Source organism: Streptosporangium sp. NPDC000509 (assembly GCF_042898365.1).
Lineage (GTDB): Bacteria > Actinomycetota > Actinomycetes > Streptosporangiales > Streptosporangiaceae > Streptosporangium.
This window is the reverse complement of record NZ_JBIAYX010000020.1, coordinates 1-57,671: the sequence shown is the minus strand read 5'-3', so window position 1 is coordinate 57,671 and position 57,671 is coordinate 1. Positions and strand designations below refer to the sequence as shown.

The following is a 57,671-nucleotide window of genomic DNA, read 5'->3' as shown; positions in this document are numbered from 1 at the left end:
CAGCCGAACCTGCTCGGCCTCACCCAACCCCGCCAACCGCCGCAACAACTCCGAATCCCCACCCGCCGACGTGGAGATCGCCAGGCGGCGGCTTCCGCGCACCAGGCCACGCATCAGATGCGGCACCTCGGGGACCGTACGCAGCACCGAAAGATCCAACCGCGCCACCACCACTGGCGAGTGACCTGTCGTAGTAGCCGACTCGAACGCCGCGAGCCCCTGCTCGGCCGAGAGCGCCGGCATCCCCGCCCGCGCCATCCGCCGCAGGTCGATCGCCCCGAGTCCCCCGGTCATCCCGGTCTCCTGCGCCCACAGGCCCCAGGCCAGCGACAACCCCGCCAGTCCCTCGGCCCGGCGCTGCTGGGCCAGCGCGTCGAGGAACGCGTTCGCCGCCGCGTAGTTGCCCTGACCCGCGTTGCCCATGACCCCGGCGAACGAGGAGAACACCACGAATCCGGCCAGGTCCAGGTCCTGGGTGAGCTCGTGCAGGTGCCAGGCGGCGTCGACCTTGGGACGCAGCACCGCGTCCAGCCGCTCGGCCGTCAGCGACGGAATCGTGCCGTCATCCAGCACACCCGCGGTGTGAATCACCGCGGTCAGCGGATGCCCGGCGTCGATCCCGGCCAGCAGGCCCGCGACCTGATCCCGATTCGCCATGTCGCAGGCCGCGATGGTGACCTCGACGCCGTGTGCGATCAGCTCGGCCTGCAACTCCACCGCACCCGGAGCGTCCAGCCCTCTTCTGCTGGTCAGCACCAGGTGCCGGACCCCACGCTCGGCCACCACGTGCCGCGCGAACAGCGCACCCAGACCACCGGTACCACCGGTGATCAGGACGGTTCCCTCCGGATCCCATGCCTGGTCCGCCTCGTCGTCGACGTCAGATCCTGGCGCCACCCGCGCCATCCGCGGAACCAGCACCTCACCTCCGCGCACCGCCACCTGAGGCTCACCCGAGACCAACACCCCCGGCAGCACATCGAGCAAGACCGACGATGCCTGGTCCCGGTCCATGTCGACCAGTACGAACCGGTCCGGGTTCTCCGACTGAGCACTGCGGACAAGGCCCCACACCCCGGAAGCCGACAGATCCGCCACCACCTCGCCATCGCCTGCCGCGACCGCGCCCCGGGTGAGGAACACCAGCCGCGACTCGGCGAACCGCTCCTCGGTCAGCCACCGCTGCAGCAGGTCCAGAACATGAGCGGTGAGCGCATGCGCCGACTCCACCACCCCGACCGCCGAGTCGGAGACCACCTCGGCGAGCACCACCGCCGGGACCGGATCCGCCTCGGCCAGCGCGGGCAGGTCCGCATACACCGGCACCACGTCCCCGGCCTCCCGCGAGGCCGCCGCGACACCCAGCGTGTCCGGACCAAGCACCGCCACCGGCACCCGATCGGTTTCGGGTAGCCCGCCTGCCGCGGACCATTCCAGCCGGAACAGCGTGTCCTGCCCTGCTCCGCGACCGTCGGAGATCGCCAGCTGCTCGGTGGAAATCGGCCGCAGCACCACCGACCGGGCCGACACCACCGGTGCACCCGTCGCATCCACCGCGTTCAGCGAAACCGCTTCGCCGCCCGTCCTGGCCAGCCGCACCCGCAGCACCGACGCCCCGCCCGCGTGCAGGCTCACCTCACCCCAGGAGAACGGCACCCGGGCAGCCTCGGAATCGTCCAGTCCCGCGAACGGCACCACGTGCAGCGCCGCGTCCAGCAGCGCCGGATGCACCCCGAACGAATCCGCCTCGCTGACCTGCTCGGGCAGCCTCACCTCGGCGAAGATCTCACCGTCGCGTCGCCAGGCCGCCCGCAGCCCTTGGAACGCCGGACCGTAGGCGAAGCCGTCCGCAGCCAGTTCCTCGTAGAAGCCGTCCAGCTCGATCGCGGTCGCGCCGACCGGGGGCCACACCGCCGTGTCGAACGGCTCGGCAGGCGAAGCACCCATGGCGAGCGTGCCGGTGGCGTGCCGCACCCACGGCACCTCCTCGGCCGCGTCCGCCGAACGGGCGTAGACGCTCACACTCCGCCGACCGGTCTCCTCCGCAGCCCCCACCCACACCTGCACCGCCACCGCGTCACCCGCACCCAGCACCAGCGGAGCGTCCAGGATCAACTCCTCGACCACCTCGCAGCCGACCTGGTCACCGGCACGCACCGCCAACTCCACGAACGCCGAACCGGGCACCACCACCGAGCCCGCCACCACGTAGTCGGCCAGCCACGAATGCGACGCCGACGACAACCGCCCGGTCAGCACCACCCCATCGGAGTCGGCCCGAGGCATCACCGCACCCAGCAGCGGATGCCTTGTCGCGGCCAGGCCCAGCACATGAGCGTCACCGCTCTGCTTGGCGTTCGGCCAGAACCGCTGGTGCTGGAAGGCGTAGGTGGGCAGATCCACCCTGCGGCCACCGGTCAACACCTGCAGCCAGTCCACCGTCACACCGCGCACGAACAGCTCGGCCGCCGACGTCAGTACCCGCTCCAGGCCGCCCTCGTCACGGCGCAACGTCCCGGCGATCACGGTGGTGGCATCGGTCTCGTCCACACACTCACCGATACCGACCGTCAGCACCGGATGCGGACTCACCTCGACGAACACCCGATACCGCTGCTCCAGCAACTCTCCGACCGCCGGAGCGAAAGCCACCGTGCGCCGCAGATTCTCACACCAATACCCGGCCTCCAGCTCCGGACCCTCCAGCCACTGACCGGTCACGGTCGAGAGCATCGGCACCCGCACCGGCTGCGGCGCCACCCCCGCCAGGATCTGAGCCAGTTCCTCGGCGATCAGATCGACCTGCGCCGAATGCGAGGCGTAATCCACCGCGATCCGCCGCACCCGAACATTCTCAGCGGCCAACCGCTCGACCAGCTCCTCGACCGCCGCGACCTCACCGGCCACCACCACCGAGTTCGGGCCGTTCACCGCCGCCACCGACACCCCCTCGACCAAAGCGGCCTCGACCCGCTCGACCGGCAGCGCCACCGACGCCATCGCCCCACGCCCAGCAAGCCGCTCACCGATCAACCGGCTCCGCAACGCCACCACCCGCGCACCGTCCTGCAACGACAACCCGCCGGCCACCACCGCCGCCGCGATCTCCCCCTGGGAATGACCCACCACCGCATCCGCACGAACCCCCAGCGACTCCCACACCGCCGCCAACGACACCATCACCGCGAACGACACCGGCTGGACCACATCCACCCGATCCAGCGACGGAGCACCCTCGTTCTGCCGAATCACATCCAGCAGAGACCAGTCCACGAACGGCTCCAACGCCGCCGCACATTCGGCCATCCGAGCCGCGAACACCGCCGACTCCTCCAACAACCGCGCACCCATCCCCACCCACTGCGCCCCCTGACCCGGGAACACCCACACCGACTTCCCATCCACATCGGCCACCCCGGACACCACACCGGGCACCGACTCACCCGAAGCCACCGCACCCAGCCCCGCCAGCAACCCCTCACGACCGGCACCGACCACCACCGCACGGTGCTCGAACACCGACCGCGACACCACCAGCGAGAACGCCGTATCCACCAGGCCCAGCTCGTCGCGCGCGTCCATGAACGACACCAGACGACCCGCCTGCGCCCGCAGTGCCTCCTCGCTCTTGCCCGACACCACCCACGGCACCACACCCGCGGCCGGGGCCCCATCCTCGTCACGCGACTCCGCCTCAGGAGCCTCCGGTCCCTGCTCAAGGATCAGGTGCGCGTTGGTGCCGCTGATGCCGAACGACGACACACCCGCCCGCCACGGGCGCCCGGCCTCCGGCCACTCCCTGGCCTCGGTCAGCAGTTCCACCGCGCCCGAGGCCCAGTCCACGTGCGAGGACGGCGCGTCCACGTGCAGCGTCTGAGGCAGCACACCGTGCCGCATCGCCATGACCATCTTGATCACACCCGCCACACCGGCCGCGGCCTGGGTGTGACCGATGTTCGACTTGATCGACCCCAGCAGGACCGGCCGGTCCTCCGGCCGATCCTGACCGTACGTCGCCAGCAGCGCCTGCGCCTCGATCGGGTCACCCAGCGTCGTCCCCGTACCGTGCGCCTCCACGACGTCCACCTCGGCGGCGGTCAGCCCGGCGCCGGCGAGTGCCTGGCGGATCACCCGCTGCTGCGAGGGGCCGTTCGGCGCGGTCAACCCGTTGGAGGCGCCGTCCTGGTTGATCGCCGACCCGCGCATCACCGCGAGCACCTCGTGACCGTTGCGGCGGGCGTCCGACAGCCGCTCCAGCACCAGGACACCCACGCCCTCGGACCAACTCGTACCGTCCGCGGTGTCGGAGAACGCCTTGCACCGCCCATCGGCGGCCAGTCCGCCCTGGGCGCTGAAGTCGATGAACACCCCCGGCGTGGCCATCACCGTCACACCACCGGCCAGTGCCAGCGAGCACTCACCCGAGCGCAGCGCCTGCGCCGCCATGTGCATCGCCACCAGCGACGACGAACACGCCGTGTCCACCGTCACCGCAGGACCCTCCAGGCCCAGCGCGTAGGCGACACGACCGGTGACGATGCTTCCGGAGTTACCGGTGCTGACGAAGGTCATCACATCCGGCGGGAACTCGGCGCTCGACCCGTAGTCGTGGTAGATCACCCCGGCGAACACGCCGGTACGGCTGCCGCGCAGCGAGGTCGGGTCGATCCCCGCTCGCTCGATCGCCTCCCAGGACGCCTCCAGCAGCAGGCGCTGCTGCGGGTCCATCGCCAGCGCCTCACGCGGCGAGATCCCGAAGAACCCGGGATCGAAGTCGGTCGCGTCGACGAGGAATCCACCGTCGAAGTCCAGTTCGCCGCGTGCCTGCCAGCCCCGGTCCCGTGGCAGCGGGGAGATGGCGTCCTGCCCCTCGACGACCAGCCGCCACAGATCCTCCGGAGAGCTCACCCCTCCGGGGTAACGGCAGGCCATCGAGACGATGACGATCGGATCGTCGGTCACCGAGGTGGCGACCACCGGGAGAATCGCGTCGCCGTGCACGCCGAGCACTTCGCTGAGCAGATACTCGCCGAGCACGGTGGGAGTGGGGTAGTCGAAGACGAGGGTGGAGGGCAGCCGCAACCCGGTGGCGCCGTTGAGCCGGTTGCGCAGCTCAAGCGCGGTCAGCGAGTCGAAGCCCAGCTCGCGGAACTCCCGCCGGACGTCCACCGAATCCAGCGACGGGTGCCCGAGTACGGCGGCGGCCTGAGCCCGGACCAGGTCGATCAGCACCTGGAGCTGCTTGGGGTGGTCCAGGCCGGCCAGCTGCCGCGACAGTGCCTCGCCCGCGCCACCGCCTCCGGCCGCCGACAGCGCGGCGGCCGTACGGCGGGTGCCGCGCACCAGGCCGCGCAGCAGCGGCGGCACCAGCTGAGCGGGCATCGCCGGCAGGTTCAACCGCACCGGGACCACCAGCGGTGAGTCCGAGCCCAGGGCCGCGTCGAACAGGGCGAGTCCCTGCTCGGTGGTCATCGCCGGCATCCCGGCGGCGGCCATCCGCTCCACGCTGGCCTGTGACAGTCCTCCGGTCATCCCGGTGGCCTGCGCCCAGAGTCCCCAGGTGAGCGAGAGCCCCGGCAGCCCCTGCGCCTGCCGCTGGACCATCAGCGCGTCCAGCCAGGCGTTCGCCGCCGCGTAGTTGCCCTGACCCGCGTTGCCCATCAGTCCGGCGAGCGAGGAGAACACCACGAATCCGGCCAGGTCCAGGTCGCGGGTGAGCTCGTGCAGGTGCCAGGCGGCGTCGACCTTCGGCCGCAGCACGTTGTCCACCCGCTCCGGCGTCAGCGAGGTGATCGCTCCGTCGTCCACGATTCCGGCCGCGTGGATCACCGCGGTCAGCGGGTGATCGGCATCGATCCCGGCCAGCAGACCGGCCACCGCGTCCCGGTCGGCCATGTCGCACGCGGCGACCGTGACCTCGACGCCGTGCGCGATCAGCTCGGCCTGCAGCTCCACCGCACCCGGAGCCTCCAGACCCCGGCGGCTGGTCAGCAGCAGGTGCCGCACCTTGTGCTCGGCCACCAGATGCCGGGCCAGCTCCGCACCCAGACCACCCGTACCGCCGGTGATGAGCACCGTGCCCTGCGGGTCCCAGCGCCGGGGCATGGTCAGCACGATCTTGCCGGTGTGCCTGGCCTGGCTCATGAACCGGAAGGCGTCACGGCTCCGGCGCACGTCCCACGCCGTCACCGGCAACGGCCGCAGCTCACCGGCCGCGAACAACTCCATCAGCTCGACCAGGATCTGCCGCAGCCGCTCGGCGCCGGCGTCCAGCATGTCGAACCAGTGGTACTCCAGGCCGGGGAACTGTGCCTGGTCGCGGATGTCGAGCTTGCCCATCTCCACGAACCGGCCCCCGGGACGCAGCAGTCGCGCCGAGGCGTCGATGAGGTCCCCGGTCAGCGAGTTGAGCACCACGTCGATGCCCCGCTCACCGCAGACCTCGCGGAAGCGCTCCTCGAACTCCGCAGTCCTGGAGGAGGCGATGTGGTCGTCCGGGATGCCCAGGGAACGCAGTACCTCCCACTTGGCCGGACTCGCGGTCGCGAACACCTCCACGCCCAGACGCTGCGCCAACTGGATCGCCGCCATGCCCACGCCACCGGTGCCGGCGTGCACGAGCAGCCGTTCACCCGCCCGCAACCGGGCCAGATCCATCAGCCCGTAGGAGGCCGTCAGGAACGTCACCAGGATCGTCGCGGCCTGCTCGAACGACATCCCGTCGGGAATCTTGGACAAGACATGGGTGGCGATGACCACCGGGCCGAACGCACCCTCGGTCAGACAGACCACCCGGTCCCCCGGGCGCAGGTCCTCGACACCGGGGCCGACCTCAAGCACCACGCCCGCGGCCTCGCCACCCATCTGGCCGACCTTGTCCTGGAACCAGCCGAGTGCGTTCAGCCCGTCCAGCAGGTCACGGAAGTTCACCCCCGCCGCGTGCACCGCGACCCGCACCTGACCGGCCTGCAGCGGCTCGGCCGTCTCCTCATACGAGATGAGCTCCAACGCGTCCAGGCTGCCCTTGGCACGGCTGCCCAACCGCCACGCCGTACCGACCGGAGGCAACAGACCCGCACCCGAGGTCAGCGACGCCAACCTCGGCGCCCAGACCCCACCTCCGCGCACCGCCGCCTGCGGCTCGCCAGAGGTCAGTACTCCGGCCAGCAATCCGCTCAGCGCATCGAGTCGCACCGACTCCTCGTCCACGTCCACCAGCACGAACCGGCCCGGGTTCTCCGACTGCGCACTACGCACCAGACCCCACACCGCCGCGGCCGCCAGATCGGTGACCACCTCACCCTCACCCGCCGCGACCGCGCCCCGCGTGACGAGCACCAGTCGCGAATCGGCGAACCGCTCATCGGCCAGCCACTCCTGCAACAGCCCCAGCACCCCGGCCGTCACCTGATGCGCCGATGCCACCGCGTCCGCGGTCGACGAGGCCTCGACCTCGGCCAGCACCACACCCGGCACCGCGCCCGCCTCGGCCAGCGCTGACAGATCACGATGAACCGGGACCGACTCCCACGTACCCGCGAGACCCGGCTCGAACGCCGCGAAGCCGATCATCGCCATCGGCGCCGGGTCTGCAGCGGTGACTTCGGAGAGCGCGGTCCACTCCAGCCGGAACAGCCCGTCGCGCTCCGTCGCGTGGTCACCGCCCGCGGCGGCGAGCTGACCGGGGGAGAACGGGCGCAGCACCAGCGAGCGCGCCGACAGCACCGGCTCCCCTGCGGCGTCCACCGCCGTCAGCGTGGCCGAGTCGGCAGCGGTCCGGCTCATCCGAATGCGCAGCATCGCCGCGCCACCGGCGTGCAGGCTCACCTCGCTCCAGGAGAACGGCAGCCGACCGCCCTCGGAATCGTCCAGCCCGGCGAAGGCCACCGCGTGCAGCGCCGCGTCCAGCAGCGCCGGATGCACCCCGAACGAACTCGCACTCGACTGCGCCTGCTCGGGCAGGACGATCTCGGCGAACACCTCACCGTCGGCGCCCTGCCAGGCCGCCCGCAGCCCCTGGAACACCGGGCCGTACTCGAACCCGCTCGCGGCGAGCCCTTCGTACAGCCCGCCCACCTCGATGGCGGTCGCCCCCTGCGGGGGCCACACGGACGCGTCGAACGGCGCGACCTCGGAAGCCCCGGTCGCGAGTGTGCCGGTCGCGTGCCGCATCCACGGCACGTCGTCCGCGGCCTGCGCCGGCCGCGCGTAGACGCTCACGCTCCGGTGGCCCGTCTCCTGCGCGGCGCCCACCCACACCTGCACCGCGACGGCGTCGCTCTCGCCCAGCACCAGCGGCGCGACCAGGGTGAGCTCCTCGACCACGTCGCAACCGACCTGGTCACCGGCACGGATCGCCAGCTCAAGGAACCCGGTACCCGGGAAGATCACCGTCCCGGCCACCGCGTGGTCGGCCAGCCACGGGTGCGACGAGAGCGACAACCTTCCGGTCAGCAGCACCCCGTCAGAATCGGCCAGGCCCACCGCCGCGCCCAGCAGCGGGTGCCCGGCTGTAGCCAGCCCGGCCGCGGCCACGTTGCCCACCGAGGAGCCTGCCCCCTCGGGCCAGTACCGCTGGTGCTCGAAGGGATAGGTCGGCAGGTCGACCCGGCGCCCGCGCGGGAGCACCGTCTGCCAGTTCACCGGCACCCCGTGTACGTGCAGACGGGCCAGTGCCTCGGTAACGGCCTCGTGCTCGTTTCTGTCCCTGCGCAGCACCGGCACCAGCACCACGTCCGGGTCCGGCTCCACGTCAGAACCGGACGTCGCGGCAGTCGGGTCCGGGTCGGTCGTCAGCGTGTCCTGGGCCATCGCGGTGAGCACCCCGTCGGGGCCCAGCTCCAGATACGCCCGCACACCCTGCGCGCGCAGAGTGCTCACGCCGTCGGCGAAACGGACCGCGCCGCGGACCTGCTCCACCCAGTAGTCCGGCGAGCACAGCTGCTCGGCCGTGGCCTGCTCACCGGTCAGCGTCGACACGATCGGAGTCCTCGGCGCCCCGTAGGTGAGCCTGCTCGCCAGGGTGCGGAAGTCCTCCAGCATCGGGTCCATCAACGGTGAATGGAACGCGTGCGACACTCGCAACCGCTTCGTGCGCACCCCACGCTCCTCCAGGGTCGCGGCCACCTCAAGCACCGCCTGCTCAGCCCCGGAGATCACCACCGAGGTGGGGCCGTTGACGGCCGCGATGGACACCTGGTCTTCGCGTCCGGCCAGCAGCCCGGCGACCTGCTCCTCGGCGACCTGAACCGCCACCATCGCCCCACCGGCGGGCAGCGCCTGCATCAACCGCGCCCGGCCCGCCACCAACGCACACGCGTCGGCCAGCGACAACACCCCCGCCACATGAGCAGCCGCGATCTCCCCGACCGAATGACCCGCCAGCACGTCCGGCCGGATTCCCCACGAGGACACCAGCCGGAACAGCGCCGTCTCCACCGCGAACAGAGCCGGCTGAGCCCACCCGGTCCGGTCGAGCGCCTCCGCCTGCGCCGACCCCGGCTCGGCGAACAACACCTCACGCAACGACCCCTCAAGCAGCGGATCCAGCTCCGCGATCACGGCATCCAGCGCCTGTGCGAACACCGGGAACCGCTCATACAGCTCCCGGCCCATCCCGGCCCGCTGACTGCCCTGACCGGTGAACAACACCGCCAACTGCGGCTCACCCACGGCCACCCCGCGCACCACACCCGCACCCGGCAGACCCTCGACCAGACCAGCCAGCCCGGCCAGCACACCCTCGCGACCATCGGCCAGCACCACCGCCCGGTGCTCGAACGCCGGACGGGTCGTGGCCAGTGAGAACGCCGTATCGGTGAGCGCCACCTCACGACGGCCCTCCACATGCGAGGCCAGCCGATCCGCCTGCGTCCGCAACGCCCCTGCCGTACGAGCCGACACCAGCAGCGGCAGTACACCCGCACCCGCGGCCGGCGCATCGTCCCGCGCCACCGTTTCGGCTTCGATACGCAGGGTTGCCGGCCCCTGCTCAAGGATCACGTGCGCGTTGGTGCCGCTGATCCCGAACGACGACACACCGGCCCGACGCGGATGCCCCGTCTGAGGCCACTCCGTCGCCTCGGTCAGCAACTCCACCGCACCCGAGGCCCAGTCCACGTGCGAGGACGGCTCATCCACGTGCAACGTCCTGGGCAGCACACCGTGCTGGAGAGCCAGCACCATCTTGATCACACCGGCCACACCGGCAGCCGCCTGGGTGTGACCGAAGTTCGACTTGATCGCGCCCAGCAGCAGCGGACGGTCCTCCGGCCGGTCCTTGCCGTACGTGGCCAGTAGGGCCTGGGCCTCGATCGGGTCACCCAGCTTGGTGCCCGTACCGTGCGCCTCCACCGCGTCCACCTCGGACGCCGAGAGCCCGGCGCCTGCAAGCGCCTGGCGGATCACCCGCTGCTGAGACGGACCGTTCGGCGCCGTTAGGCCATTGGACGCACCGTCCTGGTTGATCGCCGATCCTCGAACGATCGCGAGCACCTCATGCCCGTTGCGGCGGGCGTCCGACAGCCGCTCCAGCACCAGCATGCCCAGGCCCTCGGACCAGGTGGTGCCGTCCGCGGTGTCGGAGAACGCCTTGCACCGCCCATCGGGGGCCAATCCCCCCTGTGCGCTGAAGCCGATGAACCCGATCGGGGTGGTCATCACCGTGGCACCGCCGGCCAGCGCCAGGCTGCACTCACCCGACCGCAGCGCCTGCGCCGCCATGTGCATCGCCACCAGTGACGACGAACACGCCGTGTCCACCGTCACCGCAGGACCTTCCAGGCCCAGCGTGTACGACAGGCGGCCCGACAGCACGCTGGCCGACATACCGGTGATGGCGTGGCCTTCCACATCTGCCGGAGTGCTCATCATCAGGCTCATGTAGTCCTGACCGTTGGTGCCCACGAACACCCCGGTGGAGCTGCCCTTCAGTGAGAGCGGGTCGATCCCGGCCCGCTCGACCGCCTCCCACACCCCCTCCAACAGCAACCGCTGCTGCGGATCCATCGCGAGCGCCTCACGCGGCGAGATCCCGAAGAACCCGGCATCAAACCCCGCCACATCCGCCAGGAACCCACCCTGGACATCCACCCCCGTCCCCGACAACATCCCCAGGTCCCAGCCCCGGTCGGCCGGGACCGGCGAGATCGCGTCCTCACCCTCGACCAGCAAGCGCCACAACTCCTCCGGCGAGTTCACCCCACCGGGGAAGCGGCAGCTCATCCCCACGATCACGATCGGATCATCGGCCACCGACACCCTCGGCCCGGCCACCACACCCGACCCGACCGCCACCTCCTGCCGGCCCAGCAACTCCGACACCAAGAACCGCGCCAGCACGGCCGGCGTCGGATAGTCGAACACCAACGTCGCCGGCAACCGCAACCCCGTGGCGACATTCAACCGGTTACGCAGATCCACCGCGGTGAGAGAGTCGAAGCCCAGCTCACGGAACTCCCGCCCAGGCTGAACCGCCTCCCCTGAGGCGTGCCCCAGCACCACCGCCGCCTGAGCCCGCACCAACTCCACCACCAGCCGAACCTGCTCGGCCTCACCCAACCCCGCCAACCGCCGCAACAACTCCGAATCCCCACCCGCGAGGACGGAAACCGCCGACCGACGGCCCGCACGCACCAGGCCACGCATCAGATGCGGCAGTTCGGCGAGTGTGCGCAGGACCGACAGCTCCAGTCGCGCCGCCACCACCGCCGCGTGATCCGACACCGCCGCCCGCTCGAACGCCCCGAGTCCCTGCTCGGCCGAGAGCGCCGGCATCCCCGCCCGCGCCATCCTGCGCAGGTCGACCGCGCCCAGCGTGCCGGTCATCCCGGTCTCCTGCGCCCACAGACCCCAGGCCAGCGACAACCCCGCCAGCCCCTCGGCCCGGCGCTGCTGGGCCAGCGCGTCAAGGAACGCGTTCGCCGCCGCGTAGTTACCCTGACCCGCGTTGCCCATCACCCCCGCCATCGACGAGAACACCACGAACGCCGCGAGATCCGCGTCACGGGTGAGCTCGTGCAGATACCAGGCCGCGTCGACCTTGGGACGCAGCACCGCGTCCAGCCGCTCGGCCGTCAGCGACGGAATCGTGCCGTCATCCAGCACACCCGCGGTGTGAATCACCGCGGTCAGCGGGTGCTCGTCGTCCACCTGCGCCAGCAGAGCCGCCACCGCGTCCCGATCCGCCATGTCACAGGCCGCGATCGTGACCTCGACCCCGTGCGCGATCAACTCCGCCTGCAACTCCACCGCACCCGGAGCGTCCAGCCCTCTTCTGCTGGTCAGCACCAGATGACGCACCCCACGCTCGGCCACCACATGCCGCGCGAACAACGCACCCAGACCACCGGTACCACCGGTGACCAGGACGGTTCCCTCCGGATCCCAGACCCGACCGACATCCTCACCGGAAACCTCGGCCGGAACCTCACCGGACACCACCCGCGCCAAACGCGGCACCAACACCCCACCCTCGCGCACCGCCACCTGCGGCTCACCCGAGACCAACACCCCCGGCAGCACACCGGGCAAGGACTCCTGCCCGTCCACGTCGACCAAGCCGAACCGGCCAGGGTTCTCCGACTGAGCGCTACGGATCAGCCCTCGCGCCGCCGCAGCCGGCAGATCGGTGACCACCTCACCGTCGCCCGCCGCGACCGCGCCCCGGGTGAGGAACACCAGCCGCGACTCGGCGAACCGCTCCTCGGCCAGCCAGCTCTGCACCACATCCAGAACGTGGGCGGTGAGCGCATGCGCCGACTCCACCACCCCGACCGCCGAGTCGGAGACCACCTCGGCCAGCACCACCGCCGGCACCGGGCCCGCCTCGGCCAGCGACGACAGATCCGCGTGCACCGGAAGGCCACCCGGCTCCCCGTCCGCCCGCAGCGTGGAGGCGACACCCAACGTGTCCGGGCCGAGGATCCCCACCGACACCTCACCGGCCTCCGGCAAAGTGCCCGCGAGCCCCCACTCCACCCGGAACAACGCATCCTGGCTGACTCCGCGACCGTCGGAGACCCCCAGCTGCTCGGCCGGGACCGGCCGCAGCACCACCGACCGCGCCGACAGCACCGGCGCACCCGTCACATCCGCCGCCAGCAGCGACACCGCATCCGTGTCTGTCCTGGCCAGCCGCACCCGCAGCACCGATGCCCCGCCCGCGTGCAGGCACACCTGCTCCCACGAGGAGGGCAACCGGCCACCTTCCACCGGCTCCAGCCCGGCGAAGGTCACCGCGTGCAGCGCCGCGTCCAGCAGAGCCGGGTGCACCCCGAACGAAGCGGCTCCACCGATCTGCTCGGGCAGCCTCACCTCGGCGAAGATCTCACCGTCGCGACGCCACGCCGCCCGCAGCCCCTGGAACGCCGGACCGTAGGCGAAACCGTCCTCGGCCAACTCCTCGTACAAGCCGTCCAGCTCGATCTCGGTAGCACCGACCGGCGGCCACGTCGCCGCGTCGAGCGGCACGACCTCGGAAGCACCGGTCGCCAACGTGCCGGTCGCGTGCCGCACCCACGGCACCTCCTCGGCCGCGTCCGCCGAACGGGCGTAGACACTCACACTCCGCCGACCGGTCTCCTCCGGCGCACCCACCGCGATCTGGACCACGACCGCGTCGTCCTCGCCCAGCACCAGCGGAGCGTCCAGGATCAACTCCTCGACCACCTCGCAGCCGACCTGGTCACCGGCCCGCACCGCCAACTCCACGAACGCCGACGCCGGTACCACCACCGAGCCCGCCACCACGTAGTCGGCCAGCCACTGCTGCGACGAGAGTGACAAGCGGCCCGTCAACAACACACCGTCGGAATCGGCCAGGCCCACCGCCGCACCCAGCAGCGGATGACCCGTCGCGGCCAGGCCCAGAACACGGGCATCACCGCTCTGCCGCGCGTTCGGCCAGAACCGCTGGTGCTGGAAGGCGTACGTCGGCAGATCCACCCGGCGGCCACCGGGCAACACCTGCAGCCAGTCGACCTTCACGCCACGGACGAACAGCTCGGCCGCCGACGTCAGTACCCGCTCCAGACCGCCCTCATCGCGACGCAACGTCCCGGCGATCACGGTGGTGGCGTCGGTCTCGTCCACGCACTCGCCGATACCGACCGTCAGCACCGGATGCGGACTCACCTCGACGAACACCCGATACCGCTGCTCCAGCAGCTGCTCGACCGCCGGAGCGAAAGCCACCGTGCGCCGCAGGTTCTCACACCAATACCCGGCCTCCAGCTCCGGACCCTCCAGCCACTGACCGGTCACGGTCGACAGCATCGGCACCCGCACCGAACCCGGGCTCACCTCCGCCAGCACCCCGGCCAGCTCTTCGGCGATCAGATCCACCTGCGCCGAATGCGAGGCGTAATCCACCGCGATCCGCCGCACCCGCACCCCCTCAGCGGCCAACCGCTCGACCAGCTCCTCGACCGCCGCGACCTCACCGGCCACCACCACCGAGTTCGGGCCGTTGACCGCCGCCACCGAGATCCGCCCATCCCACGCCGCCACCCGCTCGGTGACCTGCTCGACCGGCAGCGCCACCGACGCCATCGCCCCCAACCCCGCCAGCCCACGCCCGATCACCTGACTGCGCAACGCCACCACCCGGGCGCCATCGGACAACGACAGGCCGCCGGCCACCACCGCCGCCGCGATCTCACCCTGCGAATGCCCCACCACCGCATCCGCACGAACCCCCAACGACTCCCACACCGCCGCCAACGACACCATCACCGCGAACGACACCGGCTGCACCACATCCACCCGATCCAGCGACGGAGCACCCTCCACCTGCCGCACCACATCCAGCAGAGACCACTCCACGAACGGCTCCAACGCCGCCGCACATTCGGCCATCCGAGCCGCGAACACCCCCGACTCCTCCAACAACCGCGCACCCATCCCCACCCACTGCGCCCCCTGACCCGGGAACACCCACACCGACTTCCCATCCACATCGGCCACCCCGGACACCACACCGGGCACCGACTCACCCGAGGCAACCGCCCCCAGCCCTGTCAGGAGATCCCCGCCGACCACCACGGCCCGGTGCTCGAACGCCGACCGCGACGACACCAGCGAGAACGCCACATCGGTCAGCCCAAGAGCAGTCTCGCCCTCCAGGTACGACACGAGCCGCCCGGCCTGGGCCCGCAGCGCCTCACCCGTACGACCCGATACCACCATCGGAACCACGTCCGCAGCCGGTGCCAGGTCCTGCGAAGGAGCCACCGCCGGAGCCTCGGGCCCCTGCTCGATGATCACGTGCGCGTTGGTGCCGCTGATCCCGAACGACGACACACCCGCCCGGCGCGGACGACCCGTCTGAGGCCACTCGACCTGCTCGGTCAGCAACTCCACCGCACCCGAGGCCCAGTCCACGTGCGACGACGGCTCGTCCACGTGCAGCGTCCGAGGCAGCACCCCGTGCCGCAGAGCCATCACCATCTTGATCACACCCGCCACACCGGCCGCAGCCTGAGTGTGACCGAGGTTCGACTTCACCGAACCCAGCAGCAGCGGCCGGTCCTCGTCCCGATCCTGCCCATAGGTCGCCAGCAGCGCCTGCGCCTCGATCGGGTCGCCCAGCGTGGTGCCGGTGCCGTGGCCCTCGACCGCGTCCACCTCGGTGAAGGACAAGCCCGCGCCGGCGAGCGCCTGACGGATCACCCGCTGCTGAGAAGGGCCGTTCGGCGCGGTCAACCCGTTAGACGCGCCGTCCTGGTTCACCGCCGACCCGCGCACCACCGCCAGCACCTGGTGGCCGTTGCGGCGCGCGTCCGACAACCGCTCCAGCACCAGCATGCCCACACCCTCGGAGTAGCTGGTGCCGTCCGCGGTGTCGGCGAAGGACTTGCACCGGCCGTCGCCTGCCAGCCCTCCCTGGGTGCTGAAGTCGATGAAGACCGCGGGGGTGGCCATCACGGTCGCGCCTCCGGCCAGTGCCAGGTCGCAGTCACCCGAGCGCAGCGCCTGCGCCGCCATGTGCATCGCCACCAGCGACGACGAACACGCCGTGTCCACCGTCACCGCCGGACCCTCCAGACCCAGCGCGTACGAAATCCGGCCGGTCGCGACGCTGCCCGCCGTACCGGTACCGAGGAAGCCCATCGCCTCCGGCGGGAACTCCGCGCTCATCCCGTAGTCGTGGTAGAAGATGCCGGCGAACACGCCGGTGCGGCTGCCGCGCAACGAGGTCGGGTCCACACCCGTCCGCTCGATCGCCTCCCACGACGTCTCCAGGAGCAGGCGCTGCTGCGGGTCCATCGCCAGCGCCTCACGCGGCGAGATCCCGAAGAACCCCGGATCGAACTGCGTGGCACTCTCCAGGAAGCCGCCCTCGCGCACATAGCTGGTGCCCCGGCTCTCCCGATCCGGGTTGTACAGCGCCCCCAGATCCCAGCCTCGCGTGGTCGGGAACTCGGAGATCGCATCTCCGTCCTCGGAGACCAGCCGCCACAGATCCTCCGGTGAGTCGACCTCGCCCGGGAAGTGGCAGGCCATGCCCACGATCACGATCGGATCGTCGTTCAGCGGCATGACGGGCGCCGGAATGATCGCGTCAGCGTGCTCGCCGAGCAGTTCGGCCAGCAGGAAGTCCGCCAGCGCGGTCGGTGTCGGGTAGTCGAACACCAGCGTGGACGGCAACCGCAGCCCCGTCGCGGCGTTCAGCCGGTTACGCAACTCGACCGCGGTAAGGGAGTCAAAGCCCAGCTCACGGAACTCCCGACGCACCTCCACCATGTCGGACGAGGCATGACCCAGCACCATCGCCGCCTCGACACGCACCAGGTCCACCAGCACCTCGGCCCGCTCGGCCGCCCCCAACGGAGCCAACCGCTGCAACAACGTCGCGGCCACCACCGAACCCGACGCCGCCGACCGCCGACCACCCCGCACCAGACCACGCAACAACGCCGGCACCTCGCCGTGGGCGCGCAGCACCGCGAGCTCCAACCGGAGCGGGATCACCACCGACCGGGCCACCCGTCCGGCGGCGTCGAACAGTGCCAGTCCTTGCTCCACCGAGAGCGGCGGCATGCCCGTACGGGTGATCCGCCGCATGTCGGCGTCACTCAGCGTGCCGGTCATGCCGGTGTCCTGGGTCCAGGCCCCCCAGGCCAGCGAGAGCGCGGGCAGCCCTTCGGCCCTGCGCGCCTGCGCCAAGGCGTTGAGGAACGTGTTCGCGGCCGCGTAGTTGCCCTGGCCTGGTGCTCCCATGACGCCCGACAGGGACGAGTAGGTGATGAACGCCGCCAGATCCAGTTCCCGGGTGAGTTCGTGCAGGTGCCAGGCGGCGTCGACCTTGGGCCGCAGGACCCTGCCCAGCCGCTCCGGGGTCAGTGACGGGATCGTCGCGTCTTCCAGCACACCGGCGGTGTGAATGACCGCGGTCAGCGGATGGTCGGCATCGATCCCGGCCAGCAGAGCCGCCACCTGGTCGCGGTCGGCCATGTCACAGGCCGCGACCGTGACCTCGACACCATGCGCGATCAACTCCGCCTGCAACTCCACCGCACCCGGAGCCTCCAGACCCCGGCGGCTGGTCAACACCAGATGCCGCACCCCACGCTCGGCCACCACATGCCGAGCCAGACTCCCTCCCAGACCACCCGTACCACCGGTGATCAGCACCGTGCCGTCCGGGTCCCAGGGCTGTCCGGTCTCATCGGCCGGTGCCACCCGCACCAGACGCGGCACCAACACCCCACCCTCACGCACCGCCACCTGCGGCTCACCCGAGACCAGCACGCCGGCCGGCACCGACGACAACCCACCGTCACCATCGACGTCGACCAGCACGAACCGGCCCGGATTCTCCCACTGCGCCGACCGCACCAACCCCCACACCGCCGCAGCCGCCAGATCAACGACCACATCACCGTCCCGCGCCTCGACCGCACCCCGAGTCACGAACACCAACCGCGAGCCGACGAACCGCTCATCGGCCAACCATTCCTGCAACAACCCCAGGACCTGCGCGACCACCGCGTGCGTCGACTCCACCACGTCCTCGGCATCGGCCGACCCCACCGAGATCATGACCACATCCGGCGCCGAATCCAGCGAGGCGAGCTCTCCACTCAGCTCGACCACGTCTGCCTTGGGCTCCGCACCCCCCACCTCCGGCAACGAGATCCAGTCCACCCCGAACAGCGAGTCCCGCTCCACACCACGCCCCCCACCGGCGCCGACCAGCTGGTCGGGGGTGAAGGGACGCACGATCAGCGACCGCGCCGACAGCACCGGCTCTCCCGCCAGGTCCACCGCCGTCAGCGAGACCGAGTCGGCACCCGTCCTGGTCAACCGGACCCGCAGCAGCGCCGCCCCGCCCGCGTGCAGGCTCACCTCACCCCAGGAGAACGGCAGCCAACCTCCCTCGACCACGTCGAGACCTGCGAAGCTCACCGCGTGCAGCGCCGCGTCCAGCAACGCCGGATGCACCCCGAACGAACCCGCGCTCGAGGTCGCCTGCTCCGGCAGGGCGACCTCAGCGAAGATCTCCCCATCGCGCTGCCACGCGGACCGCAGCCCCTGGAACACCGGACCGTAGCCCAGCCCCCGAGTGGCCAGTTCGTCGTACAGCCCGTCCAGCTCGATCGCCGTCGCACCCTGCGGGGGCCACACGGACGCGTCGAACGGCACGGCGGCCCGTCCGCCCGTGGCGAGCGTGCCGGTGGCGTGCCGCACCCACGGCACATCGTCGACGGCCGACGCCGACCGGGAATAGACGTTCACCGCACGTCGGCCACTCTCCTCCGGCGCACCCACCGCGATCTGCACCACGACCGCGTCATCCTCGCCCAGCACCAGCGGCGCCGCCAGCGTCAGCTCCTCCACCACGTCACAGTCGACCTGGTCACCGGCCCGCACCGCCAGCTCAAGGAAACCGGTACCCGGGAAGATCACCATCCCGGCCACCGTGTGATCGGCGAGCCACGGATGCGACGAGAGCGACAGACGGCCGGTCAGCACCACCCCGTTGGAGTCGGCCAGGCCCATCGCCGCGCCCAGCAGCGGATGATCCGTCGCGGCCAGTCCCGCCGCGGCCACATTCCCCGCACCGGAACCGGTGCTCTCGGGCCAGAACCACTGGTGCTGGAAGGCGTACGTCGGCAGATCCACCCGGCGGCCACCGGGCAACACCTGCAGCCAGTCCACCGTCACACCACGGACGAACAGCTCGGCCGCCGAGACCAGCACCCGCTCCAGGCCGCCCTCATCGCGGCGCAACGTCCCGGCGATCACGGTGGTGGCGTCGGTCTCGTCCACACACTCACCGATACCGACCGTCAGCACCGGATGCGGACTCACCTCGACGAACACCCGATACCGCTGCTCCAGCAACTGCTCGACCGCCGGAGCGAAGCCCACCGTGCGCCGCAGATTCTCACACCAATACCCGGCCTCCAGCTCCGGACCCTCCAGCCACTGACCGGTCACCGTCGACAGCATCGGCACCCGCACCGAACCCGGGCTCACCCCCGCCAGCACCCCGGCCAGCTCTTCGGCGATCAGATCGACCTGCGCCGAATGCGAGGCGTAATCCACCGCGATCCGCCGCACCCGCACCCCCTCAGTGGAAAGACTCTCGATCATCTTCTCCACGGCTTGAACCTCACCGGCCACCACCACCGAGTTCGGGCCGTTCACCGCCGCCACCGAGACCCCCTCGACCAAAGCGGCCTCGACCCGCTCGACCGGCAGCGCCACCGACGCCATCGCCCCACGCCCAGCAAGCCGCTCACCGATCAACCGGCTCCGCAACGCCACCACCCGGGCGCCATCCGACAACGACAACCCGCCGGCCACCACCGCCGCCGCGATCTCCCCCTGCGAATGCCCCACCACCGCATCCGCACGAACCCCCAACGACTCCCACACCGCCGCCAACGACACCATCACCGCGAACGACACCGGCTGCACCACATCCACCCGATCCAGCGACGGAGCACCCTCCACCTGCCGCACCACATCCAGCAGAGACCACTCCACGAACGGCTCCAACGCCGCCGCACATTCGGCCATCCGAGCCGCGAACACCCCCGACTCCTCCAACAGAGCCGCACCCATCCCCACCCACTGCGCCCCCTGACCCGGGAACACCCACACCGACTTCCCCACCACATCAGCCACACCCTCGACCACACCACCGGGCACCGACTCACCCGAAGCCACCGCACCCAATCCCGCCAGCAACCCCTCACGACCGGCACCGACCACCACCGCACGGTGCTCGAACACCGACCGCGACGCCACCAGCGAGAACGCCACGTCGGTCAGCGCGGCGTCGCGACCCTGCAGGTGCGAGACCAGCCGCCCCGCCTGAGCCCGCAGCGCCCCACCCGTACGACCCGACACCACCAGCGGAACCGCGGGCGGCTCCGCCTCCGCACCGGGCAGCACGCCACCGTCCTGCTGACGGGCCACCGTCGCGGCCTCGGGCTGCTCGATGATCACGTGCGCGTTGGTGCCGCTGATCCCGAACGACGACACACCCGCCCGACGCGGACGACCCGTCTGAGGCCACTCGACCTGCTCGGTCAGCAGCTCCACCGCACCCGAGGCCCAGTCCACGTGCGACGACGGCTCGTCCACGTGCAGCGTCCGAGGCAGCACACCGTGCCGCATCGCCATGATCATCTTGATCACACCGGCCGCACCCGCCGCCGCCTGGGTGTGACCCAGGTTCGACTTGATCGACCCCAGCAGCAGCGGACGGTCCTCGTCCCGGTCCTTGCCGTAGGTGGCGAGCAGTGCCTGGGCCTCGATCGGGTCACCCAGAACGGTGCCGGTCCCGTGGCCCTCGACCGCGTCCACCTCGTTCGGCGACAACCTCGCCCCGGCGAGCGCCTGACGGATGACGCGCCGCTGCGAGGGACCGTTCGGCGCCGTCAACCCGTTCGACGCGCCGTCCTGGTTCACCGCCGACCCACGCACCACCGCCAGCACCTCGTGGCCGTTGCGGCGGGCGTCCGACAGCCGCTCCAGCACCAGCATGCCCACACCCTCGGACCAGCCCGCGCCGTCGGCCGCGTCCGAGTAGGACTTGCACCTCCCGTCGCCGGCGAGGCCGCCCTGACCGGTGAAGTCGATGAACGGGCTGGGGGTGGCCATCACGGTCACGCCGCCGGCCAGCGCCAGCGAGCAGTCACCGCCGCGCAGCGCCTGCGCGGCCAGGTGCAGCGCGACCAGCGACGACGAACACGCGGTGTCCACCGTCACCGCCGGGCCCTCCAGGCCCAGCGTGTAGGAGATGCGGCCGGTCGCGACGCTGCCCGCGGTGCCGGTGCCCATGAAGCCCACCACGTCCGCCGGGAACGGCATGCTGGTCGCGTAGTCGTGGTACATGACCCCGGCGAACACGCCGGTACGGCTGCCGCGCAGCGAGGTCGGGTCGATCCCGGTCCGCTCGATCGCCTCCCAGGTGGTCTCCAGCAGCAGCCGCTGCTGCGGGTCCATCGCGAGCGCCTCACGCGGTGAGATCCCGAAGAAGCCGGGATCGAACTCTCCCGCCTCGTGCAGGAAGCCGCCCGCCTCCACGTAGTTCACGGCCCGGCTCTCGGTGCTCCCCTCCAGAGAGCCGCGGCTCCAGCCGCGCGTCGTCGGGAAGGGGGTGATCGCGTCCCCGCCCTCGCTGACCAGTCGCCACAGGTCCTCCGGCGAGGTGACCCCGCCCGGGTAGCGGCATGCCATGCCCACGATCACGATCGGGTCGTCCGCGACCGGCACCACCGACGCGGGGATGACCACGTCGGCGTCCTCACCGAGCAGTTCGGACAGCAGGAACTCCGCCAGCGTGGCTGGCGTCGGGTAGTCGAACACCAGGGTGGCCGGCAGGCGCAGCCCGCTCACCGTGTTCAGCCGGTTGCGCAGTTCGACGGCGGTGAGGGAGTCGAAGCCCAGCTCGCGGAACTCCCTGCGCACCTCCACGGTCTCCGGCGACGCGTGCCCGAGCACGACCGCCACCTCGGTACGCACCAGATCCAGCAGGACCTCGGTGCGCTCCGCCAGGCCCAGCGGGGCGAGCCGCTGCAGCAGCGTCGCGGCCACCACCGAGCCCGACGCCGCCGACCGGCGTCCACCCCGTACCAAACCGCGCAGCAGCGCCGGCACGTCACCCTGCGTCCGCAGCGACGGCAGGTGCAGCCGGACGGGAACCAGCACCGCCTGCTCAAGCGCGACGGCGGCCTCGAACAAGGCCAGACCCTGCTCCAGCGACAGCGACGGCATCCCCGCCCGCGCCATCCTGCGCATGTCGGTGTCGTCCAGCGTGCTGGTCATTCCGACGTCCTGGGTCCAGGCACCCCAGGCCAGCGAGAGCGCGGGCAGTCCCTCGGCCCGCCGGTGCTGGGCCAGCGCGTCCAGGAAGACGTTGGCTGCGGCGTAGTTGCCCTGTCCCGCGTTGCCCATCACCCCGGCCAGCGAGGAGAACAGCACGAACGCCGCCAGGTCCAGGCCCCGGGTCAGCTCGTGCAGGTGCCAGGCCGCGTCCACCTTCGGCCGCAGCACTCCTGCCAGCCGCTCCGGCGTGAGCGAGGTGATCATGCCGTCGTCCAGCACACCGGCGGTGTGGATCACCGCGGTCAACGGGTGCTCGGCCGGCACCTCGGCCAGCAGCGCCGCTACCGCATCCCGATCGGCCATGTCGCACGCCGCGATCGTGACCTCGACGCCGTGTGCGATCAGCTCGGCCCGCAGCTCCAGCGCGCCGGGCGCGTCCAGGCCCCGGCGGCTCGCCAGCAACAGGTGCCGCACCCCGCGTTCGGCCACCACGTGCCGCGCGAACTGCGCTCCCAGACCACCGGTACCACCGGTGATCAGCACCGTGCCGTCCGGGTCCCAGGGCTGTCCGGCCTCATCGGCCGGTGCCACCCGCGCCAGGCGCGGGACCCGCACCCCGCCCTCACGGACCGCCGCCTGCGGCTCGCCGGAGGCCAGCACTCCGGCCAGTACGGACGAGGACGGCTCGTCGTCGACGTCGACCAGGACGAAGCGGCCCGGGTCCTCCCACTGGGCCGACCGCACCAGCCCCCACACCGCGGCGGCCGCCAGGTCCGCGACGGTCTCGCCCTCGCTCGTCGTGACGGCGCCCCTGGTCACGAAGACCAGCCGGGAGCGGCGGCAGCGGTCGTCGGCCGACCATGCCTGCAGCAGGCCCAGCGCCGCGGCGGTCAACTCGTGAACCCCGGCGACCACGTCGCCCTGCTCGGTGGAACCGGCCGCGACGGTCACCGTCTCCGGGACGGTCTCCAACGCCGCCAGCGCCGCCGCCGGATCCGACGCCAGATCCAGGACGGGCTCGACCGGGTCGAGCCCGGTGCCGTCCTCCGTCGTCGTCTCGGACGACGCCGTCCAGGTCAGCTGGAACAGCGAGTCCCGGTACAGGTCGCCGCCGCCGACGGTCAGTTGGTCGGCCGCGACCGGTCGCAGCACCAGGGAACGCGCCGACAGCACCGGTTCCCCCGCGCCGTCCACCGCGATCACCGAGACCGCGTCACCACCGGTCCTGGCCACCCGCACCCGCAGCACCGACGCGCCACCGGCGTGCAGGCACACCTCACCCCAGGAGAACGGCATCCGGCCGCTCTCGGAGTCGTCCAGGCCGACGAAACTCACCGAGTGCAGCGCCGCGTCCAGCAGCGCGGGATGCACCCCGAACGAACCCGCACTCGACTGCGCCTGCTCGGGCAGGACGACCTCGGCGTACACCGCGCCGTCCGTGCCCCGCCAGGCCGCGCCCAGTCCCTGGAACACCGGCCCGTAGTGGAACCCGCCCGCGGCGAACCGGTCGTAGAGGTCGTCCAGCTGGATGGCCGTCGCGTCACGCGGCGGCCACACCGCCGCGTCGAAGCCGGCCGCGATGTCGGCGAGCGAGCGAGAGCGACCGTCGGCCACGGCCAGGACGCCGGTGGCGTGCCGCACCCACGGCTCGTCGTCGGCGGCCTCGGCCGGGCGGGCGTAAACGCTCAGGTTGCGGCGGCCGGACTCCGCCGCCGCGCCCACCCATACCTGCACCGCGACGGCTTCCCGCTCGCCCAGCATCAGCGGCGCGGTGAGGGTGAGCTCCTCGACCAGGTCGCAGCCGACCTGGTCACCGGCACGGATCGCCAGCTCGAGGAACCCGGTACCCGGGAAGATCACCGTTCCGGCCACCGCGTGGTCGGCCAGCCACGGATGCGTCCGCAGCGACAGCCTGCCGGTGAGCAGGACTCCGGCCGAGTCGGCCAGGCCGACCGCGGCGCCCAGCAGCGGGTGTCCCGCGGAGGCCAGGCCCGCCGCCGCCACGTTCCCCGGCTGGGAGCCGACCGCGTCGGGCCAGAACCGCTGACGCTGGAACGCGTACGTCGGCAGGTCGATCCGATGCCCGCCCCGGAGCACCGCCCGCCAGTCCACCGGTACGCCGCGCACGTGCAGCTCGGCCAGGGCCGTCATGATCGACGACTGCTCGTCGCGGTCGCCGCGGAGCACCGGCGCGAGTACCGCGTCGGCGCCGGAGAGCTGGGCGGGCGAGTCCTGGGCGGTGAGCTCGGCCAGGGTGTCGGCGGCCATCGCGGTGAGCACCCCGTCCGGCCCGAGTTCCACGTAGGCCGTGACCCCCTGCCGGTGCAGCGTGCGCACCCCGTCGGCGAAGCGCACCGCGCTCCGCACCTGCTCCACCCAGTAGTCCGGCGAGCACAGCCGCTCGGCCGTGGCCATCTCACCGGTCACCGTGGACACGATCGGAATCCGTGGCGCGCTGAAGGTCAGTGTCCGGGCCAGCGCGCGGAAGTCCTCCAGCATCGGGTCCATCAGCGGCGAGTGGAAGGCGTGCGACACCCGCAGCCGCCGGGTCTTGACCGCCCGCTTCTCCAGTGCGGCCACGACCTCGAGAACGGCCCGCTCATCCCCGGAGATCACCACGGACGCCGGGCCGTTCACGGCCGCGATCGACACCTCGGTCTCACGCCCGGTCAGCAGCTCGGCGATCTCCTCTTCCGAGGCGCGCACCGACACCATCGCCCCGCCGGCGGGCAGCGCCTGCATCAACCTGCCGCGCGCCGCCACCAGCGCGCAGGCGTCCGGCAGGGACAACACCCCGGCCACGTGCGCCGCGGTGATCTCGCCGATCGAGTGTCCCGCCATGATCTCGGGGCGGACTCCCCACGACTCGACGAGCCGGAACAGCGCCGTCTCCACCGCGAACAGCGCGGGCTGCGCCCACCCGGTCCGATCCAGCACCTCCGCCTCAGCCGACCCCGGCTCGGCGAACAGCACCTCACGCAACGACCCGTCCAGCAGCGGATCCAGCTCGGCGATCACCGCGTCCAGCGCCGCCGCGAACACCGGGAACCGGTCGTACAGCTCCCTGCCCATCCCGGCGCGCTGACTGCCCTGACCGGTGAACAGCACCGCAGGCTTCGATTCGGCCGTGGCCGACCCCCGCAGCACGCCCGCACCGGACCGGCCTTCCGCCAGTGCCCGCAGGCCGGCTCCCAGCCCTTCGAGGTCGGTGGCCAGCACGGCCGCCCGGTACTCGAACGCCGAGCGCGTGGTGGCCGTCGAGTACGCCACGTCGGCGAGACGCAGACCGGGCTCGTCGTCCACGTACGCCGTGAGCCGCTCGGCCTGTGCCCGCAGCGCCTCCGCCGACCGGCCGGAGACCAGGACCGGCACGGCGCCGTCCGGCGCGGGCGGGCGGTTCTGGGACTGCACGCCCTCGGACTGCGCGTCCTGCGCCTCCGGCCGTTCGATGATCACGTGCGCGTTGGTGCCGCTGATGCCGAACGACGACACCGCCGCCCGGCGGGGGTGGTCGGCCGAGGGCCACTCGGCCGGCTCGGTCAGCAGCTCTATCGCGCCCGAGGTCCAGTCCACGTGCGAGGACGGCTCGTCCACGTGCAACGTCCTGGGCAGCACGCCGTGCCGCATCGCCATGACCATCTTGATCACACCGGCCACGCCGGAGGCCGCCTGGGTGTGACCGATGTTCGACTTCAGTGATCCGAGCAGCAGCGGACGGTCCTCCGGCCGGTCCTGGCCGTAGGTGGCGAGCAGTGCCTGGGCCTCGATCGGGTCGCCCAGCGCGGTGCCCGTGCCGTGGCCCTCGACCGCGTCCACCTCGGCGGGGGTCAGGCCGGCACCGGCGAGTGCCTGGCGGATCACCCGCTGCTGCGAGGGGCCGTTCGGCGCGGTCAGACCGTTGGAGGCGCCGTCCTGGTTCACCGCGGAACCCCGCAGGACGGCCAGGACCTGGTGGCCGTTGCGCCGCGCGTCGGACAACCGCTCCAGGACCACCATGCCGACGCCCTCGGCCCAGCTGGTGCCGTCGGCGGCGTCGGAGTAGGACTTGCAGCGTCCGTCGGCGGCGAGCCCGCCCTGAGCGCTGAACTCCACGATCCCCATCGGCGTGGCCACCACGGTCACACCGCCGGCCAGTGCCAGCGAGCAGTCGCCCGAGCGCAGCGCCTGCGCCGCCATGTGCATCGCCACCAGCGACGACGAACACGCGGTGTCCACCGTCACCGCCGGACCCTCCAGGCCCAGCGTGTAGGACAGCCGGCCCGAGGTCACGCTTCCCGCCTGGCCCGTCACCATGAAACCGCGGGCCTCGTCCGACGGGATGTAGCCAGAACCGCTCGCGCCGACGTAGACACCGGTGTCGCTGCCCCGCAGCGACAGCGGGTCGATTCCGGCGCGTTCGAACGCCTCCCAGGTGGTTTCCAGCAGGACTCGCTGCTGCGGGTCCATCCCCAGGGCCTCACGCGGCGAGATGCCGAAGAACCCTGCGTCGAAGTCCGCGGCGTCGGACATGAAGCCGCCGTGGAAGTCCAGCTCGCCGTTCACCTGCCAGCCCCGGTCGACCGGCAGCGGGGAGATGGCGTCGCGCCCCTCGGTGACGAGCCGCCACAGATCCTCGGGAGAGCGCACCTCACCCGGATAGCGGCAGGCCATCGACACGATCACGATCGGGTCGTCGGCCACCGACGCGATCGCCGTCGGAACGACGACGTCACCGTGCTCACCCAGCAGTTCGGCCAGCAGGAACTCCGCCAGCACCACGGGGGTCGGGTAGTCGAACACCAGGGTGGCGGGCAGCCGCAGTCCGGTGGCCGCGTTGAGCCGGTTGCGCAGTTCGACGGCGGTGAGGGAGTCGAAGCCCAGCTCGCGGAACTCCCGCCGCACCTCCACCATCTGCGGAGAGTCGTGTCCCAGCGCCGTGGCGGCCTGGGCTCGGACCAGCTCGGTCACCAGCCGGCCGCGGTCGGCGGGGGGCAGCCCGGCCAGCTGCCGCAGCAGCGCCCCGTCCGCGCCCGACACCGGGGCCGCCGCCGTACGGCGGGTGCCCCGCACCAGCGAGCGCAGCAGCGGCGGCACCTCACCGAACGCCCGCAGCGCTGGCAGGTTGAGCCGGACCGGCGCGACCACCGGCGTGTCGCAGCCCAGGACCGCGTCGAACAGCGCCAGCCCCTCGGCGAAGGAGAAGAGCTGGAATCCCGCGGCCGTCAGCCGGCGGAGGTCCGTCTCGGAGAGCTCTCCGGCCATGCCTGCGTCCGCCGCCCACGGTCCCCACACCAGGGACAGGCCCGCCATGCCCTGGGCCCGGCGGTGCTGGGCGAGGGCGTCCAGGTAGGCGTTGGCCGCCGCGTAACCGCCCAGTCCCGCGCCGCCGACCAGCCCGGCCATCGAGGAGTACATGACGAAGGCGGTCAGGTCGAGGTCCCGGGTGAGCTCGTGCAGGTGCCAGGCGCCGTCGACCTTGGGCCCGAACACGTTGGCCAGCCGCCGCGCGTCCAGTGACGGGATCATGCCGTCGTCACGGACGCCCGCGGTGTGGACGACCGCGGTGAGCGGGTGCTCCGCCGGCACGCCGGCGAGCAGTTCCGCCACCTGGTCACGGTCGGCCAGGTCGCAGGCGACGACGGTGACCTCGACCCCGTGCGCGATCAGCTCCGCCTGCAACTCCACCGCGCCCGGAGCGTCCAGCCCTCTTCTGCTGGTCAGCAGCAGGTGCCGGACCCCGTGCTCGGCCACCAGATGCCGGGCCAGGTTGCTTCCCAGACCACCCGTACCACCCGTGATCAGAACGGTGCCTTCGAGGTCCGGCCGCCGCGCGCCGTCCTCCCCCGGGGTCAGGCGGACCAGCCGGGGAACGCGGACCACGTGTTCACGGATCGCCATCTGGGGCTCGCCGCAGGCCAGCGCCTCGGGCAGCGCCGACAGCCCGGTCTCCCGCTCGTCCACGTCGACCAGTACGAAGCGTCCGGGATTCTCGGCCTGCGCGACACGTACGAGGCCCCAGACCGCGGCCGCCGCCGGATCCGTGACGATCTCGTCTTCCCCGCCGTCGACCGCACCTCGGGTGACCAGCACCAACCTCGACTCGCTGAACCGGTCGTCGGCCAGCCACTGCCTCAGCAGCTCCAGCACCCGGCCGGTCAGCTCCCGTGCCGCCGGCGCCCCGGCCGCCTCGGCGGGCGAGCCGATCTCGACGGTCACGACGTCCGGCACCCGGTCCAGTGCCCCGGGCTCGGCCTGACCCGGCTCGGCCCAGCGCAGCTCGCTCAGCTCCGGACGGCCCGGTTCCGACCAGTCCAGCTCGACACAGTCCAGGCCGGCCACCGCGTCCGTCGGAGAGACGACCGTGGGCGCGACCACCCACTCCAGGGTGAACAGCGCGTCCCGCTCCGGTCCCTGGCCGCCGGAGGCGAGCATCTGGTCCGCGGACACCGGCCGGAACACCAGCGACTCCGCTGTCAGCACCGGCGCGCCCTCGGCGTCCACCGCCGCCAGCGACACCGAACCGCCTCCGGTCTTGACCAGTCGCACCCGCAACGCCGAAGCGCCGTTGGCGTGCAGGCAGACGCCGCTCCAGGAGAACAGCAGCCGCCCCTGGCCCGGCTCCGTCAGATTCATGAACGAGGCGGGCTGCAACGCCGCGTCCAGCAGCGCGGGATGCAGGCCGAACAGACCGACGTCGCCGACCTCCTCCGGCACCTCGACCTCGGCGAAGATCTCCCCGTCGCGCTGCCAGGCCGCCCGCAGTCCCTTGAAGGTGGGTCCGTAGACCACGCCGCCCTCGGCCAGATCGTCGTACAGCCCGTCCAGCGCGATGGGCGCCGCGCCCTCGGGCGGCCAGACGGCCGTGTCGAACCGCGCCGTACGCGCTCCGACCCCCAGCACACCGGCCGCGTGCCGTACCCAGGGCTGGTCCGGCGCGTCGGCGAGCCGCGCGTAGATCGCGATGTTCCTGCGGCCCGTCTCGTCGGACGCGCTCACCACCACCTGGACGGCGACGGCGCCGTCCCGGGTGAGCACCAGCGGGGCGGCCAGGGTGAGCTCCTCCACCCGGTCGCAGCCGACCTGGTCCGCCGCCCTGATCGCCAACTCGAGGAAGCCGGTGCCGGCGAACAGCGCCGTGTCGGCCACCGCGTGGTCGGCGAGCCAGGGATGCGCACGCACCGACATCAGGCCGGTGAGCAGCGCGCCGTCGGAGTCGGCGAGCCCGACCGCGGCGCCCAGCAGCGGATGCCCGGCCGCGACGAGGCCGAGCCCTCGGGCGTCGGCGATCCGCACCCCGCTCGGCCAGTAACGCCGATGCTGGAAGGCGTAGGTCGGCAGGTCGACCCGCCGGCCGCCGGTCAGCACCTGCTGCCAGTCCACCGTCACGCCGCGCACGAACAGCTCGGCCGCCGAGACCAGCACCCGGTCCAGGCCGCCCTCGTCGCGGCGCAGCGTCCCGGCGACCACCGCGGCCACTCCCGCCGCGTCCACGGCCTGCTCGATTCCCAGCGTCAGCAGCGGGTGCGGGCCGACCTCGACGAACACCCGGTACCGCTCTTCCAGCAGCCGCTCGACCGCCGGGGCGAACTCCACCGTCCGCCGCACGTTCTCGTACCAGTAGCCGGCGTCCAGCTCCGTGCCGTCCAGCCACCGCCCGGTCGCCGTCGACAGCATCGCCACCCGCGCCGCCCGCGGCGCCACCTCCGCCAGGTCCGCCAGCAGGTCGTCACGGAACCGCTCGACCTGGGGCGAGTGCGCGGCGAAGTCCGCGCCGGCCAGCTGCCAGCGCATGACGCCTCCGGCCGACAGGCGCCGCTCCAGCACCCGCATGGCCTCCCCGTCGCCGGCGACGGTGACCACCCTGGGCCCGTTGACCGCGGCGATCGAGATCCGGTCCAGCAGGCCGTCCTCGGCGAGCGCCGCACGCACCTGCTCCACCGGCGCCATCACCGACAGCATCACCCCGTGCCCGGACAGCCGCTCGGCGATCAGGCGGCTGCGCAGCGCCACCACCCGGGCGCCGTCCTGCAACGACAGGCCACCGGCCACCACCGCCGCCGCGATCTCGCCCTGCGAATGGCCCATCACCGCGTCCGGGTGAACCCCCAGCGACTCCCACACCGCCGCCAGCGAGACCATCACCGCGAACGAGACCGGCTGGACCACATCCGCCCGCTCCAGTGACGGGGCGCCCTCGCTCTGCCGGACCACGTCCAGCAGCGACCAGTCCACGAACGGCTCCAACGCCGCCGCGCACTCGGCCATCCGCGCCGCGAACACCGCCGACTCCTCCAGCAGGGCGGCGCCCATGCCCGCCCACTGCGCCCCCTGACCGGGGAACACCCACACCGTCAGGCCGTTCACATCCGCCGAGCCGCGCACCACGCCCGCCGTGGAGTCTCCGGAGACGACCGCCGCCAGCCCTGCCAGCAACTCCTCCCGGTCGCCCCCGACCACCACCGCGCGGTGGTCGAACATCGACCGCGACGACACCAGCGACGAGCCCACGTCCACCGGGTCGAGCTCGCCCCTGGCCCGAACGTGCGCCGCCAACCGCCCGGCCTGCGCCCGTACCGCGTCGGCCGTACGAGCCGAGATCACCCAGGGCAGTACGCCGCCCGCCGGTCCGGCGGGCTCCTCGGCCGCCGGCTCCGCCGCCTCGGGTCCCTGCTCCAGGATCATGTGGGCGTTGGTGCCGCTGATGCCGAACGACGACACCGCCGCCCGGCGGGGGTGACCGTTCCGCGGCCACTCGACCGGCTCGGTCAGCAGCTCCACCGCGCCCGAGGCCCAGTCCACGTGCGAGGACGGCTCGTCCACGTGCAGCGTCCGGGGCAGCATGCCGTGCCGCAGGGCCATCACCATCTTGATGACACCTGCGACGCCCGCGGCGGCCTGGGTGTGACCGATGTTCGACTTCACCGACCCCAGCAGCAGCGGCCGATCCTCCGGCCGGTCCTGACCGTACGTCGCCAGCAGCGCCTGCGCCTCGATCGGGTCGCCCAGGGCGGTGCCGGTGCCGTGCGCCTCGACCGCGTCCACCTCGTCGGCGGACAGCCCGGCGACGGCCAGGGCCTTGCGGATCACCCGCCGCTGCGAGGGGCCGTTCGGCGCGGTCAGGCCGTTGGACGCGCCGTCCTGGTTGATCGCCGACCCGCGAACGATCGCGAGCACCTGGTGGCCGTTGCGCTGGGCGTCCGACAGCCGCTCCAGCATCACCAGACCGACGCCCTCGGACCATCCGATGCCGTTCGCCGAGTCGGAGAACGCCTTGCAGCGGGCGTCCGGTGCGAGGCCGCCCTGCTCACCGAGCTCTCCGAACGCCGCGAGCGTCGATATGACGGTGACGCCACCGGCCACCGCGAGCGAGCACTCCCCGTTGCGCAGGGCCTGTGCCGCCATGTGGATGGTCACCAGCGACGACGAACACGCCGTGTCCACCGTCACCGCCGGACCCTCCAGGCCCAGGGTGTAGGAGATCCGGCCGGAGGCCACACTGGCCAGCTGCCCGGTCATGATGTGACCGCGAGACTCCTCCCCCGGCATGTAGCCCGAGCCGACGGAGCCGATGAACACGCCGGTGTCGCTGCCGCGCAACGAGTCCGGGTCGATGCCCGCGTTCTCCAGGACCTCCCAGGCCGCCTCCAGCAGCAGCCGCTGCTGCGGGTCCATCGCGAGCGCCTCACGCGGCGAGATCCGGAAGAACTCCGCGTCGAACTCGGGCGCGTCGAAGACGAATCCGCCCTTCAGGTCGATGTCACCGTGGGTCTGCCAGCCTCTGTCGGTCGGCAGCGGGGTGATGGCGTCCTGTCCCTCGATGACCAGCCGCCACAGGTCCTCCGGGGAGTTCACCCCTCCGGGGTAGCGGCAGGCCATCGAGACGATCGCGATCGGGTCGTCCCCGACCGAGACCGTGGCCACCGGCAGGATGGCGTCGCCGTGCGCGCCGAGCACCTCGCTCAGCAGATACTCTCCCAGCGCGGTGGGGGTGGGGTAGTCGAAGGCGAGGGTGGAGGGCAGCCGCAGCCCGGTGGCCACGTTGAGGCGGTTGCGCAGTTCGATCGCGGTCAGCGAGTCGAAGCCCAGCTCGCGGAACTCCCGCCTGACGTCCACCGCCTCCAGCGAGGGGTACCCGAGGACGGCCGCGGCCTGAGTGCGGACCAGGTCGGTCACGAACCGGGTCCGGTCGGTCTGCGTCAGCCCGGCCAACTGCCGCAACAGGGTGCCCTCGCCCAGGGCGGGCGCCGATGCCGCCGTACGGCGGGTGCCGCGCACCAGGCCGCGCAGCAGCGGCGGCACCAGCTGAGCGGGCATCGCCGGTACGTTCAGCCGCACCGGGACCACCAGCGGCGCATCCGAGTCGATGGCGGCGTCGAACAGCTCCAGCCCCTGCTCGGTGGTGATCGGCGGCAGCCCGGCGGCGGTCATCCGCTGCACGTCGGCCTGCGACATGGCCCCGGTCATCCCGGTGGCCTGCGCCCACAAACCCCATGCCAGCGACAGCCCCGGCAGTCCCTGCGCCCGGCGCCGCGCCGTCAACGCGTCCAGCCAGGCGTTCGCCGCCGCGTAGTTACCCTGACCCGCGCCGCCCATCAACCCGGCGAGCGAGGAGAACACCACGAACCCGGCCAGATCCATGCCCTCGGTGAGCTCGTGCAGATGCCACGCCGCGTCCACCTTCGGCCGCAGCACCGCATCCAGCCGCTCCGGCGTCAACGAGGCGATCGTCCCGTCGTCCAGGACTCCGGCCGCGTGGATCACCGCGGTCAGCGGGTGATCGGCATCGATCCCGGCCAGCAGACCGGCCACCGCGTCCCGGTCGGCCATGTCGCACGCGGCGACCGTGACCTCGACCCCGTGCGCGATCAACTCCGCCTGCAACTCCACCGCACCCGGAGCCTCCAGACCCCGGCGGCTGACCAGCAGCAGATGCCGCATGCCGTGCTCGGCCACCAGATGCCGAGCGACCTCCGCACCCAGACCACCCGTCCCACCGGTGATCAACACCGTGCCCTCCGGGTCCCAGACCCGGGGCATCGTCAGCACGAGCTTGCCGGTGTGCCTGGCCTGGCTCATGAACCGGAACGCCTCCCGGCCACGGCGCACATCCCAGGTCGTCACCGGCAACGGCCGCAACTCACCCGCCGCGAACAACTCCATCAACTCGACCAGGATCTGCCGCAACCGCTCGGGCCCGGCGTCCAGCACGTCGAACCAGTGGTACTCCAGCCCGGGGAACTGCTCCTGGTCACGGATGTCGAGCTTGCCCATCTCCACGAACCGGCCCCCGGGACGCAGCAGACGCGCCGAGGCGTCGATGAACTCACCCGTCAACGAGTTGAGCACCACATCGACGCCCCGCTCACCGCACACCGCGCGGAAGCGCTCCTCGAACTCCAGGGTGCGCGAGGAGGCGATGTGATCGTCGGGGATGCCCATCGACCGCAGCACATCCCACTTCGCCGGGCTGGCCGTGGCGAACACCTCGACCCCGAGCCGCTGGGCCAGCTGGATCGCCGCCATCCCGGTCCCACCGGTGCCCGCGTGGACCAGCAGCGACTCACCCTCGCGCAACCCGGCCAGATCCATCAGCCCGTAGTAGGTGGTGAGGAACGAGACCGGGATCGTCGCGGCCTGCTCGAAGGAGACCCCGTCGGGGATCCTGGTCACCCCGCCGGCACCGGTGACCACCACCGGGCCGAAACCGCCCTCGGTGAGGCCGACCACGCGGTCACCCACGCGCAGGTCCTCCACCCCCTGGCCGACCTCAAGCACCACACCGGCGGCCTCGCCACCCATCAGGCCGACCTTGTCCTGGAACCACCCCAGCGCGTTCAACCCGTCCAGCAGGTCACGGAAGTTCACCCCCGCCGCACGCACCGCCATCCGAACCTGACCGGCCTCCAACGGCTCGCCCGCCTGCGGGAACGGAAGCAACTCCAACGCGTCCAGGCTGCCCTTGGCCCGGCTGCCCAACCGCCACGCCTTCTCACCGGCCGGAGGCAACAGGCCCGCACCCGAGGTCAGCGACGCCAACCTCGGCACCCGCACCCCACCCTCACGCACCGCCACCTGCGGCTCACCGGAAGCCAGCACCCCGCTCAGCAGTGCGGGAAGCACGGGAAGCGCAACCCTCGGCGCATCAGGCGAGGTCTCATCCGCAGCCGGGTCCGGATACTCGTCTCCGTACTCACCATGGCGCAGATCGACCAGCGCGAACCGGCCCGGGTTCTCCGACTGCGCACTACGCACCAGGCCCCACACGGCAGCGGCCGCCAGATCGGAGACCGTCTCATCGTCACCGGCCGCGACCGCGCCCCGGGTGACGAACACCAGCCGCGAATCGGCACACCTCTCATCGGCCAGCCACCCCTGCAGCAGAGCCAGCACCCCGGCCGTCACCGCACGCGCCGAGGCCACCGCGTCCCCGGCGGAATCGGTCATCACCTCGGCCAGCACCGTCCCCGGCACCGGCCCCGCCTCGCCCAACGCCGACAGATCACGGTGAACCGGCACCGAGTGCCCGGCCGACTCCCACATCGCCACGAGGCTCAGGGCGTCCGGCTCGAACCCGGAGAAACCGACCACCGCCACCGGCGCAGGGTCAGCCACCGAAATCTCGGAAAGCGGGGTCCAGTCCAGCCGGAACAGCCCATCCCGCTCCGCCACCTGACCGCCGCCGACGGCGAGCTGGTCAGGCGTGAACGGGCGCAGCACCAGCGACCGCGCCGACAGCACCGGCTCGCCCGCGGCGTCCACCGCCGTCAGCGACACGGCGTCATCACCCGTCCGGAGCAGTCGCACGCGTAGCATCGCCGCTCCGGTGGCCTGCAGGTTCACCTGCCCCCAGGAGAACGGCAACCGGCCGCCCTCCACCGGCTCCAGCCCGACGAACGGCACCGCGTGCAGCGCCGCGTCCAGCAGCGCCGGATGCACCCCGAACGAACCCGCGCTCGACGCCGTCTGCTCGGGCAGCGCGACCTCGGCGAACACCTCACCATCGACACCACGCCAGGCCGCCCGCAGCCCCTGGAACACGGGGCCGTACTCGAACCCGCCCGCGGCCAGCCCTTCGTACGCCCCGTCCAGCCCGATCGCGGTCGCGCCGGCCGGAGGCCAGACCGTCGCGTCGAACGGCCCGGCATCGGGAGCACCGGTGGCCGGGGCGCCGACGGCCAGCGTGCCGGTGGCGTGCCGCACCCACGGCACGTCGTCGGCCGCCTGCGCCGACCGGGCGTAGACGTTCACGCTCCGGTGACCTGTCTCCTGCGCGGCCCCCACCCACACCTGCACCGCGACGGCATCGGTCTCGCCCAGCACCAGCGGCGCCGTCAGGGTGAGCTCCTCCACCAGGTCACATCCGACCTGGTCACCGGCCCGCACCGCCAGCTCCAGGAAACCGGTACCCGGGAAGATCACCGTTCCGGCCACCGCGTGATCGGTGAGCCACGGGTGCGACGAGAGCGACAACCGCCCGGTCAGCAGCACACCGTTGGAGTCGGCCAGGCCCACGGCGGCGCCCAGCAGCGGATGCCCCGCCACCGCCAGCCCCGCCGCGGCCACGTTGCCCACCTGGGAACCTGCTCCCACCGGCCAGAACCGCTCATGCTGGAAGGCGTAGGTGGGCAGATCCACCCGCCGGCCACCGGTCAGCACCTGCTGCCAGTTCACTGCCACGCCGCGCACGAACAGCTCGGCCGCCGAGACCAGCACCCGCTCCAGGCCGCCCTCGTCGCGGCGCAGCGTCCCGGCGATCACGGCCTCCACCTCGGCCGCGTCCACGCACTCACCGACCCCGACGGTGAGCACCGGATGCGAGCTCACCTCGACGAACACCCGATACCGCTGCTCCAGCAACTGCCCGATCGCCGGAGCGAAGCTCACCGTGCGCCGCAGATTGTCACACCAGTACCCGCCATCGAGCTCCTGGCCCTCCACCCACTGGCCGGTCACCGTCGAGAGCATCGGCACCCGCACCGGCTGCGGCGCCACCCCCGCCAGCACCTGCGCCAGCTCCTCGCCGATCAGATCCACCTGCGCCGAATGCGAGGCGTAGTCCACCGCGATCCGCCGCACCCGCACCTCTTCAGTGCCCAGTTGCTCCACCAGCTCCTCGACGGCTGCGATCTCACCGGCCACCACCACAGAGCTCGGGCCGTTCACCGCCGCCACCGAGATCCGCCCGTCCCAGGCAGCCACCCGCTCGGCGACCCGCTCGACCGGGAGCGCGACCGACGCCATCGCCCCCAACCCCGCCAGCCCACGCCCGATCACCTGACTGCGCAACGCCACCACCCGCGCACCGTCCTGCAACGACAACCCGCCGGCCACCACCGCCGCCGCGATCTCACCTTGGGAATGACCCACCACCGCGTCCGCGCGAACCCCCAGCGACTCCCACACCGCCGCCAACGACACCATCACCGCGAACGACACCGGCTGCACCACATCCACCCGATCCAACCCCGGCGCACCCTCCACCTGCCGCACCACCTCCAGCAGCGACCACTCCACGAACGGCTCCAACGCCGCCGCACATTCGGCCATCCGAGCCGCGAACACCGCCGACTCCTCCAACAGAGCCGCACCCATCCCCACCCACTGCGCCCCCTGACCCGGGAACACCCACACCGCCTTCCCCACCACATCGGCCACCCCGGACACCACACCCGCCGTGGGCTCACCCGAAGCCACCGCACCCAACCCCGCCAGCAAACCCTCACGATCCCCGCCGACCACCACCGCACGGTGCTCGAACACCGACCGCGACACCACCAGCGACGACCCCACATCCACCGGGTCAAGCTCGTCGGCCGTCTCCACCAGCGCACCCAGACGGCTCGCCTGCTCGCGCAACGCCTCAGGGGTCCTCGCCGACACCACCCACGGCACCGCACCCGGCGTCTGGCCCTGGTCACGCGACTCCCGCTCAGGAGCCTCCGGCCCCTGCTCCAAGATCACGTGCGCGTTGGTGCCGCTGATCCCGAACGACGACACACCCGCCCGGCGCGGACGATCCGTCTGAGGCCACTCGACCTGCTCGGTCAGCAACTCCACCGCACCCGCCGACCAGTCCACATGCGACGACGGCGTGTCCACGTGCAACGTCCTGGGCAGCACACCGTGCCGCATCGCCATGACCATCTTGATCACACCGGCCACACCCGCCGCCGCCTGGGCATGACCGAGGTTCGACTTGATCGACCCCAGCAGCAGCGGACGGTCCTCGTCCCGGTCCTGCCCATAGGTCGCCAGCAGCGCCTGCGCCTCGATCGGGTCACCCAGCGTCGTCCCCGTACCGTGGCCCTCGACCGCGTCCACCTCGGACACCGAGAGCCCCGCCCCGGCCAGGGCCTGACGGATCACCCGCTGCTGCGAGGGACCGTTCGGCGCGGTCAGACCGTTGGACGCGCCGTCCTGGTTCACCGCCGACCCGCGGACCACCGCGAGCACCTGGTGGCCGTTGCGGCGGGCATCCGACAGCCGCTCCAGCACCAGCATGCCCACACCCTCGGACCAGTTGACCCCGTCGGCCGCATCCGAATACGACTTGCACCGGCCGTCACCGGCCAGCCCGCCCTGGGCACTGAAGTCGATGAACGGTCCCGGGTTGGCCATCACGGTCACACCGCCGGCCAGCGCCAGCGAGCAGTCACCGCTCCGCAGCGCCTGCGATGCCAGATGCAACGCCACCAGCGAGGAGGAGCACGCGGTGTCCACCGTCACCGCCGGGCCCTCCAGCCCGAAGGTGTAGGAAAGGCGACCGGTCGCCACGCTTCCGGCGGTGCCGGTGCCGACGAACCCCATCACCTCCGGCGGGAACGACACGCTGGTCGCGTAGTCGTGGTACATGACCCCGGCGAACACGCCGGTACGGCTGCCGCGCAGCGACGCCGGGTCGATCCCGGTCCGCTCGATCGCCTCCCACGACGTCTCCAGCAGCAGGCGCTGCTGCGGGTCCATCGCGAGCGCCTCACGCGGCGAGATCCCGAAGAACCCCGGGTCGAACTCCCCGGCCTCGTGCAGGAAGCCGCCCTCACGCACATAACTGGTGCCCCGGTTCTCCCGATCGGGGCTGTAGAACGCCGCCGGATCCCAGCCACGCGTGGTCGGGAACGGTGAGATCGCGTCCGCGCCCTCGGTGACCAGTCGCCACAGGTCCTCCGGCGAGGTGACCCCGCCCGGATAGCGGCATGCCATGCCCACGATCACGATCGGGTCGTCGGCCACCGGCCGGACCGCGCTGGGAGCCACCACGTCCGCGTGCTCGCCGAGCAACTCGGCCAGCAGGAACTCCGCCAGCACGGCCGGCGTCGGGTAGTCGAACACCAGCGTGGCCGGCAACCGCAACCCGGTCGTGCCGTTCAGCCGGTTGCGAAGGTCCACCGAGGTCAACGAGTCGAACCCCAGCTCGCGGAACTCCCGCCGCACCTCCACCGTCTCCGGCGAGACGTGCCCCAGCACCAGGGCCACCTCGGTACGTACCAGGTCCACCAGGACCTCGGCGCGTTCGGCCACCGTGAGCGGAGCCAGTCGCTGGAGCAGCGTGCTGGCCGCCTCCGACCTCCCCGCGGCGGACCGACGCCTTCCCCGCACCAGCTTGCGCAGCAGCGGCGGAACCTCGCCCTGTGCGCGGAGCACCGGCAGATCCAGCCGGACCGGGGCCACGACCGGTTCGCCGGAACGGATCGCCGCCTCGAACAGGGCGACGCCCTGCTCCGGTGCGATCGGTGGCGTACCGGCACGGGCCAGCCGCTCCATGTCGCCGTCGCTCAGGGTGCCGGTCATCCCACTGTCCTGAGCCCACGCACCCCAGACCAGTGACAACCCGGCCAGCCCGGCGGCCCCACGGTGCTGAGCCAGCGCGTCGAGGAACGAGTTCGCCGCGGCGTAGTTGCCCTGCCCGGGAGCTCCGATCACACCCGCCACTGACGAGAACATGACGAACTCGGCCAGATCCAGGCCCTGGGTGAGCTCGTGCAGATGCCAGGCGGCGTCCACCTTCGGCCGCAGCACCGCATCCAGCCGCTCCGGTGTCAGCGAGAGAATGGTCCCGTCGTCCAGCACACCGGCGGTGTGGATCACCGCGGTCAGCGGATGATCGGCATCGATCCCGGCCAGCAGGCCCTCGACCTGACCTCGGTCGGTCACATCGCAGGCGGCGACGGTGACCTCGACCCCGTGCGCGATCAGCTCGGCCTGCAGCTCCACCGCCCCCGGAGCCTCCAGGCCCCGGCGGCTGACCAGCAAAAGGCGCCGTACCCCATGCTCGGCCACCGCATGCCGCGCGAACAACGCGCCCAGACCGCCGGTGCCGCCGGTGATGAGTACCGTGCCCTGCGGGTCCCAGCGCCGGGGCATGGTCAGCACGATCTTGCCGGTGTGCCTGGCCTGGCTCATGAACCGGAACGCCTCCCGGCTCCGGCGCACGTCCCAGGTCGTGACGGGCAACGGCCGCAGCTCACCGGCCGCGAACAGCTCCATCAACTCGGCCAGGATCTGCCGCAGCCGCTCGGGCCCGGCGTCCATCACGTCGAACCAGTGGTACTCCAGCCCCGGGAAGCTCTCCTGGTCGCGGATGTCGAGTTTGCCCAACTCGACGAACCGGCCCCCGGGGCGCAGCAGGCGCGCCGAGGCGTCGATGAACTCACCCGTCAACGAGTTGAGCACCACATCGATACCCCGCTCACCGCACACCGCGCGGAACCGCTCCTCGAACTCCATACTCCGCGAGGAGGCGATGTGATCGTCCGGGATGCCCATCGACCGCAGCGCATCCCACTTCGCCGGACTCGCGGTCGCGAAGACCTCGACCCCGAGCCGCTGGGCCAGCTGGATCGCCGCCATCCCGGTCCCACCGGCGCCCGCGTGCACCAGCAGCCGCTCGCCTTCCCGCAAGCCCGCCAGATCCATCAGCCCGTAGTAGGTGGTGAGGAACGCCACCGGGATCGTCGCGGCCTGCTCGAACGAGAACCCGTCGGGAATCTTGACCAACCCGCCGGCACCGGCGACCACCACCGGGCCGAAACCACCCTCGACCAGGCCGACCACGCGGTCGCCCACGCGCAGGTCCTCGACGCCGGGACCGACCTCGACCACCACACCGGCGGCCTCGCTGCCCATCAGGCCGACCTTGTCCTGGAACCAGCCGAGTGCGTTCAGACCGTCCAGCAGGTCACGGAAGTTCACCCCCGCCGCACGCACCGCCACCCGAACCTGCCCGCTCTGCAGCGGCTCGGCCGCCGCCGGAAACGGAAGCAACTCCAGCGCGTCCAGGCTGCCCTTGGCCCGGCTGCCCAACCGCCACGAACCCGCACCGGCCGGAGGCAACAGACCCGCACCCGAGGTCAGTGACACCAGCCTCGGCACCCGCACCCCACCCGCTCGTACCGCCACCTGCGGCTCACCGGAGGCGAACACCATGGGCAGCATCCCGGGCAGAGCCGCCAGCGACTCCTGGTCTTCGTCGATGTCGACCAGCAGGAACCTGCCCGGGTTCTCCGACTGGGCACTGCGCACCAATCCGCACACCGCGGCGGCCGGCAGATCCGACACCACCTCACCGTCTTCGGCGGCGACCGCACCCCGGGTCACGAACACCAGCTGTGAATCGCGATACCGCTCGTCGGCGAGCCACTGGCGCAGCAGGTCGAGAACACGCGTGGTGAGGAGGTGCGTCGCGTCCACCACCGCGCCGGCCCGATCGGAGACCACTTCGGTCACCACGACCCCCGGTGCCCGGTCCGTGTCCCCGAAAGCCGACGGATCCGCGAGGTCGAGCGCGTCGAGGGCGGCCACCGTCACCCTGGGCGCGGGGTCGGCCACCGGGGCCACCCGTGCCGACGGCAGCGCCGTCCACTCCACCCTGAACAGAGGGTCCTGCTCGCTCCGGCGGCCGCCTTCGCCGGTGGTCGCCGCGATCGGGCGCAGTACGAGTGACCGCGCCGTCAGCACCGGTTCACCCGTGACATCGGCCACCGTCAACGAGACGGCGTCGCCCTCGGTCCTGGCCAGTCGTACCCGCAGTGCCGACGCCCCACCGGCGTGCAGGCACACCTCACCCCAGGAGAACGGCAGGCGGGTGCCTTCGGCATCGTCCAGTCCCGCGAAGGTCACCACGTGCAGTGCCGCGTCCAGCAGGGCCGGATGCACGCCGAACGAACCGGCGTCCGACTCAAGCCGGCTCGGCAGGCTCACCTCGGCGAAGATCTCGTCATCATGCCGCCAGGCCGCCCGCAGTCCCTGGAACAGCGGCCCATAGCTCAGTCCGCCCTCGGCGAGCTGCTCGTACAGCCCGTCCAGCTCGATCGCGGACGCGCTCCGGGGCGGCCAGACGTCGGTGTCGAGTCGCTCGGCGACCTGGCCGCCGGCGGCGAGGACACCGACCGCGTGCCGTACCCACGGCTCGTCGTCGTCGGCCGTGGCCGGCCGGGTGTAGATGCTCAGGTCGCGCCGGCCGGACTCCTCGGCGCCCACCCACACCTGCACCGCGACGGTGTCGGTCTCGCCCAGCACCAGCGGCGTCGCCAGGGTGAGCTCCTCCACCAGGTCGCAGCCGACCTGGTCACCGGCTCGGATGGCGAGCTCGAGGAACGCGGTGCCGGGGAAGAGCACCCTTCCGGCCACGACGTGATCGGCCAGCCACGCCTGCGACCGCAACGACAGCTGACCGGTCAGCAGTACGCCGTCCGAGGCGGCGAGCGCCACGGCGGCGCCCAGCAAAGGGTGCCCCGCCGCAGCCAGCCCCAGGTTTCTGGCGTCACCCATCCGCCGTTCGCGGGGCCAGTACCACTCGTGCTGGAACGGGTAGGTGGGCAGGTCGACCCGGTGCCCGCCCGGCAGCACCGAACGCCACTCCACCGGCACCCCGTGCACGTGCAGCTCGGCGAGCGCCGTCATCGCCGCCGTGTGCTCGTCGCGGTCCTTACGCAGTACCGGCACGAACACGGCGTCCGGCTCGCGCGCCTCCGCGTCGGCGGCGAGGGTGTCGGCGGCCATCGCGGTGAGCACCCCGTCGGGGCCCAGCTCCAGGTAAGCCCGCACGCCCTGGCCGTGCAGGGTGCGCACGGCGTCGGCGAAGCGGACCGCGCCGCGGACCTGCTCCACCCAGTACTCCGGTGAGCACAGCTGCTCGTCGGTGGCGAGCTCCCCGGTCAGCGTCGAGACCACCGGGATCCGCGGCGGGTCGTAGGACAGCGTCCGGGCCAGGGTGCGGAACTCCTCCAGCATCGGGTCCATCAACGGCGAATGGAACGCGTGCGACACCCGCAACCGCTTCGCCCTGATCCCCCGCTCCTCCAAGGCGGCGGCCACCTCCAGCACGGCCTCTTCGGTACCGGAGATCACCACCGACGCGGCACCGTTCACCGCCGCGACCGACACCTCCTTCTCCCGCCCGGCCAGCAGCTCGACGACCACCTCCTCGGAGGCCCGCACCGACACCATCGCCCCACCCGCAGGCAACGCCTGCATCAACCGCGCCCGCGCCGCCACCAACGCACACGCGTCAGCCAGCGACAACACCCCCGCCACATGCGCCGCCGTGATCTCCCCGACCGAATGACCGGCCAGCACATCCGGCGCCACTCCCCAGGACTCCACCAGCCGGAACAACGCCGTCTCCACCGCGAACAGCGCCGGCTGCGCCCACCCGGTCCGATCCAGCGCCTCCGCCTCAGCCGATCCCGGCTCGGCGAACACCACCTCACGCAACGACCCGTCCAGCAGCGGATCCAGCTCCGCGACCACCGCGTCCAACGCCGCCGCGAACACCGGGAACCGCTCATACAGCTCCCGCCCCATCCCGGCCCGCTGACTGCCCTGACCGGTGAACAGCACCGCGAGTTCCGGCTGCGCCCCGGCCACCCCGCGCACCACACCCGCACCCGGCCGCTCCTCGGCCAGCGCACCCAACCCGGCCAGCACACCCTCACGACCATCGGCCAGCACCACCGCCCGATGCTCGAACGCCGACCGCGTCGTCGCCAGCGAGAACGCCACATCGGCCAACCCCAGACCGGACTCACCCTCCAGGAACGACACGAGCTGCCCGGCCTGCGCCCGCAACGCCCCCGCCGTACGACCCGACACCACCACCGGCACCACGCCCGCGCCCGCCGGTGCCCGCTCATCCGCGCCAGGCTCGGCGTCAGGAGCTCCCGGCCCCTGTTCGATGATGACGTGCGCGTTCGTGCCGCTGAAACCGAACGACGACACACCCGCCCGCCACGGTCGATCCACCTGGGGCCACGGCCTGCTCTCGGTCAGCAGTTCCACCGCGCCCGAGGACCAGTCCACGTGCGAGGACGGCGCGTCCACGTGCAACGTCCGAGGCAGCAACCCGTGCCGCATCGCGAGCACCATCTTCATCACACCCGCCACACCGGCCGCCGCCTGCGTGTGACCGATGTTCGACTTCACCGACCCCAGCAGCAGCGGCCGATCCTCCGGCCGATCCTGACCGTACGTCGCCAGCAACGCCTGCGCCTCGATCGGATCACCCAGCGTGGTGCCGGTACCGTGCGCCTCCACCACGTCCACGTTCGCGGGAGTGAGTCCGGCACCGGCGAGCGCCTGGCGGATCACCCGCTGCTGGGAAGGACCGTTCGGCGCGGTCAACCCGTTGGACGCGCCGTCCTGGTTGATCGCCGAACCCCGCACCACCGCCAGCACCTCGTGGCCGTTGCGCTGGGCGTCCGAGAGCCGCTCCAGCACCAGCATGCCGATGCCCTCGGCCCAGCTCGTGCCGTCCGCCGCGTCGGAGAACGCCTTGCACCGCCCGTCACCCGCCAGGCCGCCCTGCGCACTGAAGTCGATGAACATTCCGGGCGTGGCCATCACGGTCACGCCTCCGGCCAGGGCGAGATCGCACTCGCCCGAGCGCAGCGCCTGCGCGGCCAGGTGCAGCGCGACCAGCGACGACGAGCAGGCGGTGTCCACCGTCACCGCCGGGCCCTCCAGGCCCAGCGTGTAGGCGATACGCCCGGTGGCGATGCTTCCCGCGGTGCCGGTGCTGACGAAGCCCCGCACGTCCAGCGGGAACTCGACGCTCGGACCGTAGTCGTGGTAGATCACACCGGCGAACACGCCCGTGTGGCTGCCGCGCAGCGAGATCGGGTCGATCCCGGCCCGCTCGAAAGCCTCCCAGGAGACCTCAAGAAGCAACCGCTGCTGCGGGTCCATCGCCAGCGCCTCACGGGGCGAGATCCCGAAGAACCCGGGATCGAACACCCCCGCGTCGTGCAGGAAGCCGCCCTCACGCACATAACTGGTGCCCCGGCTCTCCCTGTCCGGGTTGTACACCATCCCGAGGTCCCAGCCACGCGACGTCGGGAACTCCCCGATCCCGTCCCCACCGTCGGCCACAAGACGCCACAGGTCCTCAGGGGAGTTGACATCACCGGGGAAGCGGCACGCCATCGAGACAATCGCGATCGGATCGTGCCTGCCCGACTCGACCTCCTGGAGCCGCCGACGGGTCTCGCGCAGGTCGGCGGCGACCGACTTCAGGTAGTCAACGAGCTTCCGGTCCTGCGACATCGGCGCGTACCTCCGAAGTACTCCGAGGCGAGCCGGGATCACAGTTCTTTCAAGTGACCCAGTTCGCTTTCGATGATGCCGAGAAGGTCCTCGGCACTCGCTGATTCGAGCATGTCTGCGACAGCGATTTCACTAGTTCCTGCGCCGCTGCCGCTCACCTTCCCCAGCAGCTGCCGAAGCCGGGTCGCGATGCCGTTCCGAGTGATTTCGTCCATCGTGTCCTCGGAAAGGGCGGCCTCGAACCGGTCGAGGTCCTCCAGCAACGAGGGCTTCGCGACCTCGGTCTCTCCGGGAGCGATCTCCGCGAGGAGATGTTCGGCGAGCACGGTGGGAGTGGGGTAGTCGAAGACGAGGGTGGAGGGCAGCCGCAGCCCGGTGGCGGTGTTGAGCCGGTTGCGCAGCTCGATCGCGGTCAGCGAGTCGAAGCCCAGCTCGCGGAACTCGCGCCGTACCTCCACCGCCGTGGAGTCGGGGTGTCCGAGTACGGCGGCGGCCTGGGCGCGGACCAGGTCGATCAGCATGCGGATCCGCTTGGGGTGGGCTAGGTCGGCGAGTCGCCGGGACAGTTCCGCGCCCGCGCCGGCACCGCCGGTCTCCGAGAGCGCGGCGGCCGTACGGCGGGTACCGCGCACCAGGCCGCGGAACAACGGCGGCACCTGCTCCTGCGGCAGTGTCGGCGGGTTCAGCCGCACCGGGATCACGAGTGGTGAGTCCGACCCGATCGCCACGTCGAACAGCGCCAGCCCCTGCTCGGTGGTGATCGGCGGCAGCCCGGCGGCGGTCATCCGCTGCACGTCGGCCTGCGACATACCCTCGGTGATCCCGGTCGTCTGCGCCCACAGTCCCCAGGCCAGCGACAGCCCCGGCGATCCCTGCGCCCGGCGCCGCGCCGTCAACGCGTCCAGCCAGGCGTTCGCCGCCGCGTAGTTACCCTGACCCGCGCCGCCCATGACCCCCGCGAGCGAGGAGAACACCACGAACCCGGCCAGATCCATGCCCTCGGTCAGCTCGTGCAGATGCCACGCCGCGTCCACCTTCGGCCGCAGCACCGCATCCAGCCGCTCCGGCGTCAACGAGGCGATCGTCCCGTCGTCCAGCACACCCGCGGTATGGATCACCGCCGTCAACGGGTGCTCCTCCGGAACCCCCGCCAGCAGCGCGGCCACCTGACCCCGGTCGGCCACGTCACAGGCGGCCACGGTCACCTGAGCGCCTCGCGCTGCCAGCTCACGCTCCAAGTCCCGCGCGCCGGCCGCCTCCGCGCCCCGGCGGCTGGCCAGCAGCAGGTGCCGCATGCCGTGCTCGGCCACCAGATGCCGGGCGACCTCCGCCCCCAGACCACCCGTCCCACCGGTGATCAACACCGTGCCCTCCGGGTCCCAGACCTGAGGCATGGTCAATACGATCTTGCCGGTGTGCTTCGCCTGGCTCATGAACCGGAACGCCTCCCGGCCCCGGCGCACATCCCACGCCGTCACCGGCAACGGCCGCAACTCACCGGCCGCGAACAGCTCCATCAACTCGGCGAGAATCCGCTCCAGCCGCTCAGAGCCGGCGTCCATCACATCGAACCAGTGGTACTCCAACCCCGGGAAGCTCTCCTGCTCACGGATGTCCAGCTTGCCCATCTCCACGAACCGGCCCCCCGGACGCAGCAGGCGCGCCGAGGCGTCGATGAACTCACCCGTCAACGAGTTGAGCACCACGTCGACGCCCCGCTCACCGCAGACCTCCCGGAAGCGGTCCTCGAACTCCAGGGTGCGCGACGAGGCGATGTGATCATCCGGGATGCCCATCGACCGCAGCACATCCCACTTCGCCGGACTCGCGGTCGCGAACACCTCCACCCCGAGCCGCTGCGCCAGCTGAATCGCCGCCATACCCACACCACCGGTGCCCGCGTGCACGAGCAGCCGCTCGCCTTCCCGCAACCGGGCCAGATCCATCAGCCCGTAGTAGGTGGTGAGGAACACCACCGGGATCGTCGCGGCCCCCTCGAAGGAGATCCCATCGGGAATCTTCGCCAAGGTCTTCGCCTCGGCGACGACCAGTGGACCGAAACCGCCCTCCGTGAGACCGACCACGCGGTCACCCACGCGCAGGTCCTCCACCCCCTGGCCGACCTCAAGCACCACACCGGCGGCCTCGCCACCCATCAGGCCGACCTTGTCCTGGAACCACCCCAGCGCGTTCAACCCGTCCAGCAGGTCACGGAAGTTCACCCCCGCCGCACGCACCGCCATCCGAACCTGACCGGCCTCCAACGGCTCGCCCGCCTGCGGGAACGGCAGCAACTCCAACGCGTCCAGGCTGCCCTTGGCCCGGCTGCCCAACCGCCACGGCGTACCCGACGGAGGCAACAGACCCGCACCCGAGGTCAGCGACGCCAACCTCGGCACCCGCACCCCACCCTCACGCACCGCAACCTGCGGCTCACCGGAAGCCAGCACCGCGGCCAACGAGGCGGGAGGCACCTCCGTGTCGACGTCGACCAGCACGAACCGGCCCGGATTCTCCGACTGCGCGGAGCGCACCAACCCCCACACCCCCGCGGCCGCCAGATCGGCGACCGCCTCACCCTCACCCGCGGCCACCGCACCCCGCGTCACCACCACCAAACGCGAGTCGGCGAACCGCTCATCGGCCAGCCACCCTCGCAGCAGATCCAGCACCCCGGCCGTCACCGCGTGCGCCGACTCCACCACGCCGGTGTTCTCGGAGGAATCAACGGTGAACATCACCACGTCCGGCACCGGATCCAGCGAAGCGAGGTCTCCGGTCGTCTCGGCCACGCTCACCCCGGTGGTCGATTCCGACGTCTCAGGCAGTGTGCTCCACTCCACCCGGAACAGCCCGTCCCGCTCCACGCCACGACCGCCGTCGACGGCGAACTGGTCGGACGTGACCGGACGCAGCACCAGCGACCGCGCCGACAGCACCGGTTCCCCGGCGGCGTCCACGGCCGCCAGCGACACGGAATCGTCGCCCGTCCTGGCCAGCCGCACCCGCAGCATCGACGCGCCGGCCGCGCGCAGGCTCACCTCACCCCAGGAGAACGGCATCCGGCCGCCCTTGACCGGCTCCAGCCCGACGAACGGCACCGCGTGCAACGCCGCGTCCAGCAGCGCCGGATGCATCCCGAACGAACCGGCGTCACCGACCTGCTCGGGCAGCGCGACCTCGGCGAACACCTCTCCGTCCGCGCCGTGCCAGGCGGCGCGGAGATTCCGGAAGACCGGGCCGTACGCGAACCCTCCGGCGGCCAGGTTCTCGTACAACTCGTCCAACTCGACGGCGGTCGCGCCCTGCGGAGGCCACACCCCCGCGTCGAACGGCGCGGCCTCGGAAACCCCGGTCGCGAGCGTGCCGGTGGCGTGCCGCACCCACGGCACGTCGTCGGCCGCCTCGGCCGACCGGGCGTAGACGTTCACGCTCCGGTGACCCGTCTCCTGCGCGGCCCCCACCCACACCTGCACCGCGACGGCGTCGCTCTCACCCAGCACCAGCGGCGCCGTCAGGGTGAGCTCCTCCACCAGGTCACACCCGACCTGGTCACCCGCCCGCACCGCCAGCTCAAGGAAACCGGTACCCGGGAAGATCACCGATCCGGACACGACGTGATCGGCCAGCCACGGGTGCGATCGCACCGACAACCGCCCGGTCAGCAGCACCCCGTCGGAGTCGGCGAGGCCCACGGCGGCGCCCAGCAGCGGGTGCCCGGCCGTCGCCAACCCGGCCGCGGCCACGTTGCCCACGCCGGTCCCCGCCCTCCTGGGCCAGAACCGCTGGTGCTGGAAGGCGTACGTCGGCAGGTCGACCCGGCGAGCGCCGGGGAGGACGGCCTTCCAGTCGATCTCCACCCCGTGCACGTGCAGTTCGGCGAGCGCCGTCATGGACGTGACCTGCTCGTCGCGGTCCCTGCGCAGCATCGGCACGAGCACGGCCTCCGACTCGTGCGCCTCCGCGTCGGCGGCGAGGGTGTCGGCGGCCATCGCGGTGAGCACCCCGTCGGGGCCCAGCTCCAAATAGGCCCGCACACCCTGGCCGTGCAGGGTGCGCACGCCGTCGGCGAAGCGGACCGCGCCGCGGACCTGCTCCACCCAGTAGTCCGGCGAGCACAGCTGCTCGGCCGTGGCCGCCCGCCCGGTCAACGTGGACACGATCGGGATCTGCGGCGGGTCGTAGGTGAGCGACCCGGCCACCGCCCGGAAGTCCTCCAGCATCGGGTCCATCAGCGGCGAGTGGAACGCGTGCGACACCCGCAACCGCTTCGTCCTGATCCCCCGCTCCTCCAAGGCGGCGGCCACCTCAAGCACCGCCTCCTCAACGCCGGAGATCACCACCGACGCGGGACCGTTCACCGCCGCGACCGACACCTCACCCTCGCGTCCGGCCAGCAGCTCGGCGACCTGCTCCTCGGCGACCTGGACCGCCACCATCGCCCCACCGGCAGGCAACGCCTGCATCAACCGCGCCCGCGCCGCCACCAACGCACACGCGTCCTGCAACGACAGCACACCGGCCACATGAGCCGCCGTGATCTCCCCGACCGAGTGCCCGGCCAGCACGTTCGGCCGCACCTCCCAGGACTCCACCAGCCGGAACAGCGCGGTCTCCACCGCGAACAGAGCCGGCTGCGCCCACCCGGTCCGATCCAGCACCTCCGCCTCGGCCGATCCCGGCTCGGCGAACAGCACCTCACGCAACGACCCCTCAAGCAGCGGGTCCAGCTCGGCGATCACCGCGTCCAGCGCCTCGGCGAACACCGGGAACCGGTCGTACAGCTCCCGGCCCATCCCGGCCCGCTGACTGCCCTGGCCGGTGAACAACACCGCCAGCTTCAGCTCGCCCGCTGCCACCCCGCGCACCACACCCGCACCCGGCAGGTCCTCGGCAACGGCCCGCAGCCCGGCCAGCGCGTCGGCCCGGTCCCCGGCGACCACCACCGCCCGGTGCTCGAACGCCGACCGCGTCGTGGCCAGTGAGAACGCCACATCGCCGAGGCTCAGATCGGGCTCGCCGTCCACGTACGAGACCATGCGTCCGGCCTGCGCGCGCAACGCCTGATCGGTGCGGGCCGACACCACCCACGGCACCACACCCGCGGCCGGAGCCCCACCCTCTCCTTCCGGCGATTCCGGTGCCTCCGGCCCCTGCTCCAGGATCATGTGCGCGTTGGTGCCGCTGATCCCGAACGACGACACCCCCGCCCGCCACGGACGGTCCGTCTGCGGCCAGGGCGTGGTCTCGGTCAGCAGTTCCACCGCCCCCAGAGACCAGTCCACGTGAGAGGAGGGCTCGTCCACGTGCAGCGTCCGAGGCAGCACGCCGTGCCGCAGAGCCATCACCATCTTGATCACACCCGCGACACCGGCGGCGGCCTGGGTGTGACCGATGTTCGACTTCACCGAACCCAGCAGCAGCGGCCGATCCTCCGGCCGGTCCTGACCGTAGGTCGCCAGCAGCGCCTGCGCCTCGATCGGGTCACCCAGCGTCGTCCCCGTACCGTGCCCTTCCACCGCGTCGACCTCGGCGGGCGACAGCCCGGAGGCGGCGAGCGCCTGGCGGATCACCCGCTGCTGCGAGGGACCGTTCGGCGCGGTCAGACCGTTGGACGCGCCGTCCTGGTTCACCGCCGACCCGCGCACGACCGCCAGCACCTGGTGACCGTTGCGGCGCGCGTCCGACAGCCGCTCCAGCACGACCATGCCCGCGCCCTCGGCCCAGCTCACCCCGTCGGCCGCGTCCGAATAGGACTTGCAGCGCCCGTCGCCGGCCAGCCCGCCCTGCGCACTGAAGTCGATGAACGCACCCGGCGACGCCATCACCGTCACCCCACCGGCCACCGCGAGCGAGCACTCACCGCTGCGCAGCGCCTGCGTCGCCAGGTGGATCGACACCAGGGAGGAGGAACAGGCGGTGTCCACGGTCACCGCCGGACCCTCCAGGCCCAGCGTGTACGAGATCCGGCCGGACAGCACGCTTCCCGCGGTGCCGGTTCCCATGAAGCTCATCACGTCCGGGGGGAACTCAAGGCGCCCCGACCGGTAGTCGTGGTACATCATCCCGGCGAACACACCGGTACGGCTGCCATGCAGCGAGACCGGGTCGATTCCGGCCCGCTCGATCGCCTCCCAGGAGACCTCAAGAAGCTGACGCTGCTGCGGGTCCATCGCGAGCGCCTCACGCGGCGAGATCCCGAAGAACCCCGGATCGAACTCCCCGGCCTCGTGCAGGAACCCACCCTCACGCACATAACTGGTCCCCCGGCTCTCCCGATCCGGGTTGTACAACCCGTCGAGGTCCCAGTCGCGGGTCGTCGGGAATCCGCTGATCCCGTCCCCGCCCTCGGCCACCAGCCGCCACAGATCCTCGGCGGAGTTCACCCCGCCCGGGAAGCGGCAGGCCATGCTCACGATCACGATCGGGTCGTCGTCCACCGGCGGCAGCACCGACGGCGCCGTTTCCTGAACCTCCGCCTGCGCGCCCATGAGCTCGTCGAGCAGGTGTCTGGCCAGCACGGTCGGCGTCGGATAGTCGAACACCAGCGTGGCCGACAGGCGCAGACCCGTCGCCGCGTTCAGCCGGTTACGCAGTTCGATCACGGTGAGACTGTCGAAGCCCAGCTCGCGGAACTCACGCCGCACCTCCACCGTGTCCGGTGTGGTGTGCCCCAACACCAGCGCCACCTCGGTCCGCACCACGTCCAGCAGGACCTCGATGCGTTCCGCGGTCCCCAGCGAGGCCAGCCTCTGCGGCAGTTTGCTCCGCACCTGCGGGGCGGCGGCCGTCGAGCGGCGTGCGGCGGGAAGCAGCCCGCTCAGCATCGGCGGCAGCTCCGTGTGCGCCCGCAGCGCCGGCATGTTCAGGCGGACAGGGGCCACCGCCGGCGCACCGGACCCGATGGCCGCGTCGAACAGCGCCATGCCCTGCGGGGGTGAGATGGGCAGCAGGCCGCTCATGCCCCACCGCTGCACGTCCGCCTGCGACATCCGGCTCGTCATCCCGACGTCCTGCGACCACGGGCCCCAGGCGAGCGACACCGCCGGCAGTCCCGCAGCCCTCCGGTGCTGGACCAGCGCGTCCAGGAACGCGTTGCCCGCCGCGTAGTTGCCCTGCCCCGCCCCGCCGAACGTTCCCGCCACCGACGAGAACACCACGAACTCCACCAGGTCCATGTCGCGGGTGAGCTCGTGCAGGTGCCAGGCGGCGTCGACCTTCGGCCGCAGCACCCCGGCCAGCCGCTCCGGCGTCAGCGAGGCGATCGTCCCGTCGTCCAGCACACCCGCGGTGTGGATCACCGCCGTCAGCGGGTGCTCCTCCGGCACCTCGGCCAGCACCTCGGCCACCTGATCCCGGTCGGCCACGTCACACGCCGCGACGGTGACCTCGACCCCGTGCGCGATCAACTCCGCCTGCAACTCCACCGCACCCGGAGCGTCGAGCCCTCGCCGACTCACCAACAGCAGGTGCCGTACGTCGTGCTCGGCCACCAGGTGCCGGGCCAGCTCCGCGCCCAGACCGCCGGTGCCGCCGGTGATCAACACCGTGCCCTGCGCGTCCCAGCGCCGGGGCATGGTCAGCACGATCTTGCCGGTGTGCTTGGCCTGACTCATGAACCGGAACGCCTCCCGGCCACGGCGCACATCCCACGCCGTCACCGGCAACGGCCGCAACTCACCGGCCGCGAACAACTCCATCAACTCGGCGAGAATCCGCTCCAGCCGCTCAGAGCCGGCATCCATCACATCGAACCAGTGATACTCCAGCCCCGGGAAACTCTCCTGCTCACGAATGTCGAGCTTGCCCATCTCCACGAACCGGCCCCCCGGACGCAGCAGACGCGCCGAGGCGTCGATGAACTCACCCGTCAACGAATTGAGCACCACATCGACGCCCCGCTCACCACACACCTCACGGAAACGCTCCTCGAACTCCACACTCCGCGACGAGGCGATGTGATCATCCGGGATGCCCATCGACCGCAGCACGCCCCACTTCGCCGGACTGGCCGTAGCGAACACCTCGACCCCGAGCCGCTGGGCCAGCTGAATCGCCGCCATACCCACACCACCGGTACCGGCGTGCACCAAAAGCCGCTCCCCCGCCCGCAACCGGGCCAGATCCATCAGCCCGTAGAAGGCCGTGAGGAACGTCACCGGGATCGTCGCGGCCCCCTCGAAGGAGATCCCGTCGGGGATCTTCGCCCGGACCTGGGTGCTGGTGATCGCCATCGGGCCGAAGCCGCCCTCGACCAGGCCGACCACCCGATCCCCCGGCCGCAGGTCCTCGACGCCGGGACCGACCTCAAGCACCACGCCCGCGGCCTCGCCACCCATCAGGCCGACCCTGTCCTGGAACCACCCCAGCGCGTTCAACCCGTCCAGCAGGTCACGGAAGTTCACCCCCGCCGCGTGCACCGCCATCCGAACCCGTCCGGCCTCCAGCGGCTCGCCCGCCTGCGGGAACGGAAGCAACTCCAGCGCGTCCAGGCTGCCCTTGGCCCGGCTGCCCAACCGCCACGCCTTCTCACCGGCCGGAGGCAACAGGCCCGCACCCGAGGTCAGCGACGCCAACCTCGGCACCCGCACCCCACCCTCGCGCACCGCCACCTGCTGCTCACCGGAAGCCAGTACGACGGGCAGCGCGGACAGGGCCGTCTCGTACTCCTCCACATCGGCCAGCAGGAAGCGGCCGGGGTTTTCCGCCTCGGCGCTGCGGACCAGTCCCCACACGGTGGCCGCGACCGGGTTCGACACGGTCTCGCTGTCATCGGTCGCGACCGCGCCCCGGGTGACGAACACCAGACGCGAGTCACCGAACCGCTCGTCGGCCAGCCACTGCTGAAGCAGGCCGAGAACCCGTGTGGTCAGCGCGTGCGCCGCCTCCACCACGTCCGTGGAGTCATCGGTGTCGATCTCGACGGTCACCAGGTCGGGCATCCTGCCGAACGGCAGTTCCAGCGAATCGAGGTCGCCGGTGAGCTCGGCCACCTCCAACCCGATCACGGCGTCCACCGGGGAGACCGTCATCGGCACGGTGACCCAGTCCAGCCGGAACAGCGAGTCCCGCTCCACCCCACGGTCGGGGGAGGCCGCGGCGACCTGGTCGGACGAGACCGGCCGCAGCACCAGGGAGCGCGCCGACAGCACCGGTGCGCCGACGGCGTCCACCGCCGTCAGCGACACGGAGTCGGCGCCGGTCACGGCCAGCCGCACGCGCAGCGCCGACGCGCCTTCGGCGCGAAGACTCACGTCGCTCCAGGAGAACGGCAGCCTTCCGCCCTCGGCCGCCTCCAGCCCGGCGAACGGCACCGCGTGCAACGCCGCGTCCAGCAGCGCCGGATGCAACCCGAACGAAGCCGCGTTCGACGTCTCCTGCTCGGGCAGGGCGATCTCGGCGAAAACCTCGCCGTCCTGGCCGCGCCAGGCGGCTTTCAGTCCTTGGAACACCGGCCCGTAGGCGAGTCCGCCCTCGGCGAGCCGGCCGTACACCCCGTCCAGCCCGATCGCGGTCGCCCCCTCGGGGGGCCACACCGTGGCGTCGAACGCGGCAGCCTGGCCGTCGCCCTCGCCCCTGGTCGTCAGCGTGCCGGTGGCGTGCCGGATCCACGGCACGTGATCCTCGGCCTCGGCCGGGCGGGCATAGATGCCGAGCACGCGCCTGCCCGACTCGTCCGGGGCACCCACCGACACCTGCACCGCGACCGCGTCGTCCTCACCCAGCACCAGCGGCGTCGCCAGCGTCAGCTCCTCCACCAGGTCGCAGCCGACCTGGTCACCCGCCCGCACCGCCAGCTCCAGGAAGCCGGTACCGGGGAAGAACACCATCCCGGCCACGACGTGATCGGCCAGCCACGGGTGCGACTGCGACGACAACCGCCCGGTCAGCAGTACGCCGTCGGAGTCGGCGAGGCGAACGGCGGCGCCCAGCAGCGGATGCTCGGCCGCGGCCAGACCCAGGCCACGAGCGTCCCCGGCGCGCTTACCGGTCGGCCAGAACTGCTGACGCTGGAAGGCATAGGTCGGCAGCGCCACCCGGCGCCCGCCCGCGAGCACCGCCTGCCAGTCGAGCGGTACCCCGTGCACGTGCAGCTCGGCCAGCGCCGTCAGGATCGCCGACTGATCATCGCGGTTTCTCCGCAGCACCGATACGAGCAGAGGATTCGCATCCGCGTTCGTGCCCGTGGCGGGGTGGTGGGCGCCTGAGTCCTCTGCCACCTGGGAACGGGCGGCCTCGTCCGAATCGGCGAGCACCCTCAGGGTGTCGTCGGCCATCGCGGTGAGCACCCCGTCGGGGCCCAGCTCCAGGTAAGCGCGTACTCCCTGGTCGTGCAGGGTGCGGACGCCGTCGGAGAAGCGGACCGCGCCACGGACCTGCTCCACCCAGTAGTCGGGCGAGCACAGCTGCTCGTCGGTGGTGGGTTCCCCGGTCAGGGTCGAGACCACCGGGATTCGCGGCGGGTCGTAGGACAGTGTCCTGGCCAGGGTGCGGAAGTCCTCCAGCATCGGGTCCATCAACGGCGAATGGAACGCATGCGACACCCGCAACCGCTTCGCCCTGACCCCCCGCTCCTCCAGAGCGGCGGCCACCTCCAGCACCGCCTCCTCAACGCCGGAGATCACCACCGACGCGGGACCGTTCACCGCCGCGACCGACACCTCCTTCTCCCGCCCGGCCAACAGGTCGACGACCTGCTCCTCGGCGACCTGGACCGCCACCATCGCCCCACCCTCGGGCAACCCCTGCATCAACCGCGCCCGACCCGCCACCAACGCACACGCGTCCTGCAACGACAACACCCCGGCCACATGCGCCGCCGTGATCTCCCCGATCGAATGCCCGGCCAGCACATCGGGCCGCACCCCCCACGAGGACACCAGCCGGAACAGCGCCGTCTCCACCGCGAACAACGCAGGCTGCGCCCACCCCGTCCGATCCAGCAACTCAGCCTCAACCGACCCCGGCTCGGCGAACACCACCTCACGCAACGACCCGTCCAGCAGCGGCTCGAACTCGGCGAACACCTCGTCCAAGGCTTCAGCGAACACCGGGAAACGGTCGTACAACTCCCGGCCCATCCCGGCCCGCTGACTGCCCTGACCGGTGAACAACACCGCCAGCTTCAGCTCGCCCGCTGCCACCCCGCGCACCACACCCGCACCCGGCAGGTCCTCGGCCAGCGCACCCAACCCGGCGAGAACACTCTCACGGTCGCCGACCACCACCGCCCGATGATCGAACGCCGACCGCGTCGTCGCCAGCGAGAACGCCACATCGGCCAGACCGAGATCAGGCTCACCCTCCAGGAACGACGCCAACCGCCCGGCCTGCGCCCGCAACGCCCCCGCGGATCTTCCCGACACCAGCACCGGCACCACGTCCGGCTCGACCTCGCCCTGTGGAGCCTCCGGCTCCTCTGCTTCTGACTCGGGGAACTGCTCGATGATCACATGCGCGTTGGTGCCGCTGATCCCGAACGAGGACACCCCCGCCCGCCACGGCCGCTCCACCTGCGGCCACCGCGTCGGCTCGGTCAGCAGCCTCACCGCGCCCGAGGCCCAGTCCACGTGCGAGGACGGCGCGTCCACGTGCAGCGTCCGAGGCAGCACCCCGTGCCGCATCGCGAGCACCATCTTCATCACACCCGCCACACCCGCAGCCGCCTGGGCGTGACCGATGTTCGACTTGATCGAACCCAGCAGCAGCGGCCGATCCTCCGGCCGATCCTGACCGTAGGTCGCCAGCAGCGCCTGCGCCTCGATCGGGTCACCCAGCGTGGTGCCGGTGCCGTGACCTTCCACCACGTCGACCTCGGAGGGCTTCAAACCCGCCCCGGCCAGGGCCTGGCGGATCACCCGCTGCTGAGACGGACCGTTCGGCGCGGTCAGGCCGTTCGACGCGCCGTCCTGGTTCACCGCCGACCCGCGCACCACCGCGAGCACCTCGTGGCCGTTGCGGCGGGCGTCCGACAGCCGCTCCAGCACGACCATGCCCGCGCCCTCGGCCCAGCTCACCCCGTCGGCCGCGTCCGAGAAAGACTTGCAGCGCCCGTCACCGGCCAGCCCGCCCTGCGCACTGAAGTCGATGAACGCACCCGGCGACGCCATCACCGTCACCCCACCGGCCAGCGCCAGCGAGCACTCACCGCTGCGCAGCGCCTGCGCCGCCAGGTGAATCGTGACGAGAGACGATGAACACGCCGTGTCCACCGTCATCGCGGGACCTTCCAGTCCCAGCGTGTACGAGATCCGCCCCGACAGCACGCTCCCGGCGTTACCGATGCCGAAGAAGCTCATCGCCTCCGGCGGCAGCTCCACACTGGACGCGTAGTCGTGGTACATGATCCCGGCGAACACGCCGGTACGGCTGCCGCGCAGTGAGAGCGGGTCGATCCCGGCCCGCTCGACCGCCTCCCACGACGTCTCCAGCAACAACCGCTGCTGCGGGTCCATAGCCAGCGCCTCACGCGGCGAGATCCCGAAGAACCCGGGGTCGAACTCCCCGGCCTCGTGCAGGAACCCACCCTCACGCACATAACTGGTCCCCCGGCTCTCCCGATCGGGGCTGTAGAACGCCGCCAGATCCCAGCCACGCGTCGTCGGGAACGACGAGATCCCGTCCCCGCCTTCGTCGACCAGCCGCCACAGGTCCTCCGGAGACGTGATTCCGCCCGGATAGCGGCATGCCATCGACACGATGACGATGGGGTCGTCCGAGACCGATGCGAGCGTGGTCGGAATGATCACGTCGGCTCGCTCGCCGAGCAGCTCTCCCAGCAGGAACTCCGCCAACACCACCGGAGTCGGATAATCGAACACCAACGTCGCCGGCAGGCGCAGCCCGGTCGCCGCGTTCAACCGATTACG

Annotated in this window: 1 protein-coding gene and 1 pseudogene (1 of these 2 running past the window's edge); both read right to left on the bottom strand. The window is 71.7% G+C overall.

All coding sequences use genetic code 11. From position 1 onward, the window contains the following. Window positions 1–44,802: the 5' portion of an SDR family NAD(P)-dependent oxidoreductase gene (locus tag ACFY3D_RS31845; RefSeq protein WP_389986293.1), read on the bottom strand. The gene continues 5,793 nt to the left of window position 1, outside the view; only the first 44,802 of its 50,595 coding nucleotides appear in the window; the start codon lies at window positions 44,800–44,802; its stop codon lies off the left edge, out of view. 38 nt (window positions 44,803–44,840) lie between these two features. Then, window positions 44,841–57,515, bottom strand: a pseudogene (locus ACFY3D_RS31840) (SDR family NAD(P)-dependent oxidoreductase); the annotation flags it as partial. Window positions 57,516–57,671 lie beyond the last annotated feature (156 nt).